The 56,251-nt window shown below is 74.5% G+C and carries 46 protein-coding genes and 1 tRNA gene (1 of these 47 cut by a window edge); 22 read left to right on the forward strand and 25 right to left on the reverse strand.

Annotated elements, in window-relative coordinates; translation table 11 throughout:
- Positions 1-1,151 (reverse strand): malic enzyme-like NAD(P)-binding protein (locus Tsedi_RS10245; protein ID WP_281280132.1); only part of this gene is annotated, 1,151 nt, incomplete at its 3' end.
- Between the two features lie 115 nt (positions 1,152-1,266).
- Between Tsedi_RS10245 and Tsedi_RS10250 the strand changes: the two genes are divergently transcribed.
- The 4 genes from Tsedi_RS10250 (at position 1,267) to Tsedi_RS10265 (ending at position 3,536) form a co-directional block, all read left to right on the forward strand.
- Positions 1,267-1,656, forward strand: a complete 390-nt coding sequence (locus Tsedi_RS10250; RefSeq protein ID WP_185970649.1) for a DUF2946 family protein — start codon at positions 1,267-1,269, stop codon at positions 1,654-1,656.
- A 105-nt stretch (positions 1,657-1,761) separates the two neighbouring features.
- Positions 1,762-2,394 carry an SCO family protein gene (locus tag Tsedi_RS10255; protein WP_143896287.1) on the forward strand — a complete coding sequence of 211 codons (633 nt, stop codon included), beginning with the start codon at positions 1,762-1,764 and terminating at the stop codon, positions 2,392-2,394.
- 43 nt (positions 2,395-2,437) lie between these two features.
- Positions 2,438-2,932, forward strand: coding sequence for a copper chaperone PCu(A)C (locus Tsedi_RS10260; protein ID WP_143896289.1), 495 nt, complete (start codon positions 2,438-2,440; stop codon positions 2,930-2,932).
- Positions 2,913-3,536, forward strand: coding sequence for a hypothetical protein (locus tag Tsedi_RS10265; protein WP_143896291.1), 624 nt, complete (start codon positions 2,913-2,915; stop codon positions 3,534-3,536). Before Tsedi_RS10260 ends, Tsedi_RS10265 begins: the two co-directional genes overlap by 20 nt.
- 15 nt (positions 3,537-3,551) lie before the next feature.
- On the opposite strand, the gene Tsedi_RS10270 is transcribed toward Tsedi_RS10265, so the two are convergent.
- Complete coding sequence (locus tag Tsedi_RS10270) at positions 3,552-4,670, reverse strand: ABC transporter ATP-binding protein (protein ID WP_143896293.1); 1,119 nt, start codon at positions 4,668-4,670, stop codon at positions 3,552-3,554.
- A gap of 16 nt (positions 4,671-4,686) precedes the next feature.
- On the opposite strand from Tsedi_RS10270, the gene Tsedi_RS10275 reads away from it, so the two are divergent.
- Positions 4,687-6,393 (forward strand): ABC transporter permease, encoded by a 1,707-nt coding sequence (locus Tsedi_RS10275; protein ID WP_246099256.1) that lies wholly within the window; start codon positions 4,687-4,689, stop codon positions 6,391-6,393.
- A 21-nt stretch (positions 6,394-6,414) separates the two neighbouring features.
- Here Tsedi_RS10275 and Tsedi_RS10280 read toward each other — a convergent pair.
- The 7 genes from Tsedi_RS10280 to Tsedi_RS10310 all read right to left on the reverse strand — a co-directional run bounded on the left by Tsedi_RS10280 (position 6,415) and on the right by Tsedi_RS10310 (position 14,843).
- A tRNA-Arg gene (locus Tsedi_RS10280) sits at positions 6,415-6,489 on the reverse strand.
- 31 nt (positions 6,490-6,520) lie between these two features.
- Entirely contained in the window at positions 6,521-10,222 is a 3,702-nt protein-coding gene (locus Tsedi_RS10285) for a translocation/assembly module TamB domain-containing protein (protein ID WP_143896297.1), read from the reverse strand.
- 18 nt (positions 10,223-10,240) lie between these two features.
- A complete protein-coding gene (locus Tsedi_RS10290) occupies positions 10,241-12,043 on the reverse strand; it encodes an autotransporter assembly complex protein TamA (RefSeq protein WP_143896299.1) in 1,803 nt (600 codons plus the stop codon).
- The gene (locus Tsedi_RS10295; RefSeq protein ID WP_143896301.1) at positions 12,040-13,227 is read right to left on the reverse strand and encodes a vWA domain-containing protein; all 1,188 of its coding nucleotides are present in this window, start codon (positions 13,225-13,227) and stop codon (positions 12,040-12,042) included. Before Tsedi_RS10295 ends, Tsedi_RS10290 begins: the two co-directional genes overlap by 4 nt.
- Positions 13,221-13,661: a PIN domain-containing protein gene (locus Tsedi_RS10300; protein WP_143896303.1), complete on the reverse strand. Its 441-nt coding sequence runs from the start codon at positions 13,659-13,661 to the stop codon at positions 13,221-13,223. Before Tsedi_RS10300 ends, Tsedi_RS10295 begins: the two co-directional genes overlap by 7 nt.
- Positions 13,658-13,933 (reverse strand): antitoxin, encoded by a 276-nt coding sequence (locus Tsedi_RS10305; RefSeq protein ID WP_143896305.1) that lies wholly within the window; start codon positions 13,931-13,933, stop codon positions 13,658-13,660. The genes Tsedi_RS10300 and Tsedi_RS10305 overlap by 4 nt, the downstream gene beginning before the upstream one ends.
- 67 nt (positions 13,934-14,000) lie before the next feature.
- Positions 14,001-14,843: an AAA family ATPase gene (locus Tsedi_RS10310; RefSeq protein ID WP_143896307.1), complete on the reverse strand. Its 843-nt coding sequence runs from the start codon at positions 14,841-14,843 to the stop codon at positions 14,001-14,003.
- 147 nt (positions 14,844-14,990) lie between these two features.
- Between Tsedi_RS10310 and Tsedi_RS10315 the strand changes: the two genes are divergently transcribed.
- Both Tsedi_RS10315 and speE read left to right on the forward strand, forming a co-directional pair.
- Positions 14,991-15,653, forward strand: a complete 663-nt coding sequence (locus Tsedi_RS10315; RefSeq protein ID WP_143896309.1) for a c-type cytochrome — start codon at positions 14,991-14,993, stop codon at positions 15,651-15,653.
- A 204-nt stretch (positions 15,654-15,857) separates the two neighbouring features.
- On the forward strand, positions 15,858-17,147 hold the full coding sequence (gene speE, locus Tsedi_RS10320; protein WP_143896312.1) for a polyamine aminopropyltransferase: 1,290 nt from the start codon (positions 15,858-15,860) through the stop codon (positions 17,145-17,147).
- Between the two features lie 118 nt (positions 17,148-17,265).
- Here speE and argH read toward each other — a convergent pair whose 3' ends face one another.
- Positions 17,266-18,729 (reverse strand): argininosuccinate lyase, encoded by a 1,464-nt coding sequence (argH, locus tag Tsedi_RS10325; protein WP_143896314.1) that lies wholly within the window; start codon positions 18,727-18,729, stop codon positions 17,266-17,268.
- Between the two features lie 117 nt (positions 18,730-18,846).
- On the opposite strand from argH, the gene Tsedi_RS10330 reads away from it, so the two are divergent.
- From Tsedi_RS10330 to Tsedi_RS10350, 5 genes are read left to right on the forward strand one after another with little or no spacing between them, the layout of a single operon-like run.
- Positions 18,847-19,641 (forward strand): LytR/AlgR family response regulator transcription factor, encoded by a 795-nt coding sequence (locus Tsedi_RS10330; protein WP_143896315.1) that lies wholly within the window; start codon positions 18,847-18,849, stop codon positions 19,639-19,641.
- Positions 19,638-20,633: a hydroxymethylbilane synthase gene (gene hemC, locus Tsedi_RS10335; RefSeq protein WP_143896317.1), complete on the forward strand. Its 996-nt coding sequence runs from the start codon at positions 19,638-19,640 to the stop codon at positions 20,631-20,633. The genes Tsedi_RS10330 and hemC overlap by 4 nt, the downstream gene beginning before the upstream one ends.
- Positions 20,634-20,648: 15 nt before the next feature.
- Positions 20,649-21,410 (forward strand): uroporphyrinogen-III synthase, encoded by a 762-nt coding sequence (locus Tsedi_RS10340; RefSeq protein ID WP_143896319.1) that lies wholly within the window; start codon positions 20,649-20,651, stop codon positions 21,408-21,410.
- Positions 21,407-22,492, forward strand: a complete 1,086-nt coding sequence (locus Tsedi_RS10345) for a uroporphyrinogen-III C-methyltransferase (RefSeq protein ID WP_185970650.1) — start codon at positions 21,407-21,409, stop codon at positions 22,490-22,492. The genes Tsedi_RS10340 and Tsedi_RS10345 overlap by 4 nt, the downstream gene beginning before the upstream one ends.
- 36 nt (positions 22,493-22,528) lie before the next feature.
- On the forward strand, positions 22,529-23,809 hold the full coding sequence (locus Tsedi_RS10350) for a heme biosynthesis HemY N-terminal domain-containing protein (protein WP_143896323.1): 1,281 nt from the start codon (positions 22,529-22,531) through the stop codon (positions 23,807-23,809).
- 30 nt (positions 23,810-23,839) lie between these two features.
- On the opposite strand, the gene Tsedi_RS10355 is transcribed toward Tsedi_RS10350, so the two are convergent.
- The 3 genes from Tsedi_RS10355 to gloB form a co-directional block, all read right to left on the reverse strand.
- Positions 23,840-24,418: a DUF2062 domain-containing protein gene (locus Tsedi_RS10355; protein WP_143896325.1), complete on the reverse strand. Its 579-nt coding sequence runs from the start codon at positions 24,416-24,418 to the stop codon at positions 23,840-23,842.
- 61 nt (positions 24,419-24,479) lie between these two features.
- Positions 24,480-26,036 (reverse strand): transglycosylase SLT domain-containing protein, encoded by a 1,557-nt coding sequence (locus Tsedi_RS10360; RefSeq protein ID WP_143896327.1) that lies wholly within the window; start codon positions 26,034-26,036, stop codon positions 24,480-24,482.
- 58 nt (positions 26,037-26,094) lie between these two features.
- Positions 26,095-26,895, reverse strand: a complete 801-nt coding sequence (gene gloB, locus Tsedi_RS10365) for a hydroxyacylglutathione hydrolase (RefSeq protein ID WP_185970653.1) — start codon at positions 26,893-26,895, stop codon at positions 26,095-26,097.
- Positions 26,896-26,907: 12 nt separating this feature from the next.
- Between gloB and xerD the strand changes: the two genes are divergently transcribed.
- Positions 26,908-27,810 (forward strand): site-specific tyrosine recombinase XerD, encoded by a 903-nt coding sequence (xerD, locus tag Tsedi_RS10370; protein WP_143896396.1) that lies wholly within the window; start codon positions 26,908-26,910, stop codon positions 27,808-27,810.
- A 56-nt stretch (positions 27,811-27,866) separates the two neighbouring features.
- Here xerD and Tsedi_RS10375 read toward each other — a convergent pair whose 3' ends face one another.
- Positions 27,867-29,939 (reverse strand): glutamine--tRNA ligase, encoded by a 2,073-nt coding sequence (locus tag Tsedi_RS10375; RefSeq protein WP_143896329.1) that lies wholly within the window; start codon positions 29,937-29,939, stop codon positions 27,867-27,869.
- Entirely contained in the window at positions 29,936-31,360 is a 1,425-nt protein-coding gene (locus Tsedi_RS10380) for a diguanylate cyclase (protein ID WP_143896331.1), read from the reverse strand. Before Tsedi_RS10380 ends, Tsedi_RS10375 begins: the two co-directional genes overlap by 4 nt.
- 150 nt (positions 31,361-31,510) lie before the next feature.
- Here Tsedi_RS10380 and Tsedi_RS10385 point away from each other — a divergent pair, with 150 nt between their 5' ends.
- Both Tsedi_RS10385 and Tsedi_RS10390 read left to right on the forward strand, forming a co-directional pair.
- On the forward strand, positions 31,511-31,933 hold the full coding sequence (locus Tsedi_RS10385; RefSeq protein ID WP_143896333.1) for a hypothetical protein: 423 nt from the start codon (positions 31,511-31,513) through the stop codon (positions 31,931-31,933).
- Between the two features lie 87 nt (positions 31,934-32,020).
- The gene (locus Tsedi_RS10390; RefSeq protein WP_143896335.1) at positions 32,021-32,848 is read left to right on the forward strand and encodes an undecaprenyl-diphosphate phosphatase; all 828 of its coding nucleotides are present in this window, start codon (positions 32,021-32,023) and stop codon (positions 32,846-32,848) included.
- On the opposite strand, the gene Tsedi_RS10395 is transcribed toward Tsedi_RS10390, so the two are convergent.
- The 4 genes from Tsedi_RS10395 to Tsedi_RS10410 form a co-directional block, all read right to left on the reverse strand.
- Positions 32,811-33,692, reverse strand: coding sequence for an alpha/beta hydrolase (locus Tsedi_RS10395; protein WP_143896337.1), 882 nt, complete (start codon positions 33,690-33,692; stop codon positions 32,811-32,813). The genes Tsedi_RS10390 and Tsedi_RS10395 overlap by 38 nt on opposite strands.
- Before the next feature lie 79 nt (positions 33,693-33,771).
- A complete protein-coding gene (gene recD, locus Tsedi_RS10400) occupies positions 33,772-35,700 on the reverse strand; it encodes an exodeoxyribonuclease V subunit alpha (RefSeq protein ID WP_143896339.1) in 1,929 nt (642 codons plus the stop codon).
- Positions 35,697-39,476 carry an exodeoxyribonuclease V subunit beta gene (gene recB, locus Tsedi_RS10405; RefSeq protein ID WP_185970651.1) on the reverse strand — a complete coding sequence of 1,260 codons (3,780 nt, stop codon included), beginning with the start codon at positions 39,474-39,476 and terminating at the stop codon, positions 35,697-35,699. Before recB ends, recD begins: the two co-directional genes overlap by 4 nt.
- Positions 39,473-43,003 (reverse strand): exodeoxyribonuclease V subunit gamma, encoded by a 3,531-nt coding sequence (locus Tsedi_RS10410; RefSeq protein ID WP_185970652.1) that lies wholly within the window; start codon positions 43,001-43,003, stop codon positions 39,473-39,475. The genes recB and Tsedi_RS10410 overlap by 4 nt, the downstream gene beginning before the upstream one ends.
- A gap of 85 nt (positions 43,004-43,088) precedes the next feature.
- Between Tsedi_RS10410 and greB the strand changes: the two genes are divergently transcribed.
- Positions 43,089-43,652 (forward strand): transcription elongation factor GreB, encoded by a 564-nt coding sequence (gene greB, locus Tsedi_RS10415; protein WP_143896345.1) that lies wholly within the window; start codon positions 43,089-43,091, stop codon positions 43,650-43,652.
- 17 nt (positions 43,653-43,669) lie between these two features.
- Here the strand turns inward: greB and Tsedi_RS10420 are convergent, their stop codons facing one another.
- The 4 genes from Tsedi_RS10420 to Tsedi_RS10435 form a co-directional block, all read right to left on the reverse strand.
- Positions 43,670-45,952, reverse strand: coding sequence for a RelA/SpoT family protein (locus tag Tsedi_RS10420; protein ID WP_143896347.1), 2,283 nt, complete (start codon positions 45,950-45,952; stop codon positions 43,670-43,672).
- A 63-nt stretch (positions 45,953-46,015) separates the two neighbouring features.
- Positions 46,016-46,219: a DNA-directed RNA polymerase subunit omega gene (gene rpoZ, locus Tsedi_RS10425; RefSeq protein WP_143896349.1), complete on the reverse strand. Its 204-nt coding sequence runs from the start codon at positions 46,217-46,219 to the stop codon at positions 46,016-46,018.
- A 32-nt stretch (positions 46,220-46,251) separates the two neighbouring features.
- The gene (gmk, locus tag Tsedi_RS10430) at positions 46,252-46,872 is read right to left on the reverse strand and encodes a guanylate kinase (protein WP_143896352.1); all 621 of its coding nucleotides are present in this window, start codon (positions 46,870-46,872) and stop codon (positions 46,252-46,254) included.
- A gap of 8 nt (positions 46,873-46,880) precedes the next feature.
- On the reverse strand, positions 46,881-47,792 hold the full coding sequence (locus tag Tsedi_RS10435; protein WP_143896354.1) for a YicC/YloC family endoribonuclease: 912 nt from the start codon (positions 47,790-47,792) through the stop codon (positions 46,881-46,883).
- A gap of 73 nt (positions 47,793-47,865) precedes the next feature.
- Between Tsedi_RS10435 and Tsedi_RS10440 the strand changes: the two genes are divergently transcribed.
- The 6 genes from Tsedi_RS10440 to Tsedi_RS10465 all read left to right on the forward strand — a co-directional run bounded on the left by Tsedi_RS10440 (position 47,866) and on the right by Tsedi_RS10465 (position 54,820).
- Positions 47,866-48,879 (forward strand): serine/threonine-protein kinase, encoded by a 1,014-nt coding sequence (locus Tsedi_RS10440; RefSeq protein WP_143896356.1) that lies wholly within the window; start codon positions 47,866-47,868, stop codon positions 48,877-48,879.
- On the forward strand, positions 48,876-49,649 hold the full coding sequence (gene rph, locus Tsedi_RS10445) for a ribonuclease PH (protein WP_143896358.1): 774 nt from the start codon (positions 48,876-48,878) through the stop codon (positions 49,647-49,649). The genes Tsedi_RS10440 and rph overlap by 4 nt, the downstream gene beginning before the upstream one ends.
- The gene (rdgB, locus tag Tsedi_RS10450; RefSeq protein WP_143896360.1) at positions 49,646-50,275 is read left to right on the forward strand and encodes an RdgB/HAM1 family non-canonical purine NTP pyrophosphatase; all 630 of its coding nucleotides are present in this window, start codon (positions 49,646-49,648) and stop codon (positions 50,273-50,275) included. Before rph ends, rdgB begins: the two co-directional genes overlap by 4 nt.
- Positions 50,272-51,504 carry a radical SAM family heme chaperone HemW gene (gene hemW / locus Tsedi_RS10455; RefSeq protein WP_143896362.1) on the forward strand — a complete coding sequence of 411 codons (1,233 nt, stop codon included), beginning with the start codon at positions 50,272-50,274 and terminating at the stop codon, positions 51,502-51,504. The genes rdgB and hemW overlap by 4 nt, the downstream gene beginning before the upstream one ends.
- Positions 51,505-51,548: 44 nt before the next feature.
- Positions 51,549-52,238, forward strand: a complete 690-nt coding sequence (locus Tsedi_RS10460) for a CBS domain-containing protein (protein WP_143896363.1) — start codon at positions 51,549-51,551, stop codon at positions 52,236-52,238.
- Between the two features lie 89 nt (positions 52,239-52,327).
- A complete protein-coding gene (locus Tsedi_RS10465; RefSeq protein WP_143896365.1) occupies positions 52,328-54,820 on the forward strand; it encodes a DUF349 domain-containing protein in 2,493 nt (830 codons plus the stop codon).
- Here the strand turns inward: Tsedi_RS10465 and Tsedi_RS10470 are convergent.
- Positions 54,798-55,694, reverse strand: a complete 897-nt coding sequence (locus Tsedi_RS10470; RefSeq protein WP_143896367.1) for a M90 family metallopeptidase — start codon at positions 55,692-55,694, stop codon at positions 54,798-54,800. The genes Tsedi_RS10465 and Tsedi_RS10470 overlap by 23 nt on opposite strands.
- Before the next feature lie 7 nt (positions 55,695-55,701).
- Positions 55,702-56,251: the 3' portion of a UDP-2,3-diacylglucosamine diphosphatase gene (locus Tsedi_RS10475; protein ID WP_143896369.1), read on the reverse strand. It continues 266 nt past the right edge of the window; only the last 550 of its 816 coding nucleotides appear in the window; its start codon lies off the right edge, out of view; the stop codon is at positions 55,702-55,704.

The raw sequence follows: 56,251 nt of genomic DNA on the forward strand, positions 1-56,251 counted from the left end.
TAATCGGGGCCGAACTGCAGCTCCTGCCCGGCGTAGGCGGCGGCCACCTCGTCGCTGATCTCGGCCTTGGCCAGCTGCGCGATCTCGCGCACGCAGGCCAGCTTCATCGCCTCGGTGATGCGGGTGGCGCCGCAATCGAGCGCGCCGCGGAAGATGTAGGGGAAACACAGGACGTTGTTGACCTGGTTGGGGTAGTCGCTGCGTCCGGTGGCGATGATGCAGTCGGGGCGCGCGGCCTTGGCCACCTCCGGGCGGATCTCCGGCTCGGGGTTGGCCAGCGCCAGGATGATCGGGCGCTCGGCCATCGTCTTGACCATCTCGGCGCTCAGCACCCCGGCGGTGGAGCAGCCAAGGAACACGTCGGCGCTGCGCACCGCGTCCGCCAGCGTGCGCGCGTCGGTGGCGCGGCAGTAGCGTTGCTTCGATTCGTCCAGCCGCCCGGCCAGGGCGTCCTCGCGCTGCGTGTGGATGACGCCCCTGGAATCGCAGACGGTGATGAGCTCGGGCCGCGCGCCCAGCGCGACGAACAGATCCAGCACGGCGATGGCGGCGGCGCCGGCGCCGCTGACGGCGATGCGCACCTCGCCGATCTGCTTGCCGACCAGCTCCAGCGCGTTGATCAGCGCCGCCGAGGCGATGATCGCGGTGCCGTGCTGGTCGTCGTGGAACACCGGGATGTGGAGCCGCTCGCGCAGCTTGCGCTCGACGATGAAGCACTCCGGCGCCTTGATGTCCTCCAGGTTGATGCCGCCCAGCGTCGGCTCCAGCGCGGCGATGATCTCGACCAGCTTGTCCGGATCCTTCTCGTTGAGCTCGATGTCGAAGACGTCGATGCCGGCGAACTTCTTGAACAGGCAGCCCTTGCCCTCCATCACCGGCTTGCCGGCCAGCGGGCCGATGTCGCCCAGGCCCAGCACCGCGGTGCCGTTGGTGATGACCCCGACCAGGTTGCCGCGGCTGGTGTACTCGGCGGCCTTGCGCGGGTCGGCGGCGATCTCCAGGCACGGGTAGGCCACGCCGGGCGAGTAGGCCAGGCTGAGGTCGCGCTGGTTGGACAGCGCCTTGGTTGGCGTGACGGACACCTTGCCGCGGGTGGGGCTGCGGTGGTATTCGAGCGCGGCGTCGCGCAGGGCTTGTTCGGCGGGGGTCATGGAGGTGGGCGTGCAGGAAACGAATGAAGTGACACCGGGCCTGCCGCATGGCGGCAGGCCGATGCGACTAGTGTAGCGAGCGCACGCCGCGGCCGTGCTGACTACAATGTCAACAGTGAACGCCATCGTCCGTCACCGCCGTTGGCCGCTTGCGCTGGCCCTGCTGGCGCTGCTGTGGGCTGCGCTGGCGCCCACGCTTGCCCAAGCGTGGGCTGTCGGCGTGCGCGCCGGCGAGCGCGTGCAGATCTGCACCAGCACCGGCATGGCGTGGGTGACGCTGGAAGCGGCCGGCGACGCCGCCTCGGACGATGCTGGCGCCGCCGCGATGGCGTGCGACTGGTGCCTGCTGCACGGCGGGCCGGGGCTGCCCCCCGCCGAACCCCTTGTCGGTCTGCCGCCTGCCGCGGATCCGTCGGCTTGCGTCGCCCACACGACCCGCGCGGTCGCTCCGCCCCAGGCATGGTGGCGGCCGCAGCCGCACGCGCCTCCGCTGCCGTTCGCCTGACATCGCGCCGTTTGCGGACCCCCTGGGTCCGAGGCGGCGCAGTCGCCGTGGCCGCCCGTTGACGGGTGCGCCACTCCCGTGGCACGACGCAGGAGGCTCGTTTCCATGAACCCCGATCGCCTCGCCGCGGCGCCCCGGCGCCGCTGGCTGGCGCTGGCCGCCGCCGCGCTGGCGGCCGCGGCCACCCCGTGGCTGGCCGGCTGCGAGCGCAGCGCTGAGCGCCCCGCGCTGCGCGGCATCGACGTCACCGGCGCGCCGTACGGCCGCACGCTCGCGCTGACCGACCAGCATGGCCTGCGCCGCACGCTCGAGGACTTCCGCGGCAAGGTGGTGATGCTGTACTTCGGCTTCGTGCAGTGCCCGGACGTCTGTCCGACGGCGCTGGCGCGTGCGGTGGAGGTGATGCAGCGCCTGGGGCCCGATGCCGGGCGCGTGCAGCTGCTGTTCGTCACCGTCGACCCGGAGCGCGACACGCCCGCGCTGCTGCGCGACTACCTGGCGGCGTTTCACCCGTCCTTCCTCGGGCTGACCGGCACGCCGGAGGAGATCGCCGCCGCCGCGCGCGAGTTCAAGGTGTACTACGCCAAGGTGCCCACCGGCAGCGGCTACACCATGGACCATTCGGCGCAGACCTACCTGATCGACGCGCACGGCCGTCTGCGCATCGTGCTCAAGCACGAGCAGAGCGCCGACGACTACGCGCACGACATCGCGTGGCTGCTGCGCGAGGGCGCCTGACGGCCGCCCGTTCCGTTTTCAACCCCCGAAAGGAGATCCGACCATGACCCGCAATCTGATCCGCAGCGCCGCCGCCGGCGCCCTGTTGGCCCTCACCGCCGCCGCCTGGGCGCAGACCGTCACGATCGACGAGCCCTGGGTGCGCGGCACCGTCGCGCAGCAGAAGGCCACCGGCGCTTTCATGCGCCTGACCGCCCCGGAAAACATGCGCCTGGTGGCCGGCGAATCGCCCGTGGCCGGTGTCGTCGAGATCCACGAGATGGCGATGGACGGCGACGTGATGCGCATGCGCGCCATCCCGGGCCTGGCGCTGCCCGCCGGCCGACCGGTGGAGCTCAAGCCCGGCGGTTACCACGTGATGCTGATGGACCTCAAGCGCCCGCTGGCCGGCGGCGAGACCGTGCCGCTCACGCTGGTGTTCGAGAACGCCGCCGGCCAGCGCGTGCGCCAGGAGGTGCAGGCCAAGGTGATGGCGCTGGGCGCGCAGGGCGGCGGCGCCATGGGAGGGCATGGCCATCATGGCGCCCACAAGCACTGAGCCGGCCCGCCAGGCTGCCCCATTCGCCGGGGTGGACGGGTTGCCGCGGCACGGGGACGCGATCACGCTGGCGCCGCAGCAGCGCCTGTTCGACGCCGGCGGCGGTGGTGGGCCATGGCGCCTGCTGCGCGGGTTGATGCGGCTGGACCGCATCGGCCGTGATGGGCCGCTGCTGGTGATGCTGGCCGAGCCGGGCGACTGGGTCGGGATCGACGCGCTGGCCGGGCAGCCGCACGGCTGGCGCGCCAGCGCCATCACCCCGGTGGTGCTGCAGGGCCCCCTGCCGCCGGCCGATGCGACGCAGCGCGCCGCCTGGCTGACCGAGGCGCTGCTGCAGCTGCCCGAGCGCGCGCATGCGATGGCGCTGCTGCGCACCGGCTCGGTGCGCCAGCGGCTGGCGATGCTGCTGCGCCTGCTGGCGCGGCCGGACGTGCTCGGCGAGGCTGACGACCCCGTGGAACTGCGCCGCCGGCTGCCGCCGCTGCGCGTGCTGGCCGAGCTGGTCGACGCCAAGCATGAGACGGTGTGCCGGGTGCTGGCCGAGCTGCTGCCGCGCCCGACCACCCTGCCACGCGGGATGGGCTTGCAGGCCGCGGCGGCCTAGGCACTGCCAACCGGCTCAGACGGTGGCGTGCTGCAGCGCCACCGCCGGCGCCGGCGGCGAGGCCGCCCCGGCGCCGCGCGCGAACGTGACCACGTGGTCCACCGCGGCGCGGATGCCGATCCATTCCCCGATCGCGTGGTCGTGGTGCGACGGCACGTGGACCTGCAGCAGCTGCCCGTCGGCGAGCCGCACGGTGTAGAGGAAAGCCGCGCCGCGGAAGGCCTTGCGCACGATCTCGGCGCGAAACGGCGAGGCGTCGTCGTGCACCACGTCGTCGGCGCGCAGCAGCACCTCGCACAGGCCGTCGGGGAAGGCACTGGGCAGCGGGCACTCGGCCATGTCCTCCAGCTCGCCCAACGGCGTCTGCACCACCACCCGTCCGGCGCGCGCGACGATGCGCGCCGGCGCGAACACCCCGTGGCCGATGAACTCGGCGACGAAGCGGGTGGCCGGCCGGTGGTAGAGCGTGTAGGCGTCGTCCCACTGGTGCAGGTGCCCGTCGTGCATGACGCCGATGACGTCGCCCAGCGCGAACGCCTCCAGCTGGTCGTGCGTGACGAACAGCGCGGTGATGCCGGCCGCCTTCAGGATCGTGCGCAGCTCCTGCGCCAGCCGCTCGCGCAGGTCGACGTCGAGGTTGGAGAACGGCTCGTCCAGCAGCAGCAGGCGCGGCTGCGGCGCCAGCGCGCGCGCCAGCGCCACGCGCTGCTGCTGGCCGCCCGACAGCTCGTGCGGATAGCGCCGCTCGTAGCCCTCCAGGCCCACCAGCGCCAGCACCTCGGCCACGCGCGCCAGGCGCTGCGGCCGCGGCAGCCCGTGCAGGCCGAAGGCGACGTTGTCCGCCACGCTCAGGTGCGGAAACAGCGCGTAGTCCTGGAACACCATGCCGATGCGGCGCCGCTCCGGCGCCACGTGCACGCCGGGGGCGGCCACGGTCTGACCGTCCAGGGTCAGCCGGCCTTCGTCGAGTCGCTCCAGTCCCGCGATGGCGCGCAGCAGCGTCGTTTTGCCGCAGCCGGAGGGGCCGATCAGCACGCCGATGGCACCGGCCGCCAGCGCCAGCGTGACGCCATCCAGCGCCGGCCGCGCGGCGCCGGGGTAGCGCAGGCGTGCCTGGTCGAGCGTGAGGAACATGGCGTCATTGTAGATAATGAGCATTCTCATTCTCACGGCGCTGACCATGGCCCTTGCAAACGCATCTCCCACGGCGCCGGCGGCGCCGCGAACCGCCGCCCCGTGGCGGCGCTGGCTGGCGCAGGCGGGGCTGCTGGGCCTGGCCGGGGTGCTGGCGCTGCCGGTGCTGGCGCTGCTGGCCGCGGCGCTGGGCTGGAACGCGGCGTCGTGGGAGGCACTGCGCGCGATGGCCGCCACCACGCTGCCGGGCTACGCGCTGACCAGCGTGGCGCTGTGCCTGGGGGTGGGGGTGGCGGTGGCGCTGGTCGGCACGGCCACGGCGCTGGCGGTGACGGTGTTCGACTTTCCGGGGCGGCGCAGCGCCGAGTGGCTGCTGCTGCTGCCGCTGGCGATGCCGGCTTACGTCACGGCTTATGCCTACACCGACTTCCTGCAGTTTTCCGGGCCGGCGCAGACGTGGCTGCGCGATACCTTCGGGCTGCAGGGGCGCGTGCTGCCCGAGATCCGCTCCGCCTGGGGGGCGGCGTGGGTGTTCACGTTCACGCTGTATCCGTACGTCTACCTGCTGGCGCGCACCGCGTTGAGCGAGCGCGCGGCGGCGCTGCTGGAGGCGGCGCGGCTGCTCGGAGCGCCGCTGGGGCGGCGGCTGCGCCGCGTGGCGCTGCCGATGGCGCGGCCGGCCATCGCCGCCGGGGTGGCGCTGGCGCTGATGGAGACGCTGGCCGACTACGGCGTGGTCAGCTACTTCGGCGTGCCGACCTTCACCGCCGGCGTCTTCAAGGCATGGCTGGTGCTGGACGACCGCGTGGCCGCGGCCCAGCTGGCCGGGCTGCTGCTCGGTTTCGTGGCGTTGCTGCTGGCGCTGGAGCGGCGTGCGCAGCGGCGGCTGCGTTTCGCCACGCAGCGGCCGGGCCGCGGCGGGGTGGAGGCGCGGCCGGTGCGCCTGCGCGGTGCGGCGGTGGCCGCGGCGTGGGCGGTGTGCGGGTTGCCGGTGCTGCTGGGCTTCGTGCTGCCGGTGCTGTTCATGCTGCGGCCGCTGCTGGACGGCTGGGACGTGCTGCCGTGGCGGGCCTTTGGCGCCTGGGCGCGCAACAGCCTGGCGCTGGCGGCGGCGGCGGCGCTGTTGGCCACGCTGGCCGCGCTGCTGCTCGGCCATGCCGCGCGGCGGCTGCCCACGCCGGCGGTCCGCCTGGCGGTGCGCACGGTGGGGCTGGGCTACGCGGTGCCGGGGGCGGTGGTGGTGGTCGGGCTGCTGCTGCCGGTGGGCTGGCTGCAGGCCCGCGCCCCCGAGGCGCCGCTGGCCGGCTGGGTCACCGCCACCGTGCTCGGCCTGCTCTGGGCCTACCTGGTGCGCTTCACGGCGGTGGCGCTGCAGTCGGTGGAAAGCGGCTACAGCCGCCTGCCGCGCAGCTTCGACGAGGCCGCCCGCACGCTCGGTCACGGGGCATGGTCGCTGTGGCGCCGGGTGCACTGGCCGCTGCTGAGGCGCTCGACGCTGGCCGCCGGGTTGCTGGTGTTCGTCGACGTCATGAAGGAGCTGCCGGCCACGCTGGTGCTGCGCCCGTTCGACATGGACACGCTGGCGGTGATGGCGCACCAGATGGCCCGCGACGAGCGCCTGGGCGAGGCGGCGCTGCCGGCGCTGGCGCTGGTGCTGGTGGGGCTGGTGCCGGTGCTGCTGCTCAGCCGCGCGATGCGCCGCGGCGACCCCCACGCCTGCTGAGGCGCGTTCCGGGCCGCTGGCTGGTCCCCCCGCCAGGAATCGAACCTGGATTTGCCGCTTAGGAGGCGGCCGTTCTATCCATTGAACTACGGCGGGCAGCGGGCGCCGATTGTACCCAGCGCCGTCGTCAGTCGTAGCGGCGCCGGTACAGCAGCTCCAGCGCACGGTCGTCGCCGGCGCGGCCGCGCAGCGTCAGGAAGCGCGAGACGTCGTACAGCACGGACACGGTGCCCACCAGGCCGCTGAGGCTGCGCTCGTAGCCGAGGTAGAGCCGGTTGGACAGGCGCTTGCCCAGGCTGATGCTGGCGGCGCGCACGCTGCCGTCGGGCTGGGTGCCGCCGGCGTCGACGCCGAGCTCGTCCAGCCCCAGCGTCGCCGGCAGCGCCGGCCGGCCGCCGCGGCTCTGCTCCAGCAGGGCCAGCGCCGCGCGCTGCAGGATGGCGGCCTCCGCCCCGGCGCCGGCCAGCGGCCGGCCCAGCACCAGCCAGGCCAGGATGTCGGTGTCGGGCAGGGCGGGCTCGGCCACCAGGCGCACGCGGGGCGCCTGCGCACTGCCGTCCACCTGCACCCCCACCGTCTGGCCGCTGAAGCGGCGCACCGCCCGCACGTCGAGCGCCGGATCGTCCAGCGCGCCGCCGAAGCGCAAGCGACCGTGCTCGATCTCCAGCGTCTGGCCCCAGGCCTGGTAGCGCCCGCGCACCGTCTGGACCTCGCCGTCCAGCCGCGCCGGCTGGCGGCCCTCCTGGCGCCATTGCAGCGTGCCGCGCAGGCCGGCGTCCAGTCCGCGCCCCTCCAGCCGGGTGTCCTCGCCGAGGTCGAGCGCGATGTCCGCACGGCCGTCCCATCCGGCCGGCCACGGGCTGCGCACCGCCTCCTTCGGAGCGGGCTGGCCGCGCACGACGACATCGTCATCCAGCCGCGGCGCATCCGCGGGGGGCAGACGCAGGCGCGCACGGTCCGCCACCAGGCGCCCGCTCAGCGCCAGCCGGCGCTCGGCCGCCTGCACGCCCAGCTGTCCGGACAGCTGCAGCTGGCGGTCGGCGCGCGCCAGGGCCACCCAGCGCCGCGCCTGCAGCGTCAGGTCGGCCCGCGCGCGCCCGACGCCGTCCTGCCAGCCGATCCGGCCACGGATCTCCAGACCCCCATCGGGCGGGCCGCCGGTGTTGGGCAGGCGCAGCGCGAGCAGCTCCAGAGCCGTGCCGTCGAAGCGGGCGTGCAGGGTGCCGTCGCGCCAGTCGATGCCGTCGGCCAGACTCGCCAGACGCAGGCCGTCACCCTCCAGTTCGCCGTCCACGGCGGGCTGCGCCCATGTGCCGTGCAGGCGTCCGCGACCCTGCAACCGACCCTCGACGCGCCAGCCGGGAGGCAGCCACGGCCCGAACAGGCTCAGCGGCGGGGCGTGCAGCGCCCAGTGGCCCAGCAGCGGCGTTGTGGGGGGCAGCGGCCAGGCCTGCGGCGGCTGCACCTGCAGCGCGCCGTCGAAACGGCCGGCCCGCTCGCTGTCCCAGGCCAGCTGCGCCTGCCAGCGCCGGCCGTCCCAATCCAGGCTCAGGTCGGCCGCGCGCAGGCCGGCGGCCAGGCGTGGGCCCTGCGGACCGTCCGGCTGCAGCAGCACGTCGCCGGCGGTGCGCCGCAGCCCGGCGCGCAGCGCGTGCGGCGCCAGCGGCGCGCGCTCATCGACGTCCAGCCGCCACGCCAGCCGCAGCGCCAGTTCGGCGGAGGGCTGCAGCGGCGCATCGGCCGGCACCGGCCGCCCCCACCAGGCAAGCCACGCCGGCAGTGCCGCCAGGGCCGCCTCACCCTCGGCCAGCCAGCGGCCGTCGCCGTGGCGCTGCAGGGCGTGCCACGCCAGGCGCGCCGGCGGCGGCGCTGCCGGGTGCACCGGCTGCAGGCGCAGCGCCGACGGCGCCACCTGCAGCGCCTCGGCGCTCCAGGCCAGGGGGGTCGGCTCCAGCGTCAGGCGCGCGCGGCGGCCGCCGAATTCGACGATGGCGTCGACCTCGGCGTGGGCCCGGCGCGCCTCGCCGGTCAGCGTCAGCCAGGCGTCGTGAACCGCCCAGCCGGGGTCCGGGCCGGCCGGCGGTCGCAGCGACGCCAGGGCGAGATGGAGTTGCCAGGGGCTGGCCTGCGGATCGCGGCCGGGCAGCCGCGGCCCCCACTGCAGGCGCAGGCTGGCCCGTCCGCGCCAGCCCTCGGCGATGCGCAGTGCCGCGGTGCCGCTGCCGCCCGCGTCCGCCTGCGGCCACAGCGCGAGCCAGCGCCGTGCGCTGGCTTGCGCGCGCGCCACGTCCTCCAGCTCCAGCCGCAGCGTGCCGCCGGCGCTGCGGTTCGCCTGGCCGGCGCCCAGCGGCAGCTCGCCGTCCAGCTCGGCCTGCAGACCGTCTCCCAGCAGTCGCAACGCCGTCACGCTCAGCTGCGCGCCGGCCCAGTGCGCCGCGGCCTGCAGCCGCATCACGCCGTCGTCCACGCGCAGCGTGACCGTGCGCTGCGCCGCCACGGCGCCGGCCGCCAGCGTGAGGTCGGCCTGCACGGGCGTGGCCGGGGCGGTGCTCCAGAGCTGGCGGGGGGCGAGATCGCGCACCGTCAGCACGAGTGTCAGCGGCTGCACCGGCAGCCGGCCCCAAGGCGAGGGTTGCGGCGCCAGCTGCAGCGCCCCGCGCGCCTGCAGCCGGCCCGGCCCGATGCCGGCGCTCAGCTCCTCGACCTCGAGCCGCTGTCCCTGCAGCCGTGCCTGCGCCCGCAGCGTCGTCAGCGGCAGCCCGCCGCGGTCCCAGGCGGCGGGTCGGTCGTTGCGCAGCTGCGCGCTGACCGTCCAGCCATCCTCGCCTTCCGGGGTCCAGCGCAGTTCACCGTGCAGCCGCGTGCGCGGCGCATGCGGCCACAGCAACGCCAGATCCAGCGTGCGCACCTGCGCCGTGGCCGCGCGCACCGGCTGCGGCGCCCACGGCCGCAGGCTGGCGTGCACGGTGGCGTGGCCCGGCCCCCGGTCGGCTTGCTGTACTTCGCCATGCAGCTGCAGCGTGGCGGTCTGGCCAGCCAGCGGCCCGTCCAGCCGCGCCTGCAGCGTCCATCGCTGGCGCGGGGCGTCGCGCGGGGTGACCTCGGCGTGTGCCTCGGCCCGCAGCTCGAGCGTCTGCGCGCCGGCCGCCTGCAGCGCCAGCGTGCCTTGCAGATGCGCGGTCAAGTGCCCCTGCGGGCCCACGGCCCGCAGCGTGGCCGCATGCAGGATCAGCCGGTGGGCCGGCGGTGCCGACGGGTTCTCGTCCGCCGTCGGGCCGTAGCGGAAGTCGGCGGCCACGTCGCCGAGCCACCAGCCGGGCGCGATGTGCACTTCACCGGCGTGCAGCGGCGTCTCCAGCGCGTGCAGCCACGGCAGGCGCAGGTCGGCCGGCGGCGGTGTGCGCGGCGCCGGCGGGCGCCGGTCGTCCACCGTCACGCGCTCCGCGCGCAGCTCGGCCAGCGCCAGCCGGCGCTGGCGCCACAGCCGTGCCCACAGGTCGTCGGCCCAGCGCCACGACAGGCCCTCCAGCGTGACGGTGAGGCCGTCCTGCTGCCACTGCAGCCGCTCGATGCGGCCGTCGCGCAGCAGGGCGCCGCGCACCCCATGCCATTGCACGTCGGCGGTGCGGTTCAACCACGGCTGCCCCCAGCGCAGCACCTGTGCCAGCGAACCCTCGCGCAGGCCCCACAGCAACAGGGCCAGCAGCGCGGCGGCGAGCAGCCCGGGCAGCAAGGCCAGCAGCGGCAGCACCCGCCCGCGCAGCGCGCGCCGGCGGTGCGACGCCGGCACCGCCGTGCGGGTGCCGTGGACGTCGCCGGCCGTCTCCATGTCGACACCCCCTGTCCGTCAGAACGCGAAACCCACCGAGACGTGCAGCCGCCAGCGGCGCTCCTGCACGCCGTAGGCGAGGTCGGCGCGCAGCGGCCCCACCGGCGAGCGGTGGCGCACGCCGGCCCCCACACCCCACGCCGGCCGCAGCGCCGCCCAGCGGTCGGCCACCGCCGCGGTGTCGGCAAACAGCGCCAGCTCCCACGGCCCCGGGGCGCCGCCGTCCAGGGGACGCTGCCATTCCAGGCTGGCGCGCAGCAGCATCCGCCCGGGTTGCACGCCTCCTCCCGTCTGCACCACGCCGAGGCTGGCCGGGGCGTAGCCGCGCACGCTGCCCTCGCCGCCGGCCAGGAAGCGCTGGCCGGCCGGCACGGTGGTGCCCGCGCTGGCCCACACCGCCCCCGCTTCCGCCGCGCCGACCAGGCGGCCCTGACGCGGCGGCAGCGCCCACACCTGGGCGGTGCGCAGGCGCGCGCGCAGGTAGGGGTGGCGTTCGGCGCCCAGCGTCGTGCCCAGTGACACCTCGGCGGCCAGGCCATGGCCGGCCTCCGGGTCGTCCAGCGGATGGAAGTCGCGCCGCGTCCAGGCCAGGCCGGCGCTGAGGCTGCGCGCCCGCGTCGCCGGGCCGCCGGATTCCTGCTCGCGCGAGCCGTCCCACTGCACGAACAGGCCGCGCTGCAGACGCAGGCCGGGCTGCTCGCGCTGCAGGCGCAGCTGCCGGGTGAGGGTGCGCACCGGTCCGTCCGCCCGCCAGCCCAGCTCGGCGCCGCCGCGCCAGTGCCAGCCGCCGGCGTCGAGCAGCCCGGTCCAGTCGCTGCCCAGCGCGCGCTGCCCGCCCGACCACAGCAGCGTGGTGCGCGCCATCGCATCCAGCGCCGGCACGCGCAGGTGGGTGTGCTGCAGCGTCAGGCGCGCGCCCCGATCCGTGGTGGCGCCCAGGGCTGCGCTGAGCTGCTGGCGCGGTGCCTCGCGCACCTGCAGCCGCACCGGGTGCGCCTCCGGCGGCCCGTCCTCCTCCAGGCGTGCGAAGGCGGCGTCGTAGTGAGGCGTGGTCGCCAGATGCCGCTGCACGTCCTGCAGCACCTGCTCGTCGTGCACCACCCCCACGCGCAGGCCGGCCAGCCGTGCCAGCCGCTCGGCCTGGGTGGCAGGATAGCGCTGGGCGCCCTCCACGATCACCGGACCGAGCCGCACCAGCGGCCCGCTGTCCAGCTCGACATGCAGGTGCGCCGTGGCGCTGACCGGGTCGATGTCGGCCAGGCTGTGGGTGATGGCGGCGTGCGGGTAGCCGTGCCGGCGCAGCGCCGCCAGCACGGCGCGCTTGGCGTCGTCCCAGGCGCCTTGCGTGAAGGCGTGTCCCGGCGGCAGGGGCCAGACGGCCTGCAGCGCGCGGTGGCGCTCGGGGTCGGCTCCCGCCGGCCCATGCAGCCGCAGCTGCACCGACGCGACGTGCGTGCGCGGCCCCGGCTCCACGCGCACCGCCAGCCGCGGTGGCTGCGCCTGCGCGTCGAATGTCACGGCCACCTCCGGGCTGAAGTGGCCCGCGGTGGCCAGCAGGCGGCGCGCGTCCTCGGGGACGGCGCTGGCCAGCCGCTGCCATTCCGCGGCCGTCAGACCTTCGACGTCGCGGTAACGCTGCACCTCCAGATGCTGGCGCAGCAGCGCCTCGATCTCCGCCGGCGCCTCCAGGGTCAGCGCCAGGGCCGGGCGCGGCGCGGGGGCGGGAGCGGGAGCGCGGGCAAGCTGGGCGCAGCCGCCCAACGCCACGGCCAGCAGCAGCGCCGCCAGCGCGGCGCGGCGGCCGCCGGCCGGCGGGCTCATTTCGACAGCAGCCGCATCGCCTCCTCCAGCCCCTTGAGCGTCATCGGAAACATGCGGCCCCCGACGAGCTGGCGGATGATGCCGATGCTCTGGCGGTATTCCCACAGGGCCTGCGGCTCGGGGTTGAGCCAGACGTGGTACGGAAAGGCGTGCGTGAGGCGCTGCAGCCATTCGGCGCCCGGCTCCTCGTTGTGGTGCTCGACGCTGCCGCCCGGCTGCAGGATCTCGTACGGGCTCATCGTCGCGTCGCCCACGAGGATGAGCTTGTAGTCCTTGTTGTAGGTGCGGATGAGGTCCCACGTCGGCAGCTTCTCGGCGTAGCGGCGCCGGTTGTTCCTCCACACGTAGTCGTAGACGCAGTTGTGGAAGTAATAGAACTCCAGGTGCTTGAATTCGGCCCGCGCCGCCGAGAAGAGTTCCTCCACGCGCGGGATGTGCTCGTCCATCGTGCCGCCGACATCCATCAGCAGCAGCACCTTCACGCGGTTGTGGCGCTGCGGCACCATCCTGAGGTCGAGCCAGCCGGCGTTGGCTGCGGTGGCGCGGATGGTGTCGGGCAGATCCAGCTCCAGCTCGGCGCCCTCGCGTGCGAAGCGCCGCAGCCGTCGCAGCGCCATCTTGATGTTGCGCGTGCCCAGCTCCTGCGTATCGTCGTAGTCGCGGTAGCTGCGCTGCTCCCACACCTTGACGGCGCTCCTGCCCCCGCCCTTGCCGCCGATGCGGATGCCCTGCGGGTTGTGGCCGCCGTGCCCGAACGGGCTGGTGCCGCCGGTGCCGATCCACTTGCTGCCGCCGGCGTGGCGCTCCTTCTGTTCCTCCAGGCGCTTTCTCAGCTCCTCGAACAGCTCGTCGTAGTCATGGCGCGGGGCGTTGGCCTTCTGCTCGTCGCTCAGCAGCCGCTGCAGCGTCTGGCGCAGCCAGTCGGCGGGGATCTCCCGGGTGAAGTCGGCCAGCGTCTCCACCCCGCGGAAGTAGGCGGCGAAGGCGCGGTCGAACTTGTCGTAATGCCGCTCGTCCTTGACCAGCGTGGTGCGGGCGAGATGGTAGAAGTCCTCGATCGAGCAGGCGTCCTCGCTCAGCGGTCCCACCACGCCGGCCTGCAGCGCCTCCAGCAACGTCAGGTACTCGCGCACCGACACCGGCAGGCCCGCCGCGCGCAGCGTGTAGAAGAAGCCGGTCAGCATGGCGCTGGCTCCTCGGTCGCGGCAGGACCGAGCCAGCTTTCGACCCGCAGGCCGGGCACGCGCCGGAACTCGCCCAGGTTGTGGCTGACCAGCGTCAGATCCTGGGCCAACGCATGCGCTGCCAGCCACAGGTCGTTGCCGCCGATCGGCGTGCCCTGCGCCTGCAGGTGGTGGCGGATGCGGCCGTAGTGCGTGGCAGCCTGTTCCGGCAGCGGCAGGATCGGGATGGCTTGCAGCAGCTTGTCAAGCCGCAGCGCCAGCACGCTCGCGCGCCGGCTTTCGCCCAGACGCTGCAGGCCGAAGCGCAGTTCCCCGACGGTGATCACCGAAACGGCGAGCGCATCCGGCGCGCACGCCATCAGACGCTCGGTGAGCCCGCGGTCATGATCGCGCAGAAAGTAGCTCACCGTGTTGGTGTCCAGCAGCCAGGTCATCGTGGGGCCAGGGTGCCGAGCAGCGCGTCCCAGTCGCGGTCCTGCGGCGCTTCAACGCGCACGTCGGCCAGCGCGGCGTCCCACGCCTGCGCTTCCTCGGGTGGCAGCGGTGGCCAGTCGCCCAGCGCCTCGGCCAGCGTGCGGCGCTTCTCGCGCAGCACCACCTCGTCGCCCCGGCGCAGGATTTCCACCGTCTTGCCCCGGAAGCGGAACGCCTTGGGCAGCCGGACCGCCTGGCTGTTGCCGGACATGAACACCGCGGCTTCGGGCATGGCTGGCTCCTCGTCGGATATACGCGGAGTGTATATGAGAGTGGCGGATCGCACCGGCGCGCCCGAATCAGCGGTTGCGCTGGTTCATGAAGACGAGCTTTTCGAACAGCACCAGGTCCTGCTCGTTCTTCAGCAGCGCGCCCACCAGCGGCGGCACGGCGATCTGGCCCTCGGCGCCGGCCAGCTGCTGCGGCGCGATGTCCTCCGCGGCCAGCAGCTTGAGCCAGTCCAGCAGCTCCGAGGTCGAGGGCCGCTTCTTCAGCCCGGGAAGCTGGCGGATGTCGAAGAACACCTTCAGCGCCGCGGCCACCAGCTCCTCGCGCAGGCCGGGGAAGTGCACCTCGACGATGCGGCGCATCGTCGGCGGGTCGGGAAACCGGATGTAGTGGAAGAAGCAGCGGCGCAGGAAGGCATCGGGCAGCTCCTTCTCGTTGTTGGAAGTGATGAACACCAGCGGCCGGTGGCGCGCGCGGATGGTCTCGCGCGTCTCGTAGCAGTGGAACTCCATGCGGTCGAGCTCGCGCAGCAGGTCGTTGGGAAACTCGATGTCGGCCTTGTCGATCTCGTCGATCAGCAGCGCCACCGGGCGCTCGGCGGCAAACGCCTCCCACAGCACGCCCTTGACGATGTAGTTGCGGATGTCCTTGACGCGGTCATCGCCGAGCTGGCTGTCACGCAGGCGGCTGACCGCGTCGTACTCGTAGAGGCCCTGCTGCGCCTTGGTGGTGGACTTGATGTGCCACTGCAGCAGCGGCATGTCCAGCGCCCGCGCCACCTCCTCGGCCAGCATGGTCTTGCCGGTGCCGGGTTCGCCCTTGAGCAGCAGCGGCCGCTGCAGCCGGATGGCGGCGTTGACGGCCAGCAGCAGATCGGGGGTGGCGACGTAGGTGGCCGAGCCTTCGAAGCGCATGGTGGGGGTTTTCCTGGATGAGGGGTCGGATGGGCCTAGGGAAAATCCTGTCCCGCCGCGGACGCGGGCGGAGACGGAGCCGGGGTAGGCAGTCTATATAATCGGTTGTTGATTTTTGTCAAACCTTCTTGCGATTGTGCTTGCAACATGAAGCGAACGCCGACCCTCCTGCTCCAGACCGCTGTCGCCGCTGCGACGTTTTTCGGCGCCATGGGCGCCTGGGCCCAGGCGGCGGGAGACGCCAAGGCAGGGGAGGGCAAGGCGGCGATGTGCGTCGGCTGCCACGGCATCCCGGGGTACCAGAACAGCTTTCCCGAGATCCATCGCGTGCCGATGATCTCCGGCCAGTCGGCGCCGTACATCGCCGCAGCGCTGCAGGCCTACCGCAAGGGTGACCGCAAGCACCCGACGATGCGCGGCATCGCCGGCTCGCTGTCGGACCAGGACATCGCCGATCTGGCCGCCTATTACAGCACGCATCATCAGGCCAAGGCGCCCGAGCAGGTCAAGGCGCCCGGCGGTGTGGTGGCGCAGCTGATCGAGAAGGGCGCGTGCGTGTCGTGCCACGGCGCCAACTTCAGCTCCCCGATCGATCCGAGCTATCCGAAGATCGCAGGCCAGCACGCCGATTACCTGTACGTGGCGCTGAAGTCGTACAACGTGCAGGGCAACCCCCACATCGGCCGCGCCAACCCGATCATGGGTGGCATCGCGCAGCAGTTCAGCAACGCCGAGCTCAAGCAGATCGCCAACTACCTGGCCAGCCTGCCCGGCGAGCTGGCCACCAAGCCGCAGCCGCGCTTCCGCTGATGCCCCGCCCGGCGCGCCCGCGGCGTGCCCGTGTCTGACCGGCCCCCGTGCGGGGCCGGTCGTCGTTTGCGGCGGCCCGGATCCAGGGGCTGCCGGCGGCGGTCGCCGCTTCCGTTGCCCGTCGCTCGCGTAGGTTAGAATTTGCAATTTCGTCCAGGCCGCATCGGTCTGGTGGTGCAACACGATTGGATGGGGGATCGAGCCATGCAAGGGCTTCATCTGACGGCTGATCTGTACGACTGCCGAGGGGCCGACGGTCTGATGACCGACGCGGCGGCGCTGGCCGAGCTGTGCCGGCGCCACACGATCGGGGTGGGGTTGACCCTGGTCGACGAGAAGTGGTACCCGTTTCCGCCGTACAACGGCCAGCCCGGCGGCGTGACCGGCATGCTGCTGCTGGCCGAGTCGCATCTGGCGGTGCACACGTGGCCCGAGCGCCGCGCGGTGACGCTGGACGTCTACGTCTGCAACTTCACCACGGACAATTCCGCCAAGGCCGAGGCGCTGTTGCGCGAGATCGTGGCAGCCTTCGAGCCCGGCCGCAGCGAGATCCACCGCCTGCAGCGCGGCAGCGAGCAGCGTCCGCCGGCGGAGACGATCCTGGAGGCGCTCAACGACGAGGGCGATGCGGTCTACGGCTACACCAGCAGCGAGCGGGTGCTGAGCCGCCGCAGCCCGTACCAGACGATCGAGCTGATGCGCACGCCGCGCTTCGGTCTGGCGATGCGCATCGACGGGCACTTCATGACATCCGAAGGCGAGGAGTTCTACTACCACGAGTGCCTGGTGCACCCGGCGGCGGTGGCGCACGGCGCGCCGCGGCGCGTGCTGATCATCGGCGGCGGCGACGGCGGTGCGGCGGAGGAAGTGCTCAAGCACCGCAGCGTCGAGCGCGTCGTGATGGCCGAGCTGGACGGCGACGTGGTGGCCATCGCCAAGGAGCATCTGCGCGCCGTGCACCGCGGCGTCTTCGACGACCCGCGGCTGGAGGTGCGCATCGGCGACGGCCTGGCGTTCGTCGCCGAGACCACGGAGCGCTTCGACCTGATCCTGCTGGATCTGACCGACCCAGAGACGCCGGCCGGCTCGCTTTATCAGGAGCCGTTCTTCCGCTCGCTGAAGCGCATCCTCAACCCCGGCGGCGCGGTGGTGCTGCACACCGGCACGCCCGTGTTCGAGCCGCAGCAGGTGCGCCGCATCAACGCCGAGCTGCGCGCGGTGTTCGAGCAGGTGCATCCGTTCGGGCTCTACATCCCGCTCTACGGGGCGTACTGGGGCTTTGCCATCGCCTCCGACCGGCTGCAGCCGCGTGCGCTGGACGAGGCGACGCTGCAGGCGCGCGTGGCGGCACTGCCGGACCTGCAGTACTACAACGCCGAGGTGCACCCGGCGCTGTTTGCGTTGCCGACCTGCTACCGCAAGCTGGTGCAGCCGCAGGAGGGGGACGCGACCGCGGCGCCCAAGGGCTGCTGCGCCGAGGCGGCGCTGGCCTGATCCGGCGCCCGCCGGCTTTGGCGGACTGCCTGGGGGCGGCCCAGGCGGCGCCTCCAGGGCCTGGTGGCCGCTTCGGTGGGCGCGGTCCCCGGGCGGTCTTGACCCGCCGCCGTGCGGATCAGGTGCCGGCGAGCCCCAGCCGCACGCGGTGGCGCTCGATCTGCCGCCGCACCTGCTGCGGCGCGGTGCCGCCCACCGTGTTGCGCGCCGCCAGGCTGCCGGCCAGGCTCAGCACGTCATAGACGTCGGCCTCGATGCCGGGGTGGAAGCGGCGCAGCTCCTCCAGCGGCAGCTCGCTTAAGTCCACGCCGCGCTCGCTGGCCAGCCGCACCGCGGCGGCCACCGTCTCGTGCGCGTCGCGGAACGGCACGCCCTTCTTGACCAGGTAGTCGGCCAGGTCGGTGGCGGTGGCGTAGCCGCGCCGCGCCGCGGCCTCCATCGCCTCGCGGTTGACCGTCAGGCCGCGCGAGCGCTGACCGGTGGCCGGGTCGCGCTCGCCGCCGATCATGTCGGTGAAGATGCGCAGCGTGTCCTTGAGCGTGTCCACCGTGTCGAACAGCGGCTCCTTGTCTTCCTGGTTGTCCTTGTTGTAGGCCAGCGGCTGGCCCTTCATCAGCGTCAGCAGCCCCATCAGGTGGCCGACGACGCGGCCGGTCTTGCCGCGCGCCAGCTCCGGCACGTCGGGGTTCTTCTTCTGCGGCATGATGGAGCTGCCGGTGGTGAAGCGGTCGGCGATGCGGATGAAGCCGAAGTTCTGGCTCATCCACAGGATCAGCTCCTCGCTCAGGCGGCTGATGTGCACCATGATCAGCGCGGCGGCGGCGCTGAACTCGATGGCGAAGTCGCGGTCGCTGACCGCATCCAGGCTGTTCATGCACAGCTGCGGCTCGCCGTGCTCATCGACCATGCCCAGCGTGCGCGCCACGCGCGCGCGATCCAGCGGGTAGGTGGTGCCGGCCAGCGCCGCGCTGCCCAGCGGCAGCCGGTTGGTGCGCCGGCGCACGTCGGCCAGCCGCTCCTCGTCGCGCGCGAACATCTCCACGTACGCCAGCAGATGGTGCGCAAAACTGACCGGCTGCGCCACCTGCAGGTGCGTGAAGCCCGGCAGGATCACGTCCACGTGCCGCGCGGCCACCTCCACCAGCGCGGCCTGCAGCTCGCGCAGCAGCGCGGCGATGGCGTCGATCTCGTCGCGCAGCCACAGGCGCACGTCGGTGGCCACCTGGTCGTTGCGGCTGCGGCCGGTGTGCAGCCGCTTGCCGGCGTCGCCCACCAGCTGCGTCAGCCGCGCCTCGATGTTGAGGTGCACGTCCTCCAGCTCCAGCCGCCAAGGGAAGGTGCCGGCCTCGATCTCGGCGGCGATCTGCGCCATGCCGCGCTGGATGTCGGCCCAGTCCTGCGCGCTGAGGATGCCCTGCGCCGCGAGCATCTCGGCGTGGGCCAGGCTGCCCTGGATGTCGGCCTTCCAGAGGCGCTTGTCGAAGAACACGCTGGCGGTGTAGCGCTGCACCAGCTCGCTCATCGGTTCGGAAAACAGCGCCGACCAGGCGTGGGACTTGGCTTCGAGCTGATGCGATGACATGGGAAAGTTCGGGCTGGACGTCGGTTGGGGAGCGACGGTATAAAGGCGGCGGGATTGTACCGGGGGTGCTGGCGGCGGGCCCGATCGCGCTGCCCCGGGACACAGGAGATGGCGGCGATGGTGATGCGGGTGCTGGTGGTGGATGACGAGGCGCTGGCCCGTCAGCGCCTGGCCGATCAGCTGGCCGCGCTCGAGCCCGGCATCGTGGTCGGCGAGGCCGCCGATGGCCGCACGGCGCTGGCGCGCCTGAGCAGCGAGCCGTGGGACGTCGTGCTGCTGGACGTGCAGATGCCAGGGCTGGACGGGCTGGGGCTGGCCGCCTTGCTGCGCAACCGGCCCGGCGCGCCGGCGCTGGTGTTCGTCACCGCCCATGCCGAGCACGCCCTGCGCGCCTTCGAGCTCGACGCCGTCGATTACCTGACCAAACCGGTGCGGCGCGAGCGGCTGCAGCAGGCGCTGGAGAAAGCGCGGCGCTGGCTCGCCCGCGCGCCGGCGCCGCCGGGTGCGCAGGCTGCCGGCGGCGCCGTGTCCGATGCGCTGGTGATCCACGAGCGCGGGCGCACCGAGCGCGTGCCGCTGGACGAGGTGGTCTACCTGAAGGCCGAGCTGAAATACCTGACGGTGCGCACGCCGCAGCGCAGCTACATCTACGACGGCTCGTTGCACGAGTTCGAGCGCGTCCAGCCGCAGCGCTGGGTGCGCGTGCACCGCAATGCGCTGGTGGCGCGCCAGCGCCTGCGCGCGCTGGAGCGCGTGCACGAGCGCACCGGTGATCCTTCCGGCGAGCCGTTCGACGGTTGGGTGGTGCGGCTCGACGGCGTGCCGGAGCGGCTGCAGGTCTCGCGCCGCCAGCTCGCCACTGTGCGCGAGGCGCTGCGCGGTGAAGGCGCCGTGCTAGCATCGGACGCATGACCGTCGCCTCCGCGCCCCCCGCCACCGCCTCCCCCGCACTCGACCTGACGATCGCCACGCGCGAAAGCCGCCTGGCCCTGTGGCAGGCCGAGCACGTGCAGGCGCGGCTGCAGGCAAGCGGCCACCGCGTGCGGCTGCTCGGCATGACCACGCGCGGCGACCAGATCCTGGACCGCACCCTCTCGAAGGTCGGCGGCAAGGGTCTGTTCGTCAAGGAGCTGGAGGTGGCGCTGGAGCAGGGACGCGCCGACCTGGCGGTGCACTCGCTCAAGGACGTGCCGATGGAGCTGCCGCCGGGCTTTGCGCTGGCCTGCGTGATGGCGCGCGAGGATCCGCGCGATGCCTGGGTGTCGCCGCACGGCGACGGCCCCGAGACGCTGCCGGCCGGCGCGGTGGTGGGCACCTCGAGCCTGCGCCGGCAGGTGCTGCTGCGCGCGCTGCTGCGGCGGCTGGGGCGCGACGACGTGCGCGTCGAGCCGCTGCGCGGCAACCTCGACACACGCCTGCGCAAGCTCGACGAGGGGCAGTACCACGCCATCGTGCTGGCGGCAGCGGGCCTCAGGCGGCTCGGGCTTCAGGCGCGCATCCGGCGCCTCTTCGAGCCGGAGGTGATGCTGCCGGCGGCCGGCCAAGGCGCGCTCGGCATCGAGATCGTGGCCGTGCGCACCGACGTGGCCGCGGCGCTGGCACCGCTGGCGCACTGGGCCACGTGGTGTGCGGTGGAAGCCGAGCGCGCCGTCTCGCGCGCGCTGGGTGGCAGCTGCTCGGTGCCGCTGGCGGCGTACGCCACGTGGGCTGGCCGCGCGCCCGGCGGCGCCGGCGAGTCGGCCGAGCTGGTGCTGCGCGCCGCCTGGGGCGATGCCGAGCGTCCGGGGGCGTTGTGCGAGGCCGTCGTGCGGGCCGAGGTGGCGACGCTGGAGCAGGCGCGCGCGCTGGGCGAACGCGCCGCGCACGCGCTGCTGGCCCAGGGGGCGCGCGTGACGGTGGCGTGAGGCGCGGCCGCAGGCATGGAGCGCCCCACCGTCGTCGTCACGCGCCCGCCGTCCCAGGCCGCCGCCTGGGTGCGGGCGCTGCGGGCGGCAGGCTGGCCGGCGCAGGCGCTGCCGCTGCTGGCGATCGAGTCGCTGTTGCCCCCGAACCAGCCGGCGCCCTGGGCGGCGCAGGCGCGCTGCGACGCGGTGATGGTGGTCAGCCCCGCGGCGGTGGAGGTGATGCGCGCGGCCGGCTGGCCGCCGCCTCCGGCGCCGCTGCGCTGCTGGGCGCCGGGGCAGGGCACGGCGGGGGCACTGCGCACCTGGGGGGTGCCACCCGAGCGGCTGGACGCCGTGCCCGCGGACGCCCCCCGGGTGGAGGCCGAGGCGCTGTGGCCGCAGGTGGCGGCGCAGGTGCGCCCGGGCTGGCGGCTGCTGGTGGTGCGCGGCCTTTCCTCCGACGGTGGCCAGGGGCGGGACGGGCTGCTGCGGCACGTGCAGGCTGCCGGCGGACGGGTCGAGACGCTGCTGGCTTACCGGCGCGCGGTGCCGGCTTGGGATGCGGCGCAGCAGGCGGCGGCGCGTCAGGCCGCGGCCGGCGGGGTGTGGCTGTTCAGCAGCGGTGAGGCGGTCGCCAACCTGGCCGCCCTCGCGTCCGGAGCCGACTGGGCACAGGCGGTGGCGCTGGCCACGCATCCGCGCATCGCGGCGGCGGCGCGGGCGGCCGGCTTCGGCCGCGTGCTGACGACGCGACCGACCATAACCGACGTGCTGCAAGCCCTAGAATCGGTGGCGTGAACGCCCCCGCCCCTGCCGATTCCGCTGCGCCCGCGGCGGCCGCCACGGCCGCTGCGCCGGTGCGCTGGCTGCCGTGGCTGGCGCTGGGCGTGGCGGTGGGGGCGCTGGCGGTGACCGTGGCGCTGTGGCAGCGCCTGGGCCGCACGCAGGAGGAGCTGGCGCGCCGCACCCTGCAGCTGCAGACCGAACTGGCCGCCGTGCGCGCGCAGGCCGAGCTGGCGCAGGCGCAGTCCGGCGAGCTGCAGGCCAAGCTTGGCGTGCTGGAGTTGCGCGTCGCCGAGGTCAGCCTGCAGCGCAGTCAGCTGGAGGAGCTGATGCTGGCGGTGTCGCGCTCGCGCGACGACGCGCTGGTGCAGGATCTGGAGGCGGCCCTGCGGTTGGCGATCCAGCAGAGCGAACTGACCGGCAGCGCGCAGCCGATGGTCTCGGCGCTGCAGGGGGCGCAGCAGCGCATCGAGCGGGCGGCACAGCCGCGCCTCAATCCGGTGCAGCGCGCCCTCGCGCGTGACCTGGAACGCATCCGCGCGGCGACGCTGGTGGACGTGCCGGCGCTGGTGGCGCGGCTGGACGAGCTGGCGCGCACCGTCGACGAGTGGCCGCTGCGCAGCGGCCCGCCGACGCCCGTGCCGCCGCCGAAGCCGGCGCCTGCCCCGTCACCATCCTCTGCCCCGCCGCAAGCGGCCGCCTGGTCGTGGCGGCAGTTGCCCGCGTGGCTGGGCGAGCACACCGGCGCGGCGCTGCAGCGGCTGCAGCAGGCCATGCGCGATCTGGTACGCCTGCGCCGCATCGAGCCGGCCGAGGCGGTCCTGCTGGCGCCGGAGCAGGCGTATTTCCTGCGCGAGAACGCGCGGCTGCTGTTGCTCAACGCCCGGCTGGCGGTGCTGGCACGCCAGTTCGACGCGGCCCGTGCCGACGTGCGGGCGCTGCAGCGCCACCTGCAGCGTTACTTCGACACCGAAGCGGCGGTGCTGCACCCGGTGGCGCGGACGCTGGAGGAGCTGCTGCGCGACCTGCGCCACGACCGCCTGCCGCGGCCGGAGGAGACGCTGGCCGCGCTGGCCGCCGCGGCCGGAGGGCGCTGAGGTGACCACGACCGGGCGCGGCAAGGGGAGGCGGGCGTGAAGCGCGTCTTCGGCTGGTTGCTGCTGGCGGCGCTGGCGGTGGCGGCGGCGCTGCTGATGGGCGACAACCCGGCGATGGTGTCGCTGTTCTGGCCGCCGTGGCGGGTCGATCTGTCGTTCAACCTCGTCGTCGTGGCGCTGGTGGCGGGGTTCGCACTGCTGTATGGCGCCTTGCGCGGCGTGGCCGTGCTGCGCGACCTGCCGCGGCGCGCGCGGCGCTGGCGCGCGCTGCAGCACGAGCGCGCCACCGTCGGCCTGGTGCTGCAGGCGCAGGCCCATCAGCTGGCCGGCCGCTTCGTGCGCGCGCAAACCGCCGCGCGCGAGGCCATCGAGCGTCTGCGGCAGCCGCAGGCGCCGGTGCCGCCGTTCCAGGGCGAGCTGTGGATGCTGGCGCACCTGGTCGCCGCCGAGAGCGCCCACGCGCTGGGTCAGCGCGCCCGGCGCGACGCCTGGCTGCGCGCCGGGCTGGCGGTGCCGCAGCCCGCAGCGGTGCCGGAAGCGCGCGAGGGCCTGCTGCTGCGGGCCGCGGAGTGGGCGCTGGAGGCCGGGGATGCCGCTGCCGCGGCGGCCACGCTGGCCGAGCTGCCGCAGGGGGCGGCGCGGCGCATCCAGGCCGTGCGCCTGCGTCTGCGGCTGGCGCAGCTGCGCCGTGACACGCAGGCGGCGCTGGAGATGGCGCGCCTGCTGGCCAAGCACCGCGCCCTCTCGGACGAGGCGGCGCAGACGCTGCTGCGCGGTCTGTGGCGCCAGGCCGTGCGCGAGGCCGTCGATGCCGAGGCCCTGTTGGCGGTGTGGCGCGGACTGCAGGGGCCCGAGCGGCACGATCCGCGCCGCGCGCTGGCGGTGTTGCAGCGTGCCGAGCTGCTTGGGCTGCCGACCGCGGCGGCCGAGGGGGCGGCGCTGCCGCGCGTGGTCGACGAGGCCATCCGGGTGGCCTGGGCGGGATACGAGACGCTGGCCGAGGAGGAACGGCAGGAACTGGCGCTGCGCCTGGAGGCGTGGCTGCCGCGGCTCGACGCCGGCTGGTTGGCGCGGCTGGAGGAGGCGCAGCGCCGCGCGCCCCAGGAGCCGACGCTGCAGTACCTGTGCGGCCAGGCGTTTCGCGCGCGCGCGCTGTGGGGCAAGGCGCAGGCGCTGCTGCAGCAGGCCGCGCGCTCGCTGCCGCCCGGGCGGCTGCAGCGCCGCACCTGGGTGGCCTTGGCCGAACTGGCGCAGCAGCGCGGCGACGAGGCCGCCGCCGTGCACGCCTGGCAGCAGGCCGCACGCGCCGAGCCGTGAGGACGCCAGACGGCGCGCGCCCACGGCGCATCAGAGCGCACGCCTGCGGCCGCGCTGGCGCTGGCGCCGCGCCAGTCGCACGCGCAGCGCCCATGCCCATTGCACCAGCGCATACACCATCACGCCGCTGACGCTGGCCACGATCGCCAGCCCCACCACCAGCGGCTTGCCGACGTCGGTCAGCCAGTCCCACGCCATGACCAACCCGTCGAGCCAGGAACCGCCCGCCTGCGCCGCCTGGCCGGCGCCGTCCGGAAACACCGGCGGCTGCTCGTCACCCGCAGGCGCCGGCTGGCCGAGGATGACCCGGCCGAGTTTGTAGGCACCGTAGTACACCGGCCCGAAGGTGACCGGGTTGGTGACCAGGGTGCTGGCCACCGCCGCCGGCAGGTGGGCACGCAGCAGCACCGCCAGCGTCGCCGCAAATGGAATCTGCGCCACCGGGATCAGCAACCCGAAGAACACGCCCAGCGCCAGTCCCAGCGCCAGGCCGCGGCGGCTGAAGTGCCACAGGCGCGGATGATGCAGGCGCGGTCCGAGCCAGCGCAGCCAGCGCATCTGGTGCAGGCGGTCACGGCTGGGCAGCAGGGTTTGCAGGCGACGGATCATGGCGCAGCGACGGGCACGAAGCCTCCGATTGTCGCGCAGCGGCGCGCCCCGGCGGGCGGCCTCAGCGCTGCGCCACGCGCGCCTTGGGGGGCGTGGCGGCGCCGGCACGGGTCGCCTGCGCACCCGGCGCCGCCGGGCGGCGTGCCGTCTTGGCGCGCGCCATGCGGACGGGGGCCGGCTGTGCCTTGGCGCGCGTCTGCACCGTCAGCACCTGGCCGGGGCGCAGGGCGCTGGACGGCGCCAGGCCGTTCCAAGCGGCCAGGTCGGCCACGCGCACGCCGTGGCGGCGTGCGACGCTGGCCAGCGTGTCACCCTTGCGCGCCTTGACGCGCACGGTGCGCACCGGCGGGGCCTCCGGGGCCAGCAGGATCTGGCCGTGATCGGCCAGGTGCTCGGGTACGTCGCGGTCCAGCCGCCCCTCGCGCGGCACCAGGATCGTGGAGCCCGCCCTCAGCCGCATGCGTGGCGGGATGCGGTTGGCCTGGCGCAGCTCGGCTTCGCTCCAGTCGAGCTCGCGCGCGGCCTGCGCCACCGTCATGTCGCGCGGCACCCGCCAGGCGGTCCAGCTCGCGGTCGGGCCGCGCCAGGCCTTGAGCCGCTCGGCAAACAGCAGCGCGTTGTCCCACGGCAGCAGGATCTCCGGGGTTCCGGCGGCCATGATGACCGGCTTGTTGTGCGCCGGGTTGAGGGTGCGGAAGTCGGCCTCGGAGACGTCGGCCAGCCGGGCGATCAGCGCCACGTCGATGTCGCGCTCGATGCGCACGGTGTCGAAGAACGGGTGGTTGCCGACCACCGGCAGGGCCACCCCGTGGGCCTGGGGCGCGCGCACCAGGTTCTTGACCGCCTGCAGCTTGGGCACGTAGTGCCGCGTCTCCTCGGGCATGCGCAGGTCGAGGTACCCGGTGGGCAGCCCGGCGGCCTGGTTGCGCCGGATGGCGCGCTGCACGTTGCCTTCCCCCCAGTTGTAGGCGGCCAGCGCCAGGTGCCAGTCACCGAACATGCGATGCAGCCGCTCCAGGTAATCGAGCGCCGCGCGCGTGGAGGCCAGCACGTCGCGCCGGTCGTCGCGGAAGGCGTTCTGCTTGAGATCGAAGTGGCGCCCGGTGGCCGGCATGAACTGCCACATGCCGGCGGCCTTGGCGTGCGAGACCGCCTGGGGGTTGAAGGCGCTCTCGATGAAGGGCAGCAGCGCCAGCTCCTGCGGCAGGCCGCGGCGTTCCAGTTCCTCGACGATGTGGAACAGGTATTTGCTGCCGCGGTCCACCATGCGCTGCAGATAGTCCGGGCGGCTGGCGTACCAGCGCTCCCATTGCGCGACGCGCTCGTCCTGCAGGTCCGGCATCGCGAAGCCGCGGCCGATGCGCTCCCACAGGTCGCGCGGCGCCTGCACGGTCACCACCGGGGCGGGGGCGGGCAGCGGCTCGGCGGCCGGCGGGGGCGCCAGCCGCTCGGCGCCGGGCGCGACCACCGGCGCGGGTTCCGTGCCGCCGGCCACATCGTGCGTGGCGGCGGCGGCTGGCGCGGAGGCGGCGTCGGCGGCGGGCGAGGCTGGGAGGCTGGCGCAGCCGGCCAGCGCCAGCAGGGCGGCCAGCGGCGCCCAGGTCAGGATTCGGTGCATCGTCAAAGGGCGCGGTCGAGGGTTGAGCGGTCGGCCACGGCGTCGCCGCGGGCGAGGGTCAGCGAAAGCCGTCCTTCCAGCGCCGCAGCGCGGCGAAGTGGTCGGCGTCGGTTTCCAAGGGCTGCAGCCCCTGACGTCGGAGCGCGGCGCGCACGCCGGGTTCCCGCGTGCGCAGGAACGGGTTGACGGCGCGCTCGCTCGCCATGGTGGACGGCAGCGTCGGCTCGCCGCGCGCGCGCCGCGCCTCGGCCTCGGCGCGCACGGCGGGGAGGTGCGGGTTGTCCGGCTCCACCGCCGCGGCAAAACGCAGGTTGGCCAGCGTGTATTCGTGCGCGCAGCACACCAGCGTATCGGCCGGCAGCACCGCCAGCCGCTCGAGCGAGGCCAGCATCTGCGCCGGCGTGCCCTCGAACAGGCGACCGCAGCCGGCGGCAAACAGCGTGTCGCCGCAGAACAGCCAGCGCCGCGCATCGCCCGGCACGGGGTCGTTGACGTAGGCCACGTGACCGCGCGTGTGCCCGGGCACCGCCAGCACGCGCCAGCGCCGCCCGAGCAGCTCCAGCTCGTCGCCGTCGCCCACCGGCTCGGCCGCCACCGGCAGCGGTTCGGCGGCCGGCCCGATGACGCGGCAACCGCTGGCGGCCTGCAGCGTCGCCACGCCGCCGGTGTGGTCGCCGTGGTGGTGGGTGATCAGGATGCCCTGCAGCGCCAAGCCGCGCCGCGCCAGCGCCTCCTGCACCACCGCCGCCTCGCCCGGGTCGACCACCCAGGCGCACGTGCCGTCGTGCAGCAGCCAGATGTAGTTGTCGGCCAGGGCCGGCAGCGGCTCGACCTGCAGCGCCTGCGCGCACGCTACCATCGTCATATGGCGATGATACCGGGGGACGAGGCGCTGGTGGACCGCTTCGCCGACGCGCTGTGGCTGGAGGAGGGGCTGGCGCCGCGGACGCTGGCGGCCTACCGCAGCGACCTTGAGGCCTTGGCCGCCTGGCTGGCGGGGCAGGGGCGCGGCGGGCTGCTGGCGGCCGGGGCCGACGACCTGCAGGGCTACATGGCCGCGCGCCTGCCGGGCAGTCGCGCCACCAGCAGCAACCGGCGCCTGAGTGCCTTCAAGCGCTTCTACCGCTGGGCGCTGCGCGAGGGGTTGATCGAGCGTGACCCCACGCTGCCGCTGGTGACGGCGCGCACGCCGCTGCGCGTGCCCAAGACCCTGACCGAGGCGCAGGTGGAGGCGCTGCTGGCCGCGCCGGACGTCGGCACGCCGCTGGGCCTGCGTGACCGTGCGATGCTGGAGCTGATGTACGCCAGCGGTCTGCGCGTCAGCGAACTCGTGGGCCTGCGGCTGTTCGAGCTGAGCCTGCCGGACCAGGTGCTGCGCGTCACCGGCAAGGGCGCCAAGGAGCGGCTGGTGCCGTTCGGCGACGTGGCCGCCGACTGGCTGCGCCGCTACCTGGCGCAGGCGCGCCCGGCGCTGCTGGCGGGCCGTAGCAGCGACGACCTCTTCGTCACCGAACGGCACGGCGCGGCGATGACGCGCGTGATGTTCTGGATGCTCGTCAAGCGCTACGCCGCCCGGGCCGGCATCCGCGCGCCGCTGTCGCCGCACACGCTGCGGCACGCGTTCGCCACGCACCTGCTCAACCACGGCGCCGACCTGCGCGCGGTGCAGCTGCTGCTGGGGCATGCCGACATCGGCACCACGACCATCTACACCCACGTGGCGCGCGAGCGGCTCAAGGTCCTGCACGCGCGCCACCACCCGCGCGGGGGGTGACGTCGAAGGGACGGGCCGCGGGCTTCGCTCCTGTGTGGGGCGGCCCGCCCGGGCGGTCAGCGCCCGCCCCAGCCGTCCTTCAGCGTGGCGATGCGGTTGAACACCGGCCGGCCCGGCTGGTGGTCGAGGCGGTCGGCGACGAAGTAGCCGTGGCGTTCGAACTGGAAGCGCTGCTCCGGCGCGGCGTCGCCCAGGCCCGGCTCGACCCAGCCGCGCACGACGCGCAGGCTGTCGGGGTTGAGCAGTGCCTTGAAGTCCTTGCCGCCGGCGTCGGGTTGCGGGTCGGTGAACAGGCGGTCGTAAAGCCGGATCTCGGCGGCCACCGCCTCGTCCGCGCCGACCCAGGTGATCACGCCCTTGACCTTGACCGCATCGGCCCCGGGGGTGCCGCTCTTGGTGTCGGGCACCAGCCGCGCCAGCACGGCGGTGACGCGGCCGTCGGCATCCTTCTCGCAGCCGGTGCACTCGACGACGTAGCCGTACTTCAGGCGCACGCGGTTGCCGGGATAGAGGCGGTGGTAGCCCTTGGGCGGCTGCTCCATGAAATCATCGCGCTCGATCCAGACGCGCGGGCCGAGGTGAAACGCCCGCTCGCCCCAGCCGGGGTGATGCGGGTGCACGGGGGCGCGGCACGGCTCGCGGTGCCGCTCGTCGCCGAACACCTCGGCCCAGTTGGTCAGGCGCAGCTCCAGCGGGTCGAGCACCGCCATCGCGCGCGGGGCCTGCTCCTCCAGGTCGTCGCGCAGCGCCACCTCCAGCGTGCCGTAGTCGATCCAGCCGTTGGCCTTGCTGACGCCGGTGCGCTCGCAGAACAGGCGGATCGCCGAGGGCGTGTAGCCACGGCGGCGCAGGCCGGCGAGGGTCGGCAGGCGCGGGTCGTCCCAGCCGGCCACCACGCCCTCGTCCACCAGCGCCTTGAGCTTGCGCTTGCTGGTGACGACGTAGGTCAGGTTCAGGCGCGCGAATTCGTACTGGTGCGGCAGGTCGAACGGCTCGGGCTCGTAGGCGGTGAGCGCCTCGGCCAGCAGCGGCGTGAACTGGTGCAGCTCGGCCAGCAGCAGCTCGAAGAAGGCGTCGAGGTCGCGCAGGACGGCGTCGCGGTCGTGTTCCCAGCGCGCGAACAGCGCGGCCATGCTGCGCTCGGCCTCGGTGTTGGCGCCAACCCGCGCGGCGGCGTTGTGGCAGCGCAGCGCGAATTCCTTGGCCGCCTCCACGCCCTGCGCGCGCAGCCCCTCGATGCGCGTGCGCGCACGGGCGAACTGCGGCGCGCGCAGCAGCGGCACCAGCCGCGCCAGCAGCCAGTCGTAGAACGGGCGCTGGTCCTCGAACTCCAGCGTGCAGATGCTGTGCGTGATGTTTTCCAGCGCGTCCTCGATCGGGTGCGCGAAGGTGTACATCGGGTAGACGCACCAGCGCGTGCCGGTGTTGTGATGGGCGGCGTGCTTGATGCGGTAGATGGCCGGGTCGCGCAGGTTGAGGTTGGGGCTGGCCATGTCGATCCTGGCGCGCACCACCATCGCGCCGTCCGGGTGCCGGCCGGCTAGCATCTCCTCCCAGCGGCGCAGGCTTTCCTCCACCGGGCGGTGGCGCCAGGGGCTTTCGGTGCCGGGCTCGGTCAGCGTGCCGCGCGTGGCGCGCAGCTGCTCCGGTGTCTGCTCGTCGACGTAGGCGTGGCCGGTCTCGATCAGGTAGCGCGCCGCGCGCGCCATGGTGTCGAAGTAGTCGCTGGCGTAATAGAGGTGCTCGGTGCCATGGGCGTGCCAGCTCCAGCCGAGCCAGCGCACCGCGTCCAGGATCGCCTCGACGTACTCCTGCTCCTCCTTCTCGGGGTTGGTGTCGTCGAAGCGCATGTGGCACACGCCGCCGTACTCCTGCGCCAGGCTGAAGTTGATCCAGATGCTCTTGGCGTGGCCGATGTGCGGGTAGCCGTTGGGCTCCGGCGGAAAGCGCGTGCGGATGCGCGCCGGGTCGGGCAGGCCGCGTGCGTGGTGGTCGGCGTCGCCCGGGCTGCCGCCCCATGGCCGGCCCTGGTGACGGCCGGCGGCCAGATCGCGCTCGATGATCTGGCGCAGGAAGTTGCTGCTGGCGGCGGCGTGGTGGGAATGGGGGTGCGGGGCGTGCTCGCTCATGCCCCGATTGTAGGAGCGGCGGCCTGTGCCACCGGCCCGTCGTCGGCGACGCAGACGCGGTCGCGGCCGCCGCGCTTGGCGGCGTAGAGGGCCGCATCGGCCTGCTGGATCAGGTACTGATAGTCGGGATGGCCGTTCCAGGCTGCCACGCCGATGCTGGCGGTCAGCTGCAGCGTCACGCCGTTGGGCAGGTCGAAGCGGTGCGCGGCGATGCGCCGGCGCAGCTTGTCGGCCTGCGCGGCGGCCTGCGCCGGCGGCACGTCCACCAGCACGACGAGAAACTCCTCGCCGCCGAAGCGGAACACGAAGTCGCTGGAGCGCACGTGGTTGAGCAGCAGCGCGGCAGTCTGCTGCAGCACGACGTCACCGGCGTCGTGCCCGTGGCGGTCGTTGACCTGCTTGAAGTGGTCGATGTCCAGCATCAGCAGCGCAAAGGGGATGCGGCGCTGCTGCGCCAGGTGGATCTCGCGCGCCAGGATCGGCGCCAGGAAGCGCCGGTTGAGCAGCCGCGTCAGCGCGTCGCGGCCGCTTTCCAGCTCCACGTGGCGCTCGAACAGCATCTGCACCAGGTACTGCAGGTTGTCCAGCTCGCTTTGCAGCTGCAGCAGCAGCGCCTGGTGGTGGGCGGGGTCGCCGGCCGTGCTGGCGGCCAGCTGCGGCAGCAGCGTGCCGTCCACCCGCTCCATGCCACGCAGCACCAGGTCGACTTCGGGCGCCCCCTCGAAGACGTTGCTGCCCTTGTGCATGAACCACAGCCCGAACTCGGAGCCGCGCAGCGTGGGCAGCACCAGCGGCTCACCGCCGCGGTGCAGCGCGAACAGCACCTCCTGCCCCCAGTTGGCCAGCAGGAAGCGCTGGCGCTCGCGCTCGACCTGCAGGTTCTGCGTCAGCGCGTGCAGGCGGAACGCCTCCTCGCTGCGCGCCTCGCGCTGGGTGTCGCGCACGTAGGACTCGGCCATCAGCTCCAGCGCCAGGTCCAGCAGGTCGCCGATGTAGAGCAGCGCACGCTCGGCCTGTTTGGCGTCGGCTCCCTCCTGCAGCAGCGTGGTCAGCAGCCGCCCCTTCAGGAAGCGCGCCCCGCGCGCCACCAGGTGCATCGGCAGCTGGATGCGCGCGTGCACCTCGCCGACGTGGCGCTGGTGGGCGACGATGGCGGCCAGCTCGTCATGCTGGCGCGGCGCGAACAGCTCGCCGAGCCAGCGCTGCATCGAGGCGTGCAGCCGCTGGTGCACCACCTGGGCGTCCAGGAACACGTGCGCCTGCGGGTGCGCCAGCATCTCGGCGTAGAACGCCTCGGCCAGCGCGGCGCGGTGGCGCTGGACCAGCTCGGCGACGCGCTGGCGCACGTCCGGCGGCGTGGCCTCGAGAATCGCGGCCCATTCCTGGACGGGGTCGGCGGGGCGGCGCGAGGGGGTTGTCATTGGCGGGGCTCCTCAGGCGATTCTACGGGGTCGGGCGTGGCGCCGCTCCCGGCCCGCCGGGCGGGAGGGGCGGCGGCGCGCTTACACCTCGTTACAGCCGATACAGCGGGGCAGTACCCAGCAGCCCCATCCGGTGCTGAAATGCGGGACATGAGCAAGCGAATCCTGATCTCGTGGTGGCGTGGCCGCGCGCTTGCGCCTCGGGCCTGGCTGGCCGCGGTCGGTCTGGCGGCCGCCGGGATGGCGCAGGCGGGCGATCTGGTCTGGTCGGTGGGCATCCATCAACCCGGCGTGAGCGTGCAGGTGGGCAACGCGCGACCGGTGATCGTCGCCTCGCCGGTGGTGGTGTCGCCGCCGGCCGTCGTGGTGCCGGCGCCGGTGACGTGGGTCGCCCCGACGGTGACGTGGATGGCCCCGCCGCCGGTGGTGCTGGTGGAGACGCCGCGGCGGCCGCACCACCGTCACCACCACGGCCACGGCGGCGGCCACCGCCATGGCGAATGGGCAGCCCCCGGCGTCTGGGGCCACCCGTACGGGCTGGGGCCGGTGCGCGGCTGGCGCCACCGCGACTGACCGCGGCGGCAAGGGAGCCGCCCGGCGGCCGGCCGTCGGCGGGCCGCTACACTCGCGCGGTCTCTGTCCAGTCCAGCCCGACCCGCGATGGATCCCGTGCTCCTGCTGAAGGCCGCCCTGATGGGGGTGGTCGAAGGTCTGACCGAATTTCTGCCGGTGTCCTCCACCGGGCACCTGATCCTGGCGGCGGCGCTGCTGGGCCTGCCGGACGAGCGCACCAAGGTGTTCGAGGTGGTGATCCAGACCGGCGCGATCCTGGCCATCGTCGGGCTGTACTGGCAGCGGCTGCTGGCCACGCTGACCGGGCTGGGCAGCCAGCGGCGTGCGCAGCGCTTCACGGCCAACGTGCTGATCGGCTTCCTTCCGGCGGCGCTGGCCGGCTTCCTGTTCATCGGGCCGATCAAGGCGCATCTCTTCAACGCCTGGGTGGTGGCGGCGGGCTTCGTCGCCGGCGGCGTGGTGATGCTGGTCGTGGAGGCGTGGCAGCGCCGCCGCCCGCCGCGGCTGGACGACGTCGACGCCATCGGCTGGCGCGATGCGCTGGGCGTCGGGCTGATCCAGTGCCTGGCGCTGATCCCGGGGGTCAGCCGCTCCGGTGCCACCATCATCGGCGCGATGGCGCTGGGCTTCTCGCGCCGCGCCGCCACCGAGTTCAGCTTCTTTCTCGCGATCCCGATGCTGTTCGGTGCGGCGGCCTACGATCTCTACAAGCACCGTGCGTTGTTGAGCGCCGCCGACGTGCCGTTCTTCGCGGTGGGGCTGGTGGTGTCGTTCGCCTCGGCGTGGGCGTGCGTGAAGTGGCTGCTGCGCTACGTGGCCAGCCACACGTTCGTGCCGTTCGCGTGGTACCGCATCGGCTTTGGCGCGCTGATCGCGCTCAGCGGCTGGCTGGGCTGGGTGGACTGGACGCCATGAAGTCGCGCAGCGCGCGGTCGATCGCCTCGGCGGTGGCCTGCGGCAGCTCCATCGGAAACAGGTGCGTGCCGGGCAGGAACTGCAGCCGCGGCGACGGCGTGCGGCCGCACAGCTTGTGCGTCAGCGTCAGGCCCACGCGGCGCATCTCCTCCGACTCGGTGCCGCCGACGAAGGCCACCGGGCAGCGCAGCGGGTGACGGCGCAGCAGGCGGTCGAGGTGGTGCGGCAGGGTGTCGTAGATCGCGGTCTCGATGTCGCGGTCGAAGCTGAGCACGCGCTGCACGCTGCCGTCCGGGCCGACTTCGTCGTGGGTGCCGTGCGCGACATAGTCCTGCAGCACGCGCGGATCCCAGCGCGCGAACGCCCGCTTGTGGCGGAAGTGCTCCAGCGCCTCGGCGGCGCTGGCCCAGCGGTTGCGCCGCTTGCGGCTGATGCGCCCGGGCGAGACGGCGCCGATCAGCCGCGTGTGCTTGGCGGCGGCCAGCGCGCGCGCCTTCCAGCCGCCCAGCACCGGCGAGTCCAGCATCACCACGCCGCGCACCGGCGTGCCGCCCAGCTGCGGGTGCAGCGCGGCGGCCATCAGGCTCAGGAACCCGCCGAGCGAATGCCCGACGAGGAACAGCGGCTCGCCCTGGGGCCGCACCTGCTGTGCCACGAAGTCGGCCAGCTGGCGCACCAGGTGCGGCCAGTTGCTGGTGACGGGGTAGCGCGGGTCGTGGCCGAACTTGTCCAGTGCCTCGACGCGCCAGCCGCGCGCGCGCAGCGCCTCGAACAGGATGCGGTAGGTCCCGGCGGGGAAGCTGTTGGCGTGCGAGAAGACGATGAGGGGTGGATGGGCGGTCATGGCGGAGGAAGCGCCGGCTTGGTCGCGCAGGCTGCGGCGGCCCGTCGGCGCGCACGAACGATCGTTCGGTCGACGTTGCCTATGGTAGCGCCTGCCGCAGCGCGGCGCGCAGGGCGCTGTCGCGTTCGGTGCGGCGACGCAGCGCCGCGCGCAGCGTCGCCTCGCCGCCCGGCAGCACGAGCGTGAGCCGCCGGCGCGCGCGCGTCAGGCCGGTGTAGAGCAGCTCCCGCGTCAGGATGGGGCTGTCGGCGTCGGGCGGCAGCACCAGCACCACGTGGTCGAATTCGCTGCCCTGCGACTTGTGCACCGTCAGCGCCCAAGCGCTCGCGGTGTCGGCCAGTTGCCCGGCGCTGACCCACTGCACGCCGCCCGGCCGCTGCGGCGCCGGCAGCGCCAGGCGCCAGCGCCGCGTGCCGTCGGCATGCGGCCGCGCCAGCAGCAGGCCCAGGTCGCCGTTCATGACGCCCAGGCGCGGCTGGTTGCGCGTGACCAGCCACGGCTGGCCGCTGCGGCCGTGCGGGCCGGTGGGCGCGTGCGGGGCCAGGCGCGCGGCCTCGGCCTGCAGGCGCGCATCCAGCCCCTCCACGCCCCACGGCCCGCGCCGCAGCGCCGCCAGCACCTGCAGCCGCGCCTGCTGCCGCAGCAGGCCAGCGGCCCAGGCGTCGGGGTCGGCGTCGGCCGGCGGCTGCGCCGCCGCCTGCAGCCATGGCGTCACCGCCGCGCGCCAGGCTTCCATCCAGCCGTCGGCGGCCTGCGCGCCGAGGTGGACGCCGACGCCCTCGCCGGGATCGTGCAGCAGCGCCCGCACGGCGTCCTCGTCCCCGTCGCGCACGGCGGCGGCCCAGCGGCCGATGGCGCCGCCGGCGTCGAAGCGGTGGCTGCGCCGCAGCATCGCCACCGCCTGGTCCAGCGCGTCGCCACCGGCGTCGATCCATTCGGTCGGCGGGGCCTGCCCGGTGGCGGCGGTGAGCCAAGCGCCCGTTTCGGGGTGCCAGCGGCCCTCGCGCGCGTGCGCGCACAGCTCCGCCAGCACCGCGCCGGCCTGCACCGAGGCGAGCTGGTCGCGGTCGCCAAGCAGGATCAGCCGCGCCTGCGGCGGCAGCGCGCGCAGCAGCGCGTGCAGCAGCTCCAGATCGACCATCGACGCCTCGTCGACCACCAGCGCGTCCAGCGGCAGCGGCTGGCGCTCGTCGTGGCGCGCGCCCGTGCCGTCGGGCCGCTGGCCCAGCAGCGCGTGCACGGTGACGGCGCTGCGCGGCAGGTGCGGCTGCAGCTTTGCCCATGGCAGCGGCAGCGACCGGGTGGCGAGCCGTTGCCAGGCATCGCCGAGGGCGGCGCTGAGGCGTGCGGCGGCCTTGCCGGTGGGGGCCGCCAGGCCCACGGCCAGCGGCGCGCCGCCGCCTTGCAGCGCCAGCCCCTGCAGCAGCGCCAGCAGCCGCGCGACGGTGGTGGTCTTGCCGGTGCCGGGGCCGCCGGTGATGACCGCCAGCCGCTGCCGCAGCGCCAGCGCGCAGGCCAGCCGCTGCGCGTCCGGCTCGGTGGGCGGCGGGCCGAACAGCGCCTCGATCCACGGCCGCACGGCGTCGGCGGCGGGTGCGTCGGCTGCGGTCAGCCGCCGCGCCAGCGCCTGCGCCACCTCACGCTCGCGCCGGTAGTGGCGGCCCAGGTAGAGCACGCCGCCGCTGGCCACGACCGGGGTCAGCGGCGCGCCCGCGCCGACCCAGCCGGGGCCGTGCAGCGCCGCGGGCCCGTCGGCGTGCAGGCGCTGCAGCAGCCAGCGCGCGCACGGGCCGGTGGCGTCGTCGGGGCGGGCCTCGGCCCAGCGCCAGGCGACGTGGCCGTCGGCGGCGCGGCGCATCAGCAGCGCGGTGGCCAGCAGCGCCTCCAGGCTTGCCTGCGGGCACAGCGCGGCGGCCTGGCGTGCCAGCGTCGCCTCCGCCGGGCGCAGCTCGCCGGCCTGCAGGCCGAGCTGCAGCCAGGCTTCGAGCTCGGGGCGCGGCGTGGTCATGCCGTCACCTCCGCGCCCGTGAACAGGGCCTCGAGCCGCCGCACCAGCGGCCACGGTTCGGTCAGATGCCAGACGCCGGCGCCGGGGGCGGCCACGCCGCGCCAGAACACGCACAGCGCCCCGCCCAGATGCCGCGCCGGCTCGTAGCGCCGTCCCAGCCGCTGCGCCAGCCAGCGGTGCAGCGCCAGCAGGTACAGCGCCGCCTGCGCGTCGTAGCGCTGGCGCAGCACCTCGGCCTGCACCGCCGCGGTGGGGTAGGCGGCGTCGTCGGGCCCGAGCGCATTGGACTTGTGGTCCAGCACCCAGTAGCGCCCATCGTGTTCGAAGACCAGGTCCATGAAGCCTTTCAGCATCCCGTGCAGCGTGACGGCGGCCAGCGCCGGGCGCGGCTGGCCCGGCGCGACGTGGGCGAGCAGCAGACGGTCGAGCGCGCGCGCCTCGGCGGCGGCGTCGATGCGCAGCCAGAACGGCACCTCCGGCTCGGCGTGCGTGAGGTCGCGCAGCCGCACGCCCGGGCTGCCGGGCAAGGGCAGCGCGGCCTCGCCGATGGCGTGCGCCCAGCGCGCCAGATCCTCGGCGTCGGCCGGCAGGCGCTCCGCCGCCCAGCCAAGCCCCTGCAGCGTGCGCTGCGCCAGCGGCTGCAGGGCATCCGGGGCGCCCGCGGGCCAGCCGTGGCGCTGGCAGGCTTCCAGCAGCGCGTGCAGCGCCACGCCGGGCTGCGCGCCGCGCGGCCAGCGGTGCCAGGGTGCGGTGGCGGCAGCCTGGTCGCGCAGACCAATGGCGTCGGGGTCGGAAGCGCCGGGATCGTCGTCGCCGACGTGCGCCTCGGTGGCGGCGTCGGCGCCGGCCGGGGCGTCGTGCGCGGCGCGCGCCAGGGCGCTGTAGCTGGCGATCCACCACGGCGGGCCGCCGCGCGGGCGCGCGACGTGCGCCCGGACGGCGGGGCGCGTTGGCGCTGCCGTGTGGTCAGGCACGGCTGGGGCCGCCTCGTCGTCGGGCAGCCGGGTGCAGGCGACCGTGCCGCCGCTTGCCTGCGCCAGCGTCTGCAGCCGCTCTGGCATCCGCTCGGCCAGCGTGGCGGCATCCACTCCCTGCAGCCCGAGCAGGCGCGCCAGCGCGCTGGACGCCAGGCCCGGCTCCAGCGCCACGCCGACCCAGGTCAGGTGCACCGCGCGTGTCAGCGCGACGTAGAGCTTGCGCGTGTCCTCCAGCAGGCGTTCGCGCTCGGCGCGCTCGAGCGCCTGCAGCCATGGCTCGCCGTCGTCCGGCAGCCTCACGTGCGCGCGGCCCGCGTCGTCGTGCCAGCGCAGCACGTCGGGGCGGTTCCACTTGTCGGTCAGCGGGCGGGCGCGCCCGGCAAACGGCAGCAGCACGAGCGGAAACTGCAGCCCCTTGGCCTTGTGCACGGTGATGACGGGGATGGCCTGCGGCGTGCCGTCGAGGCGGCGCTCCGCGCCGGTCAGCGTCGGGTCGTCGCCGGCGGAGGAGGGGGCGGCGCCTTCCTGCCGCGCCAAGCGCAGCAGGGCCAGCGTCGTCTCCACCCCGCCGCGGCCGCGCTGGCGCGCGGCCTGCTGCAGCCATTCGGCCATGTGCAGCAGATCCGCCAGCGCGCGTGCGCCGGGGCTCGGGTGGTCGGCGGGGCGGGCCAGCAGCCGCGCGGCGACGCCGAAGTCGTGCATCAGCGCGCGCACCGCCGCCAGCACGCCGTGGCGCTGCCACAGCGCGTGGTAGCGCGCGAAGCGCTCCAGCGTCGCGTCCCAGGCGTCCTCGTCGCGCAGCAGGGCGGCCAGCGCGGCCGCATCCAGCCCCAGGGCCGGCGTCAGCAGCGCGTGGGCGATGGCGTCGCGGTCGTGCGGATGGGCGCAGGCGTGCAGCCACGCCTGCAGGTCGTCGGCCTCGGGGCCGTCCCACACCGAGGTCTTCTCGGACCGGTAGGCGCTGGCGAGTCCATGCCGGCGCAGCGCGCGCGCCACCGCCTGCGCCTCCTTGCCGTCGTTGACGAGGATGGCCAGATCCTGCGGCTGCAGCGGGCGCAGCCGCCCGTCGCGCTCGAAGCCGCAACGCCCCGCCGCCGAGCCCTCGAGCCACCGCGCCACCGTGGCCGCGCAGGCGGCCGCGAGGCGCTCCAGCACGTCGCCGCGCGAGGGCTTGTCGGATTCGGGCTGCCACAGCGCGAAGGTCAGCGCCGCGGCGCTTTCGGCCTCGTCGTCGCGCCAGCGCTCGGGCTGGCCGTGCGGCTGCGCCGGCAGGAACGGCACCGGCTGCACGCCAGCGCGCGCAAAGCCGAACGCCCCGTCCGGCAGCGTGCGCTCGGCGTGGCCGAACAGGGCATTGACGGCCTGCACCATCGCCGTGCTGCTGCGGTGGTTGACCGCCAGCGACCAGATGCGCCCGGCGCAGGCGGCGCGCGCCTGCAGGTAGCTGTGGATGTCGGCGTGGCGGAAGGCGTAGATGGCCTGCTTGGGATCGCCGATCAGCAGCAGCGCGGTGCCGGGGGGCGGCCGCTCGGGCCGGTAGATGGCCTGCAGGATGCGCCACTGGCGCGGGTCGGTGTCCTGGAACTCGTCGACCAGCGCCACCGGCTGCTGCTGGCGCAGGCGCTGGGCGAGCGCCGCGCCCTGCGGACCGGCGAGCGCCTCGTCCACGCGGCGCAGCATCTCGTCGAAGGTGAGCTGCTCGGCGGCGCGCAGCTGCGCGCGCAGGCGCTGCGCCACCCACACCGCGGCGTGGCGCGTCAGCGCCCCGCGCATGCCGGGCAGGGCGGCCAGCCGCGCTTTCAGTTCGGGCAGCTCGCGCAGCAGTGGCAGCGTCTCGACCTCACGAGGCAGGGGGCCGGCATTGCCGCGCAAGTGTTCCAGGGTCAGGCGCTTGTAGGCATCGGTGGTTTTCAGTCCTGGATCGCTTGATTCCGGATCGAGCGCCCATTGACGCAGCTTCTCGAACCAGCGCCGTACCGTGGCCTGTTGACGGCTCACATGCCTGATCAGGTCGTGCTGCGCCAGCACCTTCTCGGCCTCGTCGACCCACGCCGGCCACGGGGCCTTCAGCGCCGCCAGCGCCTGCGCGCGCGTGGCCTCGGCCCGCCGCAGCACCTCGGGCAGGCTGCGCGTGGGCAGGCCCGGATCCTGCGCCGCCCACAGCTCGGCGTGCTCGAGCAGACCCTTGATCGACTGGTCCAGCTCGTCCGGCGAGTCCCAGACCTCCAGCACCGCCGCGGCGGCGGTTTCATCGAGCGGCAGCACGTGCAGCCGCCACCAGTCGCGCACCACCTCGCGGCGCAGCACGGCGGTGTCCTGCAGGATGCGCGGCGCAAACGGCTCGCCGCTGAGCAGCGCCTGCTCGCGCAGGATGCGCTGGCACCAGCCGTGCAGGGTGCTGATCGGCGCCTCGTCCAGCGCGTCGGCGGCCTCGGTCAGGTGGCGGGCCAGCGCCGGCCATGCGGTTGCCGGGTAACGCGCGCGCAGCTCGAGCAGCCGTTCGACCGCCGCATCGTCCGGGTCGAGCGCCTCGCCGCCGAAGACCGCGGCCGCCTGCAGCAGGCGCGCCTGGATGCGGCTGCGCAGTTCCTGCGTGGCGGCGTCGGTGAAGGTCACGACCAGGATCTGCCGCGGCGACAGCGGCGGCAGCCCGGCCTCATCAGGCGGCGCGCCCAGCACCAGCCGCACCGCCAGCAGCGCCATCGTCCAGGTCTTGCCGCTGCCGGCGCTGGCCTCGATCAGCTGGCTGCCCTTGAGCGGCAGGGTCAGCACGTCCAGTTCGGGCAGGTCAGCGCTCATGCGGCGGTCTCCTCGGCGGAGGGGGCGCCGTCGCCGTGGCCGCTGGCCAAGTGCGCGTGCAGCGGCGCCAGCAGCGCCTGCGTCCAGCGCGCGAAGGCCCCTTGCGCGTGCGCGTCGCGCGGGCCGGCCAGCGCCTCGAACGTCGGGTAGTGGCGCCGCCACAGCGGCTCCTTGGCCTGCCCATGGTCGCTTTCGTAGGCCTTGCGGGCGTCTTCCCACGCCGCGGCGGGGTCGGCGTCCTTGCCGCGCAGCTTGCCCCAGTAGGCCGCGGCGGCGTGGCGCGGCAGCGGCAGCGGGGCGGGGCCGTGCAGGCCAGCGTGCCACGCCTGCCCCAGCGTCGTCCAGACGGCGTTGGCGGTCTGCGGCGCCAGCGGCCGCATCCGCCCGACGCCCAGGGGGGTGGCGATCCAGCTCGTCACGGGGCCAAGCGCGACGTTGAGCGCGACGTGCTCGACCCAGGCGCGCAGCAGCCGGTGCAGCACGTAATGTCCGGAGTCGGCCTTCTTGCCTTCGACGAGGGCGCTGCCGAGCGTCACCAGCCGCGCCAGCGCGCCGTCGTCGCCGCGCCGCAGCGCCGGCAGCACGTCGCGGATCGCAAGCGTCGGGCCATCCGGCAGCACGAGCGTCGTCTCCAGCCGCGCCCGCTCGGCCACCGGGTGGGGGCGGCGCACGGCCAGTTCCCGGGCGTGCTGCCAGACCCGCTGGATCGCCTCTTCCCAGTCGCGTGCGCGCCATGACCCGGCGGCACCGTCCGGCCAGTCGCCGGCCAGCTCGGCGCGGCGGCGCGCGCGCCGGGCGGCGGCCTGCGCGGCGACGTCGTCGGCGCCGGCCAAGGCTGCGTCCACCACCGCGTTCACCCACGCCAGCCGCGTGCGCCACTGCTGCAGGCGGTCGGGTTCGAACGGTTCGGTGTCGTCGTCGGCCTCGTCGTCGCGTGGCAGCGCCAGCCCCAGGCGCTGGCGCGCGTAGGCGCGCGCGGGGTCGTGCAGCAGCTCGGCCAGCGCCGCCACCGTCACCGGGATCGGCTCGTCCGGGCGCGGCAGGATGGTTGGCGCAGCGCGCAGGGTGGCGGGTTCCGGGGCGGCCCCGCAAGTGGCCAGCCACTCCCGCGCGTAGCTGAACGCGCCCGCAAGCAGAGGGGCGGCACCGTCGGCCGCCGGCGCCGGGCTGAAGTTGGCGGGGTCGAACGGGTGCAGCGGGTGCGCGCGCGTCAGCGCCGCGGCCACGTCACCCTGCAGGCGCGGCGCCAGCCGCCACTGGCGGTTCAGGTGGTGCCGCAGCTGGGCCACCGGCAGCGCCGGCTGGCGCTCGGTGTCGTCCACCGGGTGACGGCCCAGCCACGAGATGCCAAGGTGGTCGCGCGCCGACAGCACCGCCTCCAGCAGCAGGTAGAGGTCCTCATGCCGGCGCAGGCGGTCGCCGGGGCGCGGCACGGCGGCCATCAGGTCGTGCGTGTCGCCCTGCGGCCGGCGCGGGAAGTTGCCGTCGTGCAGGCCGAGCAGGTAGAGGTGGCGGAACGGCACCGCGCGCATCGGCAGCAGCGTCGCGAACGTCACCCCGCCGGCGAGGAAGCGGGCTGGCGCGCCGCCGCCGCCGGCCAGCGCGAGCCACGTGTCGGCGACGACGGCGGCCGGGATCGGCTCCGTGCCGGCTTCCGTCGCCTGCCGCGCCCAGCGATCCGCTGCGGCGCGCAGCCGCGCCACCGCCAGCGTCCCCTCCACGTCGTCCGCCGCCGGCTGCAGGAACTGCGCCAGCAGCGCGTGCAGCCGCTGTCCCCACCCGGCGGCGTCCGTGGGTTCGGCCAGGCGCGCGGTCCACGTCGCCACGGCGTCGATGAAGGTCTGCAGCCGGTGCAGCAGCTCGCCCTGCAGCACCGCCACGCCGCGCGCCGGCAGCAGGCGGTCCTGCCACGGCTCGTCCTCGGCGCCGAGCAGCGCGCCCAGCCACAGGCGCTGCAGCCCCTCGCGCCAGGTGTAGCGTTCGGCCAGCGCGCCGCCTTCTGCTGCAAGACCCAGGCGCTGGCGGTGCGCGCCGTCCAGGCCCCAGCGGATGGCGGCCTCGCGCCGCCACGTGCGCAGCGTGTCGAGGTCGTCCGCCGCCAGGCCGAAGGCGCGCGCCACCGCCGGGATGTCGAGCCAGTCGAGCACCTCGCTGCCGCTCAGGCGCAGCGCCTCGGGGTGCAGCAGGGCGCGCAGCAGCTCGCGCAGGCGCGCGGCGGTGTCGTCCTCGACGTCGGCGATCTGGTAGGGAATGCGGCGCGGGTCGTCAGGCGGCAGGCTGCCCCAGACCGCATGCACCAGCGGCGCGTAGGCGGCGATGTCGGGCGCGAAGACGGCGATGTCGCGCGGCTGCAGCGTCGGGTCGCGCTGCAGCGCGGCCAGCACCTGGTCGTGCAGCACCTCCACCTCGCGCAGCAGGGTGTGGCAGACGTGCAGCCGCAGCGAGCCGTCGCGCGCCGGATCCAGCGGCGGCCATGCGCGCTCGCCCGGCGCGCGGCCGTGCCGCAGGTCGTCCTGCAGCTGCGCCAGCAGGTGCGGCGGGGCGGCGTCGTCGGCGGGCTCGTCGTCCCAGGCGTCGTCCAGCGTCACCGGGGCCAGACCGGCGGGCGGTTCCTCGGCGGCCAGCGCCTGCAGCCCGGCGATGAACTCGCGCCCCTGCCGGCCCCAGGCCGCCAGCAGGGGGTGGCCGGTGCGCGCACCGTCGCGGTCGAACCAGTCGGTGCGCGCCGGGTTCAGCACATGGACCGCCACGTCGCGCCAGCGCGCCACCGCCTGCAGCGCCTGCAGCACGTCGGGCGTCAGGGCGCTGACGCCGAACACCGTCAGGCGCGGCGGCTCGCGCGCCGGCAGCGGGCAGACCTGCGCGGCGCGCATCCGATCCAGCCACGCGGCGTGGATGTCGCCACGGCTGGCCCAGCGGTGCCCTTGCGCTTCGGCATCCGCGCGCAGCAGCCGCCACAGCGCCGGCTGCCAGCGCTCGTCGTCGGGCACTTCGCGCACGCGGCCCTCGGCGTCGCGCAGGCGGTCGTGCCCGGTGGCCCAGTCGGCCAGCCAGTCGGGCCGGTAGATCTGGTATTGGTCGAAGAGGTCCGCCACGCGCCGCGCCAGCTGCGCGCGCCGCAGCGGGTCGCCATCGCCCAGGTAGTGGATCAGCGGGGCGAAGACCGCCGCGTCCGCCGCCTGCGCCAGCGTCGGCAGCAGCCGCCACAGGCGCCAGCGCAGCGGGCCGCGGTCCAGCGGCGCCTCATCCGGCACCGCCGCCTCGCCCAGCACGGCGCGGTAGGTCTGCCACAGCCACTGCGCCGGCAACAGGAACTCCAGCCCCGCGCAGACGCCGTCGCGCTGCGCCAGCGCCTGCTGCACCCACTGCGCCATGCCGTGGCTGGCCACCAGCCAGCGCTGCGGCTGGAGCGGCTGCGCCGCCTGCGCGTCGGCGGCCTCGGCCGCGGCGCGCTGCAGCAGCGTCTCGATGCGGTCGGCCTGGACGATGCGCAGTCCGGCGGTCTCAGGGAAGGAAAAGGCCGTCACGGGCGCCAATCGTAGAGGATTGCCGCGCGCCGATCCGTGCGGCCGGGACGTGGTTGCCGCCACCCCTGCGCTACCATCGGCGCCCATGAGCAAGGCTTTCGTGCGCGAGCAGGATCACGACGAGGACGACGAGGCGCTGCCGGCCGGCCAGCGCATCCCCGCGGGCGGCAAGAACTACATCACGCCGCAGGGCTACGCGCGGCTGCAGCAGGAGCTGAAGTGGCTGCTGGACGAGGAGCGGCCGCGGGTGGTGGAGACGGTGGCGTGGGCGGCCAGCAACGGCGACCGCTCCGAGAACGGCGACTACCTCTACGGCAAGAAGCGGCTGCGCGAGATCGACCGCCGCATCCGCTTCTTGACCAAGCGCCTGCAGATCGCCGAGGTGGTGGACCCGAGCGTCCACCACGGCAAGGATCAGGTGTTCTTCGGCGCCACGGTGACCTACGCGCGCGAGGACGGCAGCGAGGAGACGGTGACCATCCTCGGCATCGACGAGGCCGACAGCGCGCAGGGACAGGTGAGCTGGATCTCGCCGGTGGCGCAGGCGCTGCTGAGGGCGCGCGAGGGCGACGAGGTGCGGCTGCGCACGCCCACGGGGGTGCAGACGCTGGAGATCGTGCGCGTGCAGTACCCGGTGCCCGGGGCGTAAGCGCGGGCGCGGAAGGGTCAGTTGCCGTCCGGCGCGCGCGGCGGGCGCACGCGCTGCGCGCGCAGCACCGAAGGGGTGCGGCGCAGCTGGCGCAGCACCTGCGCCAGGTGCACCCGGTCGCGCACGGCGACGGTGAAGCGCAGCTCGGTGGTGCGCTGCGCCGCCTCGTCGCCCATGTGCAGGTGGGTGATGTCGGCCTCGGCGGCGGCGATGGCCGCCGCCACGCGCGCCAGCACCCCCTTGCCGTTGCTGACCGTCACCAGGATCGTGGACTCGAAGGGGCGCATCGGCTCCTCGGCCCACTCGACCTCGAGGAAGCGCTCGCGGTCGCGCTGCAGCAGGCGGCGCACCACGGGGCAGTCCTCGGTGTGCACGGCCAGGCCCTCGCCCTTGCCGAGGTAGCCGACGATGCGGTCGCCCGGGATCGGGCGGCAGCAGCTGGCATAGACGATGGAGCCGCCTTCGCTGCCGTCCAGCACCACGACGCCCTGGCTCGGCCGATCCTCCGACGGGGCGCCGAAACGCTCCTGGCTGATGAGCAGGGCGTCGGGGCGCTGGCCGCTTTCGGCCAGCAGCGCCGCCAGCTTCTTGCCGACCATGCCGGCGATGCGCCGGCCCTGGCCGATGTCGGTGAGCAGCTCGTCGCGGCTGCGCGTGCCGGTGAAGCGCAGCAGCTTGTCCCAGACGGCCTGGTCGGCCGCGTCGTCGCCGGGCAGGTGGGCGTAGCCTTCGGCGCGCAGCGCCTGGCGCAGCAGCCGCTCGCCCAGCGCGCGCGACTCCTCCTGCGCCAGGGTCTTGAGGTAATGGCGGATCTTGGAGCGCGCGCGGCCGGTGCGCACGAAGCCGAGCCATGCCGGGTTGGGGTGGGCGTGCGGCGAGGTGGTGATCTCGACCACGTCGCCGTTGCGCAGCTCGGTGCGCAGCGGCACCTGCTCGCCGTTGATGGTGGCGCCGATGGCGCGGTGGCCGATGTCGCTGTGGATGGCGTAGGCGAAGTCCACCGCGGTGGCGCCGCGCGGCAGCGCCAGGATCTTGCTCTTGGGCGTGAAGACGTAGACCGAGTCCGGAAACAGGTCGATGCGCACGTGGTCCCAGAACTCGCCGGAATCCTTGGTCTCCTGCTGGATGTCCAGCAGCGACTGCAGCCACTGGGCGTTGAGCGCCTGCGCGGAGGCCTGCGCCGCATCGCCGGTCTTGTAGAGCCAGTGCGCGGCGATGCCGGATTCGGCCACCACGTCCATGCCGGGGGTGCGCAACTGGAACTCGATCGGGGTGCCGAACGGGCCGATCAGCGTCGTGTGCAGCGACTGGTAGCCGTTGATCTTGGGGATGGCGATGTAGTCGCGGAACTTGCCCGGCATGGGCTTGTAGAGCTGGTGCAGCACGCCCAGTGCCGTGTAGCAGTCCAGCACCTGCGGCACGATGATGCGAAAGCCGTAGATGTCGGTCACCTGCGCGAACGACAGGTGCTTGGTGTCCATCTTGTGGTAGATGGAGTAGAGCGTCTTTTCGCGCCCGGCGATGCGCACCTGCAGCCCGCTGCCGGCGAACGCCGCCTCCACCTCGCCCTGCACGCGCGCGATGAGGTCCTTGCGGCGCGCGCGCGAGCGCGCCAGCGCCTTGGACAGCGCCTGATAGCGCCACGGGTGCAGGTGCCGGAAGGCCAGGTCCTGCAGCTCGCGGTAGAGGTTGTTGAGGCCGAGGCGGTGGGCGATCGGGGCGTAGATCTCCAGCGTCTCGCGCGAGATGCGCGCCCACTTTTGGCGCGGCATGTCGCCCATCGTGCGCATGTTGTGCAGCCGGTCCGCCAGCTTGATGAGCATGACGCGCACGTCGCGCGCCATCGCCAGCAGCATCTTGCGGAACGACTCGGCCTGGCCCTGCTCGCGGCTGTCGAACTCGAGCTTGTCCAGCTTGGTCAGACCGTCGACGAGCTCGGCCACCGCGGGGCCGAAGCGCTCGGTCAGCTCCGCCTTGGTGACGCCGCAGTCCTCCAGCACGTCGTGCAGCAGCGCGGCCATGAGCGCCTGCGCGTCCAGCTTCCACTGCGTGCAGATCTGCGCCACCGCGATCGGGTGGGTGATGTACGGGTCGCCATTCTTGCGCAGCTGGCCCAGGTGCGCCTGGTCGGCGAAACGGTACGCCTGGCGCACCTGCTCGATTTCGCTGCTGCTGAGGTAGTCCAGGCTGGCTTCCAGCGCGGCAAAGCTCGCCGCCGCGGCGCTGGCGACGGCCTGCGCCGCAGCGACGCCCGGCGAAGCGGCTGCGGGGTCGGGGGCGGAAGCGACGGCGACACTCACCCCCCTAATGTAAACAAAAAAGGCGCCCGACGCGGGCGCCCTCGACGGATGTCGCGCCGATCGTCAGACCGGCACCTTCTTCAGCATCTCCAGGCCGACCAGGCCCGCGGCGATCTCGCGCAACGCGGTGACGGCGGGCTTGTTGCGCGTCTCGATCTTGGGCGCGTGGCCCTGGCTGAGCATGCGCGCGCGGTAGGTGGCGGCCAGCACGAGCTGGAAGCGGTTGGGGATCTTCTCCAGGCAATCTTCAACGGTGATGCGCGCCATGGAAGCCTCCGGAAAGGGATGATGGAATCGGATCAGGTCAAGCCGAGCGCGGCGAACACGTCGGCGCGGCTGCGGCGCTGCGCCGCCACCCGCAGGCGCTGCGAGTGGGTGATGGTCTTCAGATCGAAGAGCGCGCGCTCGAATACCTCGTTGATTATAACGAAGTCGAACTGATCCACGTGGGCCATTTCCTGCGCCGCGTTGCGCAGCCGCAGTTCGATGGTCTCGGGGCTGTCCTCGCCGCGGCGCTGCAGGCGTGCGCGCAGCTCCTCCCAGCTGGGCGGCAGGATGAAGATCAGCACCGCGCCGGGGAACTGGCGCCGGATCTGCAGCGCGCCCTGGTAGTCGATCTCCAGCAGCACGTCCTCGCCGGCGGCGATGCGCGCCTCGATGGCCTGGCGCGAGGTGCCATAGCGCCGTCCGTGCACCTGCGCCCACTCGAGGAACGCCCCTTCGGCGATCATGCGGTCGAATTCGGCGTCGCTGACGAAGTAGTACTCCCGGCCGTGCACCTCCTGCCCGCGCGGCGCGCGCGTGGTGTGCGAGATCGACAGCCGCAGCTGCGCGTCGACCTCCAGCAGCGCCTTGACGAGGCTGGACTTGCCGGCGCCGCTCGGCGCGGCGATGACGAACAGGTTGCCGGGATGCTGCATCGGGGGATTCATTCGAGGTTCTGGACCTGCTCGCGCATCTGTTCGACGAGCACCTTCATGTCGACCGACAGGCGCGTCAGCTCCAGGCTGCCGGCCTTGGACCCGAGCGTGTTGGCCTCGCGGTGCAGTTCCTGTATCAGGAAGTCGAGCCGCTTGCCGATCTCGCCGCCCTGGTGCAGCAGGCGCTCGATCTCGTCGAGGTGCGAGCGCAGGCGCGTGAGCTCCTCGGCCACGTCGATGCGCAGCGCAAACGCCGCCGCCTCGGCCAGCGCGCGCTCCTGCAGCGTCGGGGTGTCGGCCGCGCCGGCGGCGCCCAGCGCCTCGCGCAGGCGCTGCAGGTAGCGCTCGCGCTGCTGCGCCACCACCTGAGGCACCAGAGGCTCGGCCTGCGCGGCCAGGGCGCGCAGCTGCTGCACCCGGTCCAGCAGCATCATCGCCAGCCGCTGGCCCTCGCGCGCGCGCGCCTCCTGCAGCGCCTGCACCACGCGCGCCGTCAGCGCCAGCAGCGCCTCGTGTGCCTGGGCGGGCAGGGCGGCGCCGCGCTGCGCCCACTGCAGCGCCTCGGCCACCGACAGCGGCGCGGCCTGCGGCAGCCAGGCACGCACCTGCTCCTGCAGCGCCAGCAGCCGCTGCAGCTGGGCCGCGCCGGGCGCCGGCAGGCCGCCGTCGCCGGGTTGATCCAGGCTGACGCGCAGCTCCAGCTTGCCGCGGCGCACGTGCGCGGCGATGCGTTCGCGCAGCGCCGGCTCGGCGGCGCGCAGCTCGTCGGGCAGGCGCAGCGTCAGGTCGAGGAAGCGTCCGTTGACGGCGCGCAGCTCCACGCGCAGCGCGGGTGCGCCGGCTGCCTCGGGGGTGGCGTCGGCAGGCAAGGCCAGCGGCCCGCTGAGGGCCGCGTAGCCGGTCATGCTGTACACTGGCATCGGCTTGGCTGTCAGGAGGGCGCCCGGCGGCGCGGCAGCCGGCCACGCCCGCTTCGGGTGCATCCGAGCGATTATGGCAAAGACCCGGCCCGCACCCCTGCCCCCGGACACGCTGATCGGCGGCTACCGCATCGTGCGGCTGTTGGCGGCCGGGGGGTTCGGGCTGGTGTACCTGGCGCGCGACGCGCACGACCGGCCGGTGGCCATCAAGGAGTACCTGCCCACGACGCTGTGCACGCGCGCCCCCGGCGAGCGCCTGCCGCAGGTGGCGCCGGACAAGCAGGCGCTGTACCGCCTCGGCCTGCGCAGTTTCTTCGAGGAGGGCAAGGCGCTGGCGCAGATCGCGCATCCGGCGGTGGTCGGGGTGCAGAACTTCATCCGCGCCAACGACACCGTCTACCTGGTGATGGACTACCTGCAGGGCGCCTCGCTGCAGGACTACATCGTGGTGGCGCGCGAGCGCCAGCAGCCCCATGTGCTGCGCGAAGGCACCATCCGTGCGCTGTTCGACGAGGTGCTGCGCGGGCTGCGCATCGTGCACCAGCACGGCCTGCTGCACCTCGACATCAAGCCGGCCAACATCTTCATCACCGATGACAACCGCGCGGTGCTGATCGACTTCGGCGCCGCTCGGCAGGCGCTGCAGGACGACGCCGGCTTCGTGCGCCCGATGTACACGCCGGGTTTTGCCGCGCCGGAGATGTACCGCCGCGGGCCGGTGGCGCAGCTCGGCCCCTGGACCGACCTGTACGCCATCGGCGCCTGTCTGTACTCGTGCATGGTCGGCTATCCTCCGCACGATGCGCCGCAGCGGCAGCAGCAGGACCGCCTGCCGGCGTCGCTGGCGCGGTTGCGCGGCATTTACTCCGACGGGCTGTGCGAGGCGGTGCGCTGGTGCATGATGCTGGTTCCGACGGCGCGGCCGCGGTCGGTCTACGCGCTGCAGCGCGAGCTGGCCCGCGCCGACGAGCCGGCCGAGGCGGCTCCGCCCGCACCGCCGCCGCGGGCGTGGCGGCGCTGGCGCGCGCGGCTGCGCCGCCTCTGGGGCGGCGCGCTGTCTTCCCCGACCACCACGGAGCCACGATGACCCTGAACCACGACGTTGCGACCCCAACCGCGCGGCGCCACGACGGCCGCGCCGCCGACGAATTGCGCCCGGTGCGCATCACGCGCGGCTACACCGTGCACGCCGAGGGCTCGGTGCTGATCGAGTTCGGCCGCACGCGCGTGCTCTGCACCGCCAGCGTCGAGGACAAGGTGCCGCCGCACAAGAAGGGCAGCGGCGAGGGCTGGGTGACGGCCGAATACGGCATGCTGCCGCGCGCCACGCACACGCGCAGCGAGCGCGAGGCCGCGCGCGGCAAGCAGAGCGGCCGCACGCAGGAGATCCAGCGCCTGATCGGCCGCGCCTTGCGCGCGGTGTTCGATCTTTCGGCGCTGGGTGAGCGCACGATCACGCTGGACTGCGACGTGCTGCAGGCCGACGGCGGCACGCGCACCGCGGCCATCACCGGCGCCTGGGTGGCGGCGCGCGACGCGGTGCACCAGCTGCTGGCCGAGGGGCGACTGGTGCGCGACCCGATCCTGCACCCGGTGGCGGCGGTGTCGGTGGGCATCGTCGACGGCCGGCCGGTGCTGGACCTCGACTACGTGGAGGATGCCGCCTGCGCCACCGACATGAACGTCGTCATGACCGGCGCCGGCCACTTCGTCGAGGTGCAGGGCACCGCCGAGGGGGCGCCGTTCACGCGCGCCGAGCTGGACGCGCTGCTGGGCCTGGCGGAGCATGGCATCCAGCGGCTGATCGCGCTGCAGCGCGCGGCGCTGGCCGGCGCCGAGGTGGGAGGCGGCGCATGAGCCGGGCCGTGCCGCCGCGCCGGCTGGTGCTGGCCTCCAACAACGCCGGCAAGCTGGCCGAGCTGCAGGCGCTGCTGGCGCCGCTGGCGGTGGAGCTGGTCACGCAGGGCAGCCTCGGCATCCCCGAGGCCGAGGAGCCGCACCGCACCTTCGTCGAGAACGCCTTGGCCAAGGCGCGCCACGCCGCCGCCGCCAGCGGCCTGCCGGCGCTGGCCGACGATGCCGGGCTGTGCGTGGCGGCCTTCGGCGGCGAACCCGGGGTGGACACGGCGCACTACTGCACGCGCTTCGGATATCCGAAGAGCGACGCCAACAACGTGCGCGCGCTGCTGGAGCAGATGCGCGACGTCGAGGACCGCCGCGCCGCGATGGTCAGCACGCTGGTGGCGGTGCGCGCACCCGACGACCCCGAGCCGCTCATCGCCAGCGGCCGCGTCGAGGGCCTGATCGCGCGCGCGCCGGCCGGTGACGGCGGCTTCGGCTTCGACCCGGTGATGTTCCTGCCGGAATTCGGCTGCACGTTCGCGCAGCTGCCCGCCGACGTGAAGAACGCGCACAGCCACCGCGGCCGTGCCGCGCGCGCGATGCTGGCGCTGATGCGGGAGCGCTGGTGGCCGGCCGCATGAGCACGGCGGGCACGCCGGCTGCGGGCGAGGTGGCGCTGCACTGGCAGCGCCCCGGGCAGGTGCACCTCGCGCGCCTGCCGCCGCTGGCGCTCTACGTGCACCTGCCGTGGTGCCTGAAGAAGTGTCCCTACTGCGACTTCAACTCCCATGCCTGGGGAGGGGCGCGTGGGCAGGAGGGTCCGCTGCCGCAGCGCGAGTACGTGCAGGCGTTGCTGGCGGACCTGGAAGCGAGCCTGCCGCTGGTGTGGGGCCGCCCGGTGGTCAGCGTCTTCCTGGGCGGCGGCACGCCGAGCCTGTTCGAGCCGGACGTGATCGCCGAGCTGATCAGCGCCGTGCGCGCGCGCCTGCCGCTCGTGCCCGACGCGGAGATCACGCTGGAGGCCAACCCCGGCACGTTCGAGCGGCAGCGCTTCGCGGCCTTTCGCGCCGCCGGCGTCACGCGCCTGAGCCTGGGCGTGCAGAGCTTCGACGACCGCATGCTCGCGGCGCTGGGCCGCGTGCACGACGCGGCGCAGGCCCGGGCGGCGGCCGAGGAGGCCGCGCGCCACTTCGACACCTTCAACCTCGACCTGATGTACGCGCTGCCCGGGCAGACGCTGCCGGATCTGGCGCGCGACCTGCAGCAGGCGCTGGCGCTCAAGCCGCCGCACCTGTCGGTCTACCACCTGACCATCGAGCCCAACACGGCGTTCGCGCACCGGCCGCCGCCGCTGCCGGACGACGACACCGCCGCCGCCATGCTGGACCTCATCACCGAGCGCACCGAAGCCGCCGGTCTGGCGCGCTACGAGGTCTCGGCCTGCGCGCGGCGCGGCCACCGCTGCGTGCACAACCTGAACTACTGGACGTTCGGCGACTACCTCGGCATCGGCGCCGGCGCGCACGGCAAACTCAGCTTTGCGCAGCGCATCGTGCGCCAGGTGCGCTGGCGCGAGCCGCGGCGCTACATGGAGCAGGCACGCGCCGGCCAGCCGGTGGCCCAGGAGCACGAGGTAGCCGCGCGCGACCTGCCGTTCGAGTTCATGTTGAACGCCCTGCGGCTGCGCGAGGGGTTCGATGCGCGGCTGTTCAGTGAACGCACCGGCTTGCCGATATCGGCGGTATCGGCGACGATCGAGGCCGCGCGCGCGCGCGGCTGGCTCGTCGTCGGTGAGGACGGCCGCATCGCCCCGACGGCGCGCGGCTTCGACTGGTTGAGCGACCTGCAGGCCCTGTTTCTGCCAGACTAGCCGCGTCGGCGGGGGCCGGGGCGCCCACGCGTGGAGGGTGCACCATGCTGGCCATCTACGGCACCTCCGGCCTGATCTACCGCGGCGCCATCGAGGATCTGCGGCGCGTGCTGCCGACCCTTCGCAGCGCCCGCACGCGCGCGCTGGCGGTGGAAGTCGACCGGCCCGACTTCGCCGACAGCGGCTGGCAGCCGGATCGCGTCGGCCGCCACGCCGGCGGCGGCCCGACGCTGCCGCGTCCGGCGGCGGTGGCGGTGCAGGCCTACGGCGAGGTCCAGCACCCGGCGCCGACGCGTCACCCGCTGGAGCGCGTGAGCGACGTCATGACCCCGACGGTCGTCAGCGTCGGCCAGGACGAGACGCTGCAGCAGGCGTGGCAGACGTTGGAGGCGCGCGGGCTTGGCCAGGCGCCGGTGGTGGCGGCAGGGGGGGCGCTGGTGGGGTTGCTGACCCGTGCCGAGCTGCTGCGCGCCGACCGCCTGCCGCGGCCGGACGAGCATCCGCTGGTGTGGCGCGCGTTTCTGGCGCAGCCGGTCGCGGCGGTGATGGTCTCGCCGGTACCGGCCGTGGAGCCGGACATGCCCCTGCGGCGGCTGGCGCTGCTGCTGCTGGAGACCGGGCTGCCCGGGGTGCCGGTGGTGCGGGCGGATGGGGCGCTTGGCGGCTTCGTCTCGCGCACCGACGTGCTCAAGGCCATCGTGCACGATCCGCCGCTGGATCTGTGGGCCGGCTGAGCGACAATAGCCCATCCGGGCGCCCCGCCGGGGCGGCCCGATACCGTCCACCGCGCCGCCGTCAGCGGCGGCGCTGCTTCGATCGCGCCGTGAACACGTCCCCATCCAACACCGTTGCCGAACTCGATGCCGCCACCGGCGGCGCGTTCAGCGCCCCCACGCCGGGCGAGCGTGCCGCGCGCCTGCGCACTTGGCTGGCCGGCGAGCCACCGCTGGAGCTGCTGCGCGCCGTCTACCGCGAGCTGGCCCCGCGCGACAAGGGCGCAGCCAAGCTGGTCAAGGAGCGGCTGGAGGAGTGCAAGCGCGCCCGGGCGCAGGACGAGGCCGCCGCCGAGTGGGCCGCGCGCGCCGAGGCGCTGCTGGCGCAGGCGCGGCTGCCGCTGGCCGATGCGCTGGCCTGGGAGCGTGACGCCGCCAAGGCCGGCGCCCCGCTGTCGCGCGAGCCGCTGGCCACGTGGCGCCAGCGCCTGGCCGAGCGCGCGCGCGCGGTGGAGGAGCTGACCACGCGCGTGCAGGTCGAGCGCGAGGCCGCCAGCCTGCTGGTGCAACGCATCGACATGCTGTCCACGCGGCCGATCGCCGAGGCCGAGGCCGCGCACGAGACGCTGGCGCGCGACGTCGCGCAGTGGCAGGCGCGCGCCGAGGCGCTGGCGGCGGCGCCGGCGGCCGCCGATCTGGAGCCGCGCCACGCCGCCCAGCTGCAGGCCGCGCGCCAGCAGGTCGGCGCGGTGTGGCAGGCGTTCGACGCCGCGCTGGCACAGGCGCGCCGCGCGCGCGACGACGCGCAGGCCGCCCTGCCGGGGGTGCCGCTGTGGGACGACGAGCTGCGTGCGCTGCGCGGCGAGGCCGTGGCCGCCGCGCCGGCGGCCGTGCCCAAGGCGGTGCAGGCACTGGCGCAAGCCGAGCTGCTGCCCAAGGTCGAGGCCCTGGAGCGCGAGCTGGCCGAGGGGCACACCAAGGCGATGGTGCGGCTGGCCGGCGAGCTGCGCCACCTGGTCAAGCAGCACGGGCGCCACGCCGGCCCCGACATCGAGGCGCGCGCGCAGGCGGCGCTGGCCAAGGCCAAGGAGCTGGAGGACTGGGCGCGCTGGCGCGCCGACCAGCTGCGCGAGGAGCTGCTGGCCAAGGCCGAGGCGCTGACCCAGGGCGAGGAAACCCAGCGCCCCAAGGGCCGCGCGCTGCAGGAGGCGATTCGCCAGCTGCGCGAACAGTGGCGCGCCGTCGACCAGGGCGGGGTGCCGCCCAACCAGTCGCTGTGGAAGCGCTTCGATGCCGCCTGCAACCGTGCGCACGAGGCGCTGCAGGCCTGGCGCGAGGAGCTCAAGGCGCAGCACGAGGCCGCGCAGGCCGCGCGTCGCGCGCTGATCGAGGAGGTGCGCGCATGGACGGCGGCGCACGCCGAGGACGAGGACTGGAAGGCGCAGCTGCGCGACCTGCACGCGCTGGCCGAGCGCTGGCGCCACGCCGGCCACGTCGGCGAGAAGGCGTTCGCCGAGCTGCAGGCGCAGTGGAAGGAGGCGATGGCGGCGGCGCACGCACGGCTGGAAGCCGCGCAGGCCGACAGCGTGCAGCGTCGCCAGGCATTGATCGCCGAGGCGCAGGCGCTGGCGGCCGAGCCGCGCGTGCGGCTGGAGGCGGTGCGCGCGCTGCAGCAGCGCTGGCAGGAGGAGGCGCAGCGCGTGCCGCTGGAGCGGCGCAAGGAACAGAAGCTCTGGGAGGCGTTCCGTGCGCCGCTGGACGAAGCCTTCGCGCGCCGGCAGGCCGAGCGCGCGCAGCAGCAGGCGGCGCTGTCGGCGCACGACGCCGCCGTCGTCGAGGCAGCGCGGGCGCTGGAGCAGGCGTGCGCCGAGGAGGATGTGTCGGCCATCCGCGCCGCGATGGAGGCGCTGCGCCGCGCCGTCGAGCAGCCGCCCGCACCGGCGAACGAGGCGGCGGAGCCGGCGCCGCAGGCCGCGGCGTCCGCCCCCGCAGCCGAGTCGCCGGCGCGGCCACTGGTGGCGCGGCGCGGCGATGACCGGCCGGGCGCGGCACCGGCCGCGGCTCCGGTGCCGGGACGCCCGCGCGCCGGTGCACCCGCCGCGCGGCGGGGCGAAGGAGGCGAGCGTGGGTCGGCGCGGCCGCGGCTGGGGGATGCCGCCTTCCGCGCCCAGCGCCAGGCGCTGCAGCTGGCCGAGACGAAGCTGCGCGAGCTGGCCGCGCGCGCCCAGGGGCAGGCGGTGGCCGCGCTGCTGCAGGCGTGGGCCGGGCGCGACGCCCAGGCGCTGCCGGCGGCGGCCCAGCCGGGCCGCGCGGCGGCGGCTGCGCGCGCGCTGTGGGCGCGCGCGCTGGCCGAGGCGCCCGGTGCCGACACCGCGGCGGCCGACGAGGCGTTGCTGCGGCTGGAGATCGCCGCCGACCTGCCGACGCCGGCCGAGCACCAGGAGGCGCGCCGGCGCCTGCAGCTGCAGCTGCTGACGCGGCGCCACGAGCCGGGGCCGGCGGAAACCTGGGCGCAAGACGTGGCGCGCGTGCTGGCCACGGCGCACGACGAGGCGCGCGCGCGCCGGCTGCAGGCTGCGCTCAGGGTGCTGCTGCGTCGCTGACCGCCGCCGGCAGCGCCGCGGCGCTGGCGGGCGCCTGCGGGTGCGCGAACAGCGCATCCAGCAGCGCCGTCCAGCGCGGGTGCTCGGCCGCCAGCCGCGCGCGGTCCACGCAATGGGCCTCGCACGAGACGGCGAAGAATTCCGCCGGAGACTGCGCGGCGTAGGCGTCCAGCCACGGCGCCGGGCCGCCGAAGTGCTCGTGCATGACGACACGGCGGCGATGCGTCTCGTAGGCTGCCTGCAGCGTCTGCCGCCACAGGGCGTGCGCCGCGCGCGCCTGCAGCCCGAGCCAGCCGTCCGGCAGCCGCGGGCAGCCGTCCGCCGGCTGTCCCAGCGGCTTGCCGTGCATGTCGATGGCGTGGGCGAATTCGTGGATCACCAGGTTGTGACCGACGCCCTGGCCATCCGGAGCGCCCAGCACGCGCGGCCAAGCCAGCACGATCGGTCCCCCCTGCATCGCCTCGCCGGCCAGCTCCTCGTCGTACTCGTGCACGATGCCGGCTTCGTCGGTGACGCGTCGCGGCGCGCGTACCTCGTGCGGGTGCAGGATGATGCCGACGAAACCGTCGTACCAGGCCAGCGCCGGCAGCCCCCGATGCCGCAGCGGCAGGCAGGCCTGCGCCGCCACCAGCAGCGCCTTGAAATCGTCGATCACCAGTCCGTGCGCGCCGCTGAAGCGCTTGCGCGCCAGGAACGCGGCCGCCAGTGCGCGCAGCCGCTGGCGCTCGGCCTCGCTCAGATCCTGCAGCAGCGGCAGCGCCGCCACCACGCGCTCCCACAGCGCCTGCGGGATGGCGGCCGGATCGCCACGGCGCAGGCGCCAGCGCCGCCATGCGGTGCGCCACAGACGCCGCAGCCGTTCGCCCAGCGCCATGGCGGCTTCAGTCCCCCGGGGCGGCCAGCCGCCAGCCACCGCCCGGCTGCAGCTGCAGGATCCGCAGCCGCGGCGGCTGCGCACGGGCGTCCCAGTCGCTCAGCACCAGCCGCGGCGCTCCGCCGGGCATCCGGTGCACGGCCGGGCGGTGCGTGTGGCCGTGGATGACGCCGTCGGCGCGCGCGGCCTGGCGCGCCTGCTCCACCACCGCCGGCTCGACGTCGGCCAGCCCGAGCCCCTGCCGCAGGCGCTGCGCCTGGTGGCGCTGACTCTGCGCGCGCAGCGCGCGCGCCCGCTGCAGCCGCTCCTGCAGCGGCAGCGCGAGGAACGCCGCCTGCCACGCCGGTGAACGCACGTCGGCGCGAAAGCGCTGGTAGTCCGTGTCGCCGGTGCACCAGGCGTCGCCGTGCGCCAGCAGCCAGCGCCAGCCGCCCCAGTCCAGCACCGCAGTGTCCGGCAGCAGGGCTGCGCCGCTGGCGGCGGCAAACCGCGGGCCGAGCAGGAAGTCGCGGTTGCCGTGCATCAGCCACAGGGGCCGCTGTGCCGCCGCTGCACGC

The sequence above is a fragment of the Tepidimonas sediminis genome, from assembly GCF_007556605.1.
GTDB classification, from domain to species: Bacteria; Pseudomonadota; Gammaproteobacteria; order Burkholderiales; family Burkholderiaceae_C; genus Tepidimonas; species Tepidimonas sediminis.

Bases quoted from the DNA above. Each gene is read 5' to 3' on its own strand.
- Tsedi_RS10255 (WP_143896287.1), top strand. From the start codon at position 1,762: ATGAACCCCGATCGCCTCGCCGCGGCGCCCCGGCGCCGCTGGCTGGCG.
- Tsedi_RS10260 (WP_143896289.1), top strand. From the start codon at position 2,438: ATGACCCGCAATCTGATCCGCAGCGCCGCCGCCGGCGCCCTGTTGGCC.
- Tsedi_RS10265 (WP_143896291.1), top strand. From the start codon at position 2,913: ATGGCGCCCACAAGCACTGAGCCGGCCCGCCAGGCTGCCCCATTCGCC.
- Tsedi_RS10270 (WP_143896293.1), bottom strand. From the start codon at position 4,670: ATGTTCCTCACGCTCGACCAGGCACGCCTGCGCTACCCCGGCGCCGCG.
- Tsedi_RS10275 (WP_246099256.1), top strand. From the start codon at position 4,687: ATGAGCATTCTCATTCTCACGGCGCTGACCATGGCCCTTGCAAACGCA.
- Tsedi_RS10285 (WP_143896297.1), bottom strand. From the start codon at position 10,222: ATGGAGACGGCCGGCGACGTCCACGGCACCCGCACGGCGGTGCCGGCG.
- Tsedi_RS10290 (WP_143896299.1), bottom strand. From the start codon at position 12,043: ATGAGCCCGCCGGCCGGCGGCCGCCGCGCCGCGCTGGCGGCGCTGCTG.
- Tsedi_RS10295 (WP_143896301.1), bottom strand. From the start codon at position 13,227: ATGCTGACCGGCTTCTTCTACACGCTGCGCGCGGCGGGCCTGCCGGTG.
- Tsedi_RS10300 (WP_143896303.1), bottom strand. From the start codon at position 13,661: ATGACCTGGCTGCTGGACACCAACACGGTGAGCTACTTTCTGCGCGAT.
- Tsedi_RS10305 (WP_143896305.1), bottom strand. From the start codon at position 13,933: ATGCCCGAAGCCGCGGTGTTCATGTCCGGCAACAGCCAGGCGGTCCGG.
- Tsedi_RS10310 (WP_143896307.1), bottom strand. From the start codon at position 14,843: ATGCGCTTCGAAGGCTCGGCCACCTACGTCGCCACCCCCGATCTGCTG.
- Tsedi_RS10315 (WP_143896309.1), top strand. From the start codon at position 14,991: ATGAAGCGAACGCCGACCCTCCTGCTCCAGACCGCTGTCGCCGCTGCG.
- speE (WP_143896312.1), top strand. From the start codon at position 15,858: ATGCAAGGGCTTCATCTGACGGCTGATCTGTACGACTGCCGAGGGGCC.
- argH (WP_143896314.1), bottom strand. From the start codon at position 18,729: ATGTCATCGCATCAGCTCGAAGCCAAGTCCCACGCCTGGTCGGCGCTG.
- Tsedi_RS10330 (WP_143896315.1), top strand. From the start codon at position 18,847: ATGGTGATGCGGGTGCTGGTGGTGGATGACGAGGCGCTGGCCCGTCAG.
- hemC (WP_143896317.1), top strand. From the start codon at position 19,638: ATGACCGTCGCCTCCGCGCCCCCCGCCACCGCCTCCCCCGCACTCGAC.
- Tsedi_RS10340 (WP_143896319.1), top strand. From the start codon at position 20,649: ATGGAGCGCCCCACCGTCGTCGTCACGCGCCCGCCGTCCCAGGCCGCC.
- Tsedi_RS10355 (WP_143896325.1), bottom strand. From the start codon at position 24,418: ATGATCCGTCGCCTGCAAACCCTGCTGCCCAGCCGTGACCGCCTGCAC.
- Tsedi_RS10360 (WP_143896327.1), bottom strand. From the start codon at position 26,036: ATGCACCGAATCCTGACCTGGGCGCCGCTGGCCGCCCTGCTGGCGCTG.
- gloB (WP_185970653.1), bottom strand. From the start codon at position 26,895: ATGGTAGCGTGCGCGCAGGCGCTGCAGGTCGAGCCGCTGCCGGCCCTG.
- xerD (WP_143896396.1), top strand. From the start codon at position 26,908: ATGATACCGGGGGACGAGGCGCTGGTGGACCGCTTCGCCGACGCGCTG.
- Tsedi_RS10375 (WP_143896329.1), bottom strand. From the start codon at position 29,939: ATGAGCGAGCACGCCCCGCACCCCCATTCCCACCACGCCGCCGCCAGC.
- Tsedi_RS10380 (WP_143896331.1), bottom strand. From the start codon at position 31,360: ATGACAACCCCCTCGCGCCGCCCCGCCGACCCCGTCCAGGAATGGGCC.
- Tsedi_RS10385 (WP_143896333.1), top strand. From the start codon at position 31,511: ATGAGCAAGCGAATCCTGATCTCGTGGTGGCGTGGCCGCGCGCTTGCG.
- Tsedi_RS10390 (WP_143896335.1), top strand. From the start codon at position 32,021: ATGGATCCCGTGCTCCTGCTGAAGGCCGCCCTGATGGGGGTGGTCGAA.
- Tsedi_RS10395 (WP_143896337.1), bottom strand. From the start codon at position 33,692: ATGACCGCCCATCCACCCCTCATCGTCTTCTCGCACGCCAACAGCTTC.
- recD (WP_143896339.1), bottom strand. From the start codon at position 35,700: ATGACCACGCCGCGCCCCGAGCTCGAAGCCTGGCTGCAGCTCGGCCTG.
- recB (WP_185970651.1), bottom strand. From the start codon at position 39,476: ATGAGCGCTGACCTGCCCGAACTGGACGTGCTGACCCTGCCGCTCAAG.
- greB (WP_143896345.1), top strand. From the start codon at position 43,089: ATGAGCAAGGCTTTCGTGCGCGAGCAGGATCACGACGAGGACGACGAG.
- rpoZ (WP_143896349.1), bottom strand. From the start codon at position 46,219: ATGGCGCGCATCACCGTTGAAGATTGCCTGGAGAAGATCCCCAACCGC.
- gmk (WP_143896352.1), bottom strand. From the start codon at position 46,872: ATGCAGCATCCCGGCAACCTGTTCGTCATCGCCGCGCCGAGCGGCGCC.
- Tsedi_RS10435 (WP_143896354.1), bottom strand. From the start codon at position 47,792: ATGCCAGTGTACAGCATGACCGGCTACGCGGCCCTCAGCGGGCCGCTG.
- Tsedi_RS10440 (WP_143896356.1), top strand. From the start codon at position 47,866: ATGGCAAAGACCCGGCCCGCACCCCTGCCCCCGGACACGCTGATCGGC.
- rph (WP_143896358.1), top strand. From the start codon at position 48,876: ATGACCCTGAACCACGACGTTGCGACCCCAACCGCGCGGCGCCACGAC.
- rdgB (WP_143896360.1), top strand. From the start codon at position 49,646: ATGAGCCGGGCCGTGCCGCCGCGCCGGCTGGTGCTGGCCTCCAACAAC.
- hemW (WP_143896362.1), top strand. From the start codon at position 50,272: ATGAGCACGGCGGGCACGCCGGCTGCGGGCGAGGTGGCGCTGCACTGG.
- Tsedi_RS10460 (WP_143896363.1), top strand. From the start codon at position 51,549: ATGCTGGCCATCTACGGCACCTCCGGCCTGATCTACCGCGGCGCCATC.
- Tsedi_RS10470 (WP_143896367.1), bottom strand. From the start codon at position 55,694: ATGGCGCTGGGCGAACGGCTGCGGCGTCTGTGGCGCACCGCATGGCGG.